Source organism: Flagellimonas chongwuensis, assembly GCF_013376415.1.
In the GTDB taxonomy this organism is placed as follows: domain Bacteria; phylum Bacteroidota; class Bacteroidia; order Flavobacteriales; family Flavobacteriaceae; genus Flagellimonas; species Flagellimonas chongwuensis.
This window is the reverse complement of the sequence record NZ_WYET01000007.1, coordinates 115344-173014: the sequence shown is the minus strand read 5'-3', so window position 1 is coordinate 173014 and position 57671 is coordinate 115344. Positions and strand designations below refer to the sequence as shown.

Sequence of the window (57671 nt, the reverse complement as noted above, 5' to 3'; positions counted from 1 at the left end):
TCTATAAAATGGGCAAGAATATGTGCTTCCATATGGTTGACCTCGATCAAGGGAATGTCCAACCCAAGTGCCAAGGACTTGGCAAAAGAAGTCCCGACCAATAATGATCCCATAAGTCCGGGGCCTCTGGTAAATGCTATGGCAGATAGTTGTTTTTTATCGATATTTGCCTTGGCCAAGGCTTGGTGCACCACGGGAACAATATTTTGTTGATGGGCCCTGGATGCCAATTCGGGGACGACACCTCCATATTGCTTGTGGATTTCTTGTGTGGCTACAACATTGCTCAGTACTTTTGTATGGCAAAGTACGGCCGCCGAAGTATCATCGCAGGATGATTCGATTGCTAGAATATATTTTTTTGAATTTTCCACAGGTTTTGGAACAAAAATTGGTCATCAAAGGTAAAACATAAAAGCCCTATCAAAAAACTTCGTAAAATACTGTTGCGTATCCTAATGGCCATCATCCTTATTCTGGTTTTGGGGTCATTGGTGCTTTCCATGCCATCGGTACAGACCAAATTGGGAAAATATGCAACGGATAGGTTAAACGAGGAGTTTGGGACCAATATCCAAGTTGATAGGGTTAGTATATCGCTATTTAATTTAAATGCGGGGTTGAAAGGCGTTTATGTTGAAGACTATAAACAGGATACCCTCTTTTATATACGCAAACTCACCACCTCCATTCTAAACCTTCGGAACATGGCCAATAATAAAATGGAATTTGGCGATATGGAGTTGGACGGTCTTACCTTTAATTTAAAGACGTACAAAGACGAGTCTCAGACCAATCTGGATGTTTTTGTGGATAAGTTGGATGATGGGAAGCCCCGTGCCCCGGGCACTCCTCCATTTTTCTTGTCATCGGGAGAGGTAGAGATCCATAACGGAAAATTCAGGCTGGTCGATGAAAATTTGGAAGCTGCCGAAGTCTTGAACTTTTCCGAAATAGATATTCTGGCACATGATTTTGAAATCCTTGGTCCAGATGTTTCTTTAAAAATTGAAAACCTCTCCACGTTGGCCAAAAGGGGAATCCGATTGGAAAAACTTGCTGCCGATTTTCAATATACCACGGAATACATGCGTTTTGATTCCCTATTGATAGACACTGAGCAGTCCGAGCTCAAGGGGAATCTCGTGTTTAAATACAATAGGGAAGATCTTGCCAATTTTGTTGACCTGGTAGATATTGAGGCCAACTTTACGGAATCTACGGTTGCCCTGAACGAGGTAAATGCCTTTTTTGATGAGTTCGGACAGGACAAGATTGTGAATTTTACTGGGAATTTTAGCGGTAAACTTAATCAGCTTCAAGTAGATGATCTGTTTCTTTTTACGGACAATACAGGTATCAGGGGAGATTTTAGGTTCGACAACATGTTCAGCGAGCAGGCTCCTTTCGTACTTCGGGGCGATATAGATAACCTCACCTCCAGCTACTATCAGCTACGGAGCATCCTGCCCAAAATTTTGGGAGACAATATTCCTTCGTCCGTACAAAAACTCGGGCAGTTCACCGTCCGTGGAGATACTGAGATCACGGAGACCTCAATAGATGTTACTGTGAACCTGAATACTGCGGTAGGGGATAGTTATGTTGATTTGCAAATGACAAATGTGCAGACAATTGAAGATGCTTCTTACATTGGTTTTATATCCTTGATCGATTTTAATCTCGGAGAATTTATAGACAATGACCAATTGGGGCTGGCTTCGATGGACATGAATGTTGAAGGAAAAGGCTTTGTAGCAGAGAGTTTGAACACGGAGATTTCGGGTGATGTTTACAAATTTGAATTCAATGGCTACGAATACAATAAAATAAAAGTATCAGGTATCCTAAGGAATCAATTGTTCGATGGGGTCCTTCTCTGTAACGACGAAAACTTCAGATTCGATTTTCAAGGGTTGGCCAACTTTGGTGAGCGTGAGAACAAATTCAATTTTGTTGCAGCCGTCGATTACGCGGATTTAAAAGCCTTGAAATTCATCAACGATAGCATTTCAATTTTCAAGGGGCACGTTAACATGGATATCGAAGGCAACAATCTGGACGATATGGCCGGACAATTGCGATTTTCCAACACCACATATCAAAATAAAAATGACACCTATTATTTTGAGGATTTTAGTGTAGTATCCTCTTTTGATAGCGATACTATCCGTACCATAGAGATCAACTCCCCGGATATTATTACAGGATACATGAGGGGCAGCTTCAAGATCAACGAGCTGGGCCAATTGGTTCAGAACTCAGTAGGAAGCATTTATACTAACTATCAACCCTTCAAGATTTCCGATGGGCAATACCTCGATTTCAATTTTAGGATTTACAATAAAATCGTTGATGTGTTCGTACCAGAAATTGCTTTTGATGCAAACACGTTCATCCGAGGGGCCATTCGGGCCGACCAAAGCGATTTTAAGCTCACCTTTAGATCTCCCAGTATTGAAGCGTTTGGGAACAAGTTTGATAATATCGAATTAAAGATAGATAATAAAAATCCGTTGTTCAATACCTTCGTATCCGTTGAGGACATGTCCACGGTGTATTATGATATCAAGGATTTTAGCTTGATCAATACCACCTTGAAGGATACGCTCTTCTTTAGAACGGAGTTCAAAGGAGGGAGCGAGTTCAATGACAGTTATAACCTCAATTTTTACCATACGTTCAACGAGAACAATCGTTCGGTGATCGGTCTAAAAAAATCGGATGTGAGTTTTAAGGGCAATACGTGGGTACTTAACAAAAATGGAAACGACAAGAACAAGGTCATCTTCAATAGTTCCTTGGACAGCATCCGGATAGAGGATGTGGTGATGGACAACAATAACGAGGAACAGATTCGGTTAAGGGGCGAGTTGGCAGATTCGACATATAAGGATTTAGATCTTCAGTTCAAATTGGTTTCCCTCAACAAGATCACTCCGACTATAGATAGTTTAAAGCTCAATGGAGAAGTAGAGGGGTTTCTCAACATTTTGCAGAAAGATGGCAACTATTTGCCCACCTCCAGCCTAAATATCAAAAACTTTACCGTCAACGATATGCGAATGGGTGATTTGGAGGTCGGAATCTATGGGAACAACGATCTTACCGAATTTGGTGTCAGTACTTGGCTGAATGATGATGGAAAGGAACGCATGAGCGTAAATGGTAGGGTAACCAATATCAACAACAAACAGGAACTTGATCTAACGGCCAATTTTAAGGATTTTGCCATGGAACCCTTTAAACCATTGGGACAAGATATCATTTCGAACATTAGAGGCTTTATAAGTGGGGATGCAGTGATTACAGGAGATGTGAACAATCCCTCGATTAATGGACAGTTGGCTTTGAACGATGCGGGAATCGGAATCCCATACCTCAATGTGGACTATGATTTTGCTCCGCGCTCTCAGGTAAGGCTCTTTGATCAAACCTTTTATTTTGAAAATGTGCTATTGTCGGATGTGGAAGAGGGAACCACCGCAACCTTGGACGGGACCATTAGCCATACAGGTTTTGATGATTGGTATCTTGGATTGGATGTTGATACCAAAAACGATCGTTTTATGATCTTGAATACCGAGTACGACGAGGAATCACTGTACTACGGACAAGGATTTATCAATGGAACGGGAAGTATTTATGGTCCTGTAGACGCTTTGACCATATCAGTGGATGCCAGCACAGCAAGGGGAACCTCGCTAAAGATTCCATTGAGCGATGTAACCAGCGTAGGTGATTATTCCTTTATCAACTTTATAGAACGGGGAGGCGAAGGAGCTTTGGAAGAAGAACGGATTCTTGAAGAATACCAAGGGCTGGAAATGGCATTTGACCTTGCCGTAACCCCGGAGGCCGAAGTGGAGATAGTGGTCGACCAGACCACCGGGAGTTCTCTGAAGGGAACCGGTGAAGGTATTTTGCTGATAGAGATCAATACCAATGGAAAGTTCAACATGTATGGGGATTTCGTAGTGGTCACAGGGGAGTATAACTTTAAATATGGTGGTGTTATCGATAAAAAATTCCAAGTGCGTCCAGGAGGAACTATTTTGTGGGAGCAAGACCCATTGGCCGCCCAATTAGGGCTGGAAGCCGTTTATTCCCTGAATGCAAACCCCGCCCCACTTTTGGATAATGCCGGATACACGGGTAGAATCCCTACCGAGGTCGTGGTGCGATTGGATGGCGAACTTGAAAGTCCAAATATCACGTTTGATATCGACTTTCCGGGCACTACATCCGTTGTGCAATCGGAACTGGAGTATCGGTTGCAAGACCCAACTATCAAGGAAAGAAACGCATTCTTTTTATTGGCGCAGGGCACCTTTGTAAACCCGCAATCAGGAGGGATAAATCAACAGGCCGTAACCGGCAACCTGATTCAGACTGCTTCGGGACTTTTCAATCAAATTCTCTCGGGCAATAATGATAAACTGAACTTTGGTGTATCCTACGAACAGGGCTATAACGATCCCAATGCAGATATTGCCACAGAGGATAGGATAGGGGTAACGGTATCCACCCAATTATCCGACCGAATCTTGGTAAACGGAAGAGTAGGGGTGCCGGTAGGTGGAGTTTCGGAAACCGTAGTGGCAGGGGACGTTGAGGTGCAAGTACTATTGAACGATGAAGGTACCTTGAGTGCCAAGATATTTAACCGGGAAAATCAAATACAACAATTCTTGGCCGAACGACAAGGCTATACTCAAGGACTGGGATTGTCCTATCAGGTGGATTTTGATAGTTTTAGAGAGTTGATGAGAAAGGTGTTCAATAAGCGGGAAGAGCCGTCAAAAGTTGAGGATTCATTACCGAAAGAGAGGCAGGTTCAGGTTATGGGGAAGGATAGCTTGATTCGTTTTTCGGAAAAGCCCATAAATCGGCCATAATCAATCTGATATATTTTATATTTTTAAGTGTTTTTGTACTAATTTATTACGAAAACGTTTGAGAGACGCCTTAAAAACAAATAAATTATTAAGACATTTAAAATTTGAATAAAGTTTCCTAGTTTTGATCTCTTAAAAATTTGAATGGCTTCAGAAATCAAAAAAATAGGAGTTTTTACGTCTGGCGGAGACTCTCCTGGAATGAATGCCGCAATTCGTTCCGTAGTCCGTACTTGTGCATATTTGGATATTGAGTGTGTTGGAATCTACCGTGGATATCAGGGGATGATCGAAGGAGATTTTAAAACTTTGGATGCCCGTAGTGTAAACAACATTATCAATAAGGGAGGGACTATATTAAAATCCGCTCGGTGCGAAGAATTTAGAACCAAGGAAGGAAGGAAGAAAGCTTACGACCAATTAACCAAAGAGGGTATCAATGCTTTTGTGGTAATCGGTGGAAATGGGAGCTTTACAGGAGCACTTTTGTTTACAGAAGAATATAATTTTCCGGTAATAGGAATTCCCGGAACCATTGACAACGATATCTTGGGATCATCGTTTACCATAGGTTTTGATACCGCTATAAACACAGTGGTGGATGCCATTGATAAGATACGTGATACAGCTAGCTCACATAACAGGCTCTTTTTTGTTGAGGTAATGGGGCGCGATGTTGGTCATATTGCACTCAATGCGGGTGTTGGGGCCGGAGCGGAAGAAATATTGATTCCCGAGCAGAACCTTGGATTGGAACGTTTGTTGGATTCATTGAAACGAAGTAAGGCTTCTGGAAAATCGTCCAGTATTGTTATTGTTGCAGAAGGCGATAAAATTGGTAAAAACGTATTTGAGCTTAAGGAATATGTAGAGGAACATCTGCCCATCTACGACGTTAGGGTTTCCGTACTAGGGCACATGCAAAGAGGAGGCAACCCAACTTGTTTTGATCGCGTGCTGGCCAGTAGAATGGGAGTAAAGGCAGTGGAAAGTATATTAGAGGGGAAAACCAATCTAATGGTCGGTATTCGGGATACTAAATTGGTGCTTACCCCATTGGCAGAAGCCATTAAGGCACATACAGAAATAGACGAAGAACTCATTAGAGTTTCCGATATAATGACAACTTAAATTTAAACACAAAAAAAGTAAACATGTCAAATTTGAAAATAGGAATCAACGGATTCGGTAGAATAGGAAGGTTGGTATTTAGAGCAACCGTAAAAAGAGGTGATGTGGATGTTGTGGCAATCAACGATTTGTTGGATGTTGAACACCTTGCATACCTATTGAAATATGACTCGGTCCACGGAAATTTTGATGGTACCGTAGAAGTTAAGGACGGAAACCTGGTAGTAAACGGAAATACCATCAGAATTACTGCCGAGCGTGACCCAAAGAACTTGAAATGGGACGCTGTTGGTGCTGAAATCGTTGCAGAATGTACCGGTATATTCACCACATTGGATATGGCCCAATCACACATTGATGGAGGTGCCAAGAAAGTAGTTATCTCTGCCCCATCCAAAGATGCTCCTATGTTCGTAATGGGTGTTAACCATAAAGATGTTAAGGCAACAGATACCATTATTTCCAATGCTTCTTGTACTACCAACTGTTTGGCGCCAATTGCCAAAGTACTTAACGATGAGTTCGGTATAGCAGAGGCCTTGATGACAACGGTACACGCTACCACAGCTACCCAATTGACGGTTGATGGTCCTTCTAAAAAGGATTATAGAGGAGGTAGAAGTGCTCTTTTGAACATTATTCCAGCAGCAACAGGTGCGGCAAAAGCCGTAACCAAAGTTATTCCTTCGTTGGAAGGTAAATTGACAGGTATGGCTTTTAGGGTACCTACTGCTGACGTTTCTGTAGTGGATTTGACCGTTAAATTGGAAAAAGAAACTTCTTACGAAGGTATCAAAGCTGCAATGAAGGCTGCCTCTGAAGGCGAATTGGCCGGTGTTTTGGGCTACACTGAGGAGTTGGTGGTCTCTCAAGACTTTGTAGGAGACGTAAGGACTTCTATTTTTGATGCTGATGCAGGGATAGAACTGAATTCCAAATTCTTCAAGGTAGTATCTTGGTACGATAACGAAACTGGGTACTCCAACAAATTGGTAGAATTGGCTCTGCACGCAGCTAGCCTTTAATTTATATCTTACATAACATTTATCCTGAAGAGGGTTGACCCCTCTTCAGGTTTATATACTTAAATCTCGACGTATGATTTTGATCGTGGATAGTGGCGCCACTAAATCCGATTGGATTGCCCTTGATGAAAAAGGGGAGCAGCTTTTTGTTACCCAGACACTTGGACTTAGTCCGGAAGTACTTACTAAAGAAGTAATAGAGGATAGATTGGCCAACAATTTTGAACTGTCCAAGAACAAAGAAAAAGTACGTCAACTTTATTTTTACGGGGCCGGTTGCGGAACCGATAGAATGAAGAATTTTTTAAAATCCATTTTCAAGGATTTCTTTCCCAATGCTAAGGCGGAGGTACGGGAAGATACTTATGCGGCCATTTACGCCACTACTAAAATTGGAAGACAAGGTATCGTGTGTATTTTGGGTACAGGATCCAATTGTAGTTATTATGATGGTCACCAATTGATACAAAAGGTAACATCTTTGGGATATATCCTAATGGATGATGGCAGTGGTAATTTCTTTGGACGTAAACTGATCAGGGATTATTATTTCCACAAAATGCCACAGGATTTGGGAATGAAGTTTGCCAAGGAATACGATCTCGATGCCGATGTAATCAAAGAGCATCTCTACAAACAACCCAACCCCAATACCTATTTGGCCACTTTTGCCAGGTTCATTATTGAGAACAAGGAGCATCCCTACTGCAAGGGAGTCATTGAAAAAGGTCTACAGCAGTTCGTTAACAACTATATTATGCAATATGAACTGGCCACAAAGGTTCCTGTGAGCTTCGTGGGCAGTATCGCACATTTCTTGCAGGACGAATTAAAAGCTTGTATTGAGCGAAACGACCTGATTCTTGGTGTTATCAGAAGAAGACCTATAGAAGGCTTGGTGGAGTTCCACAGAGATACTATTTAACCGCGATCATCGATATTTCTACATTAACAAACTTGGGAAGGTTTGCAACCTCTACTGTTTCTCTGGCGGGGGCAGTATCAGCATCAAAATAAGTTCCATAAACCTCATTGATTTGAGCAAACTGGTTCATGTCCTTTATAAAAATGGAGGACTTGATCGCGTGCTCAAAAGTCATTCCCGCTTCTTCCAGAATTGCCTTTAGGTTTTCCATGGATTGTTTTGTCTCCTTCTTAATGTCTCCTTCGACCAATTTACCCGTAGCCGGGTCTATAGGAATCTGTCCGGAAATATAAAGAGTGTCTTTTACAAGTACTGCTTGATTGTATGGCCCGATTGGAGCTGGTGCTTTTGAGGTGTTGATTATTTTTTTCATGAGAATAGTTTTTATTGAATTTAGGATAAAGATAAAATAGAATCTACTAACGCTGACTTCTATTTTCCCATTTAATATCGCTCAAAATGGAACTCTTTATCCCAATAAAGAAGTACCAACGCTCGTACCTTCCAAAGGGAGTCCAGTCAAAACTGAGCCTAAAACTACCAAGGTCACGTTTAAAAGCAAATCGGGTATCGGCAAAGCCCTTGTTCTTTAAATCGTAACCGGAGTTGAACCCTACTTCCCATTTCGGCGTTAGCTGAATATTTCCGGAAAACATCAGAGAGTGGTTGGTTATCTCACTTTGCCTATTACTATTGTTGTAAGAGGCAACATAGGTGAACCTTGCATCCCACGGTAATTTGTTGTTGTACAATTGTTGCTCGTCGTTCTTATTACTTTCCCTCTCATTGGTTCTTCCTCTGTCAAACCTGGACTGCTCCCCTCGAACATCGTCCATGGCAAATGGGTTGTCACTAAAGTTGGACTGTTTCTCCTCGTCGGTATTCTCCTTTGCCCCACCTTTTTGGAACATTTCGCTGTTCAAGGAAAAACTGGTGTTGACTCGGGCCGATGTTAAACGGGCGATACCTCCACCATTTTTTATGTTCAGCGTATTAATTCGTCTACCACTATTGTCGATGGCATAGGGATCGAACGTTGCCGCAAAGTTGATGGGCACATTTTTTATGATTTCCGTTGCACCGCTCATACTTATTGGACTGAGCTTTAATGAATCTGCTTCAAGGTTATAACTGGCGTTGAAACTCAGGTTGCTAAGGATTTTGACCTTTTTCGGTTCCGTAGCCGTGGAATCCTTGTCCCTTACCTTGGCCTCCAAGGAGTTTTGAAGGGAAAAACTCAAGGAACTCCCTTTGTTCAGTGAAGGTCTCCCGTATAAACTAGTTTCGTATGGGGTGTATTCCACTTCATCTCCATCTTCATCAATATAACTATCGTAGAATTGCTCAAAGGATGGGGTGTAACTATAGCTTATGGAGGGACGCATTACGTGGCGCAAAGCCTGTATTTTTTTATCTTCTCCGCGGTTCCATGTACCATAGACCGTTGTTCCGATACTGGTACCGAAACTATACCTGTTGAACCTATCGAATCCGGAAATAGTATCTGTCACTACCTCCTCTATTTCGGCATCATACCGGCGCCTTATGGTTTCCATGGTCCATACGTCCTCGTAGTTACCGTTCAAGCTTACACTAAGGTACTTTGCCAGCTTAAAGTTGGTAGCAACAGGGATTCTATGGCGGGCCCCGATACGGGCATCATCGAACATTCCACTTTTAAAAAAGTTTTCCTCCGTAGTGGTGATGCTGTTCTGTGCATTCACATCATACTGAAAATTGATGTTCTCAAAAACACCTTTTTTCACTGCATCCCGCTTCACAAAAGGGTAGATACGTTCCATACTTGCCTGAAAAGTTGGCAATGACATGTTTATCGTCCTTTCCTCCGAACGGTTGTTTTGCGTATGGCTCAGCGTAAGACTGGTATTTACGGACGGGTATTCTGGGAATGTTTTGGAGTAACTTATGGAGGATGCAAAGGTGTTTGTTTGTGAATTGTTCCGGTTAAATTGGTTCAGGGAGTTCGAATAATATTGACTGGAACCTAAGTTAACGGAAGCCGAAAACCGGGAATTTGGACTGGCCTTTGGGTCTTGGGAGTGGGAAATCCGAATATTATAATTGCTAGTTCGACTGTAATCATCAAAACCTTTTTGGCTGGTCACCAAGTTTTCGTAGCTTATATTTACGTTTCCGTTGAACTTGTATCTTTTGGAGTAAATGGACCTACCTTGCAATCCATAACTGCCATTGGTATAATAATCACCGGTGATACTAAGATCAACATAGTCGCTAATGGGCAGGTAATACCCGCCATTTTGTATAAAATATCCCCTTCTAGGGTCGTTACCGAAGGTAGGGAACAGGATACCTGCCACCCTTCCAGTGGTTAAAGGAAAATAAGCAAAGGGAAGCGCTATGGGTGTGGGAACATCCATAATGTACATGTTACTGTACCCTGCGATAATTTTCTTTTTGGGGACAAACTTTGCCTTTCGCACCCGAATGTAATAGTCGGGGTTAACGGTATCGTTGGATGTGGTCAACTTGCCTTCGTTCAAGAAATAGACGGAATCGTTCTCCTTTTTGGTCTTTTCGGCATAAACTTTCATGGCGTCGCTGCCCAATTGCCCGAGACCAGCCTCTTGTTCTGTTCTCGAATTCCAGATCAATGCTTTTTGTGTATCAAAATTGAACCGTATCGAGTCAGGTCGAACTTCCTGTTCTCCTTGTTTAAAAAAAGGCAATTGGGAGTAATTGCCCAACGAATCCTTCATACGGCCGGCATATACCTCGTTTTTCACGTAATCCATTACAATTACACCAGCTTTGAGTTCGGTATCCTGGTAATAGATTTCCGCTTCGTCGTACAGGTAAATTTTATTGTCCTTTTGACTTAACTTTACATAATCCTTAGCTTTATATTTTATTTTATCCAATAGCAAAGGTTGCTTTTTGGTCACGGTATCAGTTTCAACAGAATCGGTTTTGGTGGAACTGCTAAGAATGTTCGCAGGAAGCAAAGGAGCATAAATTGTGTCCTTTATGGCCTTGATGGGCAAGGGTTTAATTGGATCTTCCTGAGCACTTAAGGTAGCGATGCCGCAAAGAAGAACAAATAGGAAAAGTAAAAGATGTTTATTTGGTTGCAACGTGATAAATCCTATTTTTGTGCTAGTTGGCCCAGTTCAGGGGTCAAACTTACATATATTTTTTGTTCTACTAATTGGGGATTACAATATTTTTAACCATTACTGAACACTATAATTACTCAAATCTTATGAATAAAAGTCGGTCGGCATTTTTAGTTTTTATACTTCTGGCCCTTCCTTTGACCTCATTCAACAAAAATGATACCGAGGTTCAATCGAAGGATAAATTTGTTGTTGTTTTGGATGCAGGGCATGGTGGGCATGACCCGGGAAACATTGGAAACGGCTATTTGGAGAAAAAAATTGCCCTTGCCATTGTACTCAATGTAGGAAGACATCTCGAGAAGCATCAAGACATTAAGGTCGTTTATACACGGGATGACGATACATTTGTGGATCTGTTCGAGAGAGGGGAGATTGCCAACAAGGCCAATGCGGATTTATTTGTATCCGTACATTGCAATGCCCATAGTTCCGATGCGTATGGTACCGAGACCTATGTATTGGGGTTGCATGCCAATCGTCAAAACTTTGAAGTGGCCAAGAAAGAGAACTCTGTGATCTATTTGGAGGATAATTATGAACAACGGTATGCCGAGTACGACATCAATTCACCCGAATCAGTAATTGGTCTTACCATTATGCAGGAAGAATTTTTGGACCAGAGCATACAATTGGGCAAAAAGCTTCAGGACAATTTTACAAAACAGTTAAAGCGTAAGGACCGAAAAGTGAAGCAGGCGGGATTCATTGTACTTCACCAGACTTTTATGCCAAGTGTCTTGGTCGAGGCCGGATTTTTGACCAATAAGAGTGAAGGAAGCTATCTTAATTCAAAAAACGGTCAGGAAGAAATGGGAAATGCCATTGCTAAAGCGGTTTTGGCATATAAAGAAGAAATGGGCCTTACTACTTCAATTTCCGTTCCCGATGTGCAAAAGATCGAAGACGTTGAAGTTGATGACAATGTCAAAGAAGAAACGCCTAAAGAAATAATCAAAGAGACAATAGTTGAAAAGGAGTCGGTAAAACAAGAAACCAATACTGCCGCTTCATCAGATTCGGAAAAAGAAACTGTTGTGGAATCCAAGGATACGGGTGTAGTTTTTAAAGTGCAGCTCATGGCAAGTGGAAAAACGATACCTTTAAGACCGGATAATTTTAACGGGCTGGACCAATTGTCCAAAGAGCCATATAAGAACATGTTTAGATATATGTATGGTAATGCCAGCAATTATGAGGCGGCTAAACGGTTGAAAAATGATGCGGATGCAAAGGGTTATACCACATCCTATATAGTTGCATACAAAAATGGGGTAAGGGTTCCGATAACGAACGCGTTGAAGTAGCAATGCTTCAAATGCCCTCTTGTGAAAATTATTCCTAATTTTGTTTAAAACATAAACCGAATCTTTTGAAACTATCCAGGGAAATAAAAACTGGGATCATTGTAGTCGCTGGAATAGTGGCCTTGATCTTTGGACTTAGCTACTTAAAATCCTCCGCTCTTTTTGAAAAAAGTAAAACTTTTTACGCCGTTTATGATGATGTAGGAGGTTTGCAACCAGGAACAAAGGTGACGATCAACGGTTTTGATGTCGGTAATGTTACCGATATCAGGTTCAGGGATGGGTCCGGGAAATTATTGGTGACCTTGACCGTTACCAACGAATTTGAGTTCTCCGGTAATAGTATCGCAGAATTGTTTGATACAGGTATTATTGGTGGTAAGGGAGTACAAATTGTGCCGGTATTGGATAATGCGCCACCGGCAAAATCGGGAGACACACTACAGTCCAAAATAAAACCCGGACTTACCGAATTGGTACAACAGAAATTGACCCCGTTGCAGATGAAGGTGGAAGGGGCGGTCTCCAATGCGGATTCATTGTTAATGAACGTAAACCAAATTTTGGACGACCCGACCAAAAAGCAACTTCAGGAAACCATAGCTTCGCTAAATCAGTTGGTAAAATCCTTTAAGACAAGTGCCGATAATTTAAACGTTCTGTTGGATAACAACAAAATGCAACTGGACAGCTCCTTGAAAAATGTAAGCCATATTACCTCTAACTTTTCAAAACTTTCCGACTCCTTGGTCAATGCCGATTTGGGCGGAACTCTGGAACAGTTTCAGGGTACTGTAGGTAAATTGAATGGTATTCTTGCCAAGATCGAGCAGGGCGAAGGTTCTTTGGGAAAACTGCATAAGGATGATGCCCTCTACAATAATTTGGCGTCAGCATCGCGCGAACTAGATTTATTGCTTCAGGACTTTAGGCTAAACCCAAAACGATACGTCAACGTTTCCGTATTCGGTAAAAAGCAAAAGGAGTACACACTTCCGGAGGACGATCCTGCTGAACAAGAGGGAAATTCTACCGAACAAAAAGAAAACAACCCGTAAATGGAATATCTGCCCAATATCATATTTGCCGTGGCCCTGATAGCGGGCATTGGCTTTTTTACACGTAACGTAAAAAAGTTGACCCGGAACATTAAGCTGGGAAAGGATGTTGATGTAAGCGACAACAAATCGCAGCGTTGGAAGAACATGGCAAGGATAGCCTTGGGCCAAACGAAAATGGTGGTAAGACCTGTAGCGGGCATTATGCACGTTATTGTTTATGTAGGCTTTATCATTATAAATATTGAAGTGTTGGAAATCATCCTCGATGGACTTTTGGGAACACATAGATTGTTTTCGCCACTAGGTTCTGTTTATGATTTTTTGATTGGTTCTTTTGAAGTATTAGCACTACTGGTCATCGTGGCGGTCATTGTCTTCTGGATACGAAGGAACATTATCAGGATTCAACGTTTCATAAAACCCGAAATGAAGGGATGGCCCAAGACAGATGGAAATATGATCCTTTACATTGAGTTTGTATTGATGATTTTGTTTCTCACCATGAACGCAGCCGATTTTCAGTTGCAGCAACTGGGTGCCGAGCATTATCACGAAGCGGGAGCATTTCCAATAAGTCAATTTATGGTGCCATTGTTGGATAATCTTTCCGAATCGTCTTTGATTTTGGTAGAAAGAACCGCTTGGTGGTTACATATTTTAGGAATTTTGGCCTTTTTGAACTACCTCTATTACTCTAAACATTTACACATTCTGTTGGCGTTCCCCAATACCTATTACGGTAAGCTAAAACCACAAGGGCAGTTCAACAATCTGGAATCCGTCACCAAGGAGGTTAAATTGATGATGGACCCTGATGCCGACCCCTATGCCGCTCCAGCCGAAGAAGATGCCGCCGAGCCAGAAAAATTTGGGGCATCCGATGTCATGGACCTAAATTGGGTGCAATTGCTCAACGCGTATACCTGTACCGAATGTGGGCGATGTACATCAGAATGTCCGGCCAACCAAACAGGTAAAAAACTATCACCACGAAAAATAATGATGGATACCCGTGACCGGTTGGAGGAAGTGGGTAAAATCATGGATGCCAATAACGGAGAATTTGTTTCCGATGGCAAACAATTATTAAACGATTATATCACCCCGGAGGAACTTTGGGCGTGTACTACGTGCAATGCATGTGTACAAGCCTGTCCCGTAAGCATCGACCCATTGTCCATTATTGTGGAAATGCGCAGATATTTGGTGATGGAACAGTCCGCGGCGCCTACCGAGTTGAACAATATGATGTCCAATATCGAAAACAACGGAGCCCCTTGGCCGTACAACCAAATGGACCGTCTGAACTGGGTAAACGAATAAATCTATAACTATGAGCGAACAATTGAAGGTTAAGACCATGCAAGAGTTTATGGCAGAAGGAAAACAGCCAGAGATATTGTTTTGGGTGGGTTCCGCCGGTAGTTTTGATGATCGTGCCAAGAAAATATCAAGAGCTTTTGTAAAGTTGTTGAACAAGGCCAATGTTGATTTTGCGGTATTGGGAACAGAAGAAAGTTCAACGGGCGATGTGGCCAAACGGGCAGGGAACGAGTTTTTGTTTCAGATGCAGGCCATGATGAATATCGAGTTGTTGAATGGCTATGAAATTAAGCGAATTGTAACCTGTGACCCACATTCCTTCAATACGTTAAAAAACGAGTATCCAAGTTTGGGCGGGAACTATGATGTACTGCACCATACACAATACCTTAAAGAACTTATCGACAACGGTCGTTTGACCATTACCGGGGATGGGTATAAAGGCAAGCGAATCACTTTTCACGACCCATGTTATCTGGGCAGGGCAAATTCCGTTTTTGATGCACCAAGAGAACTGCTTACGAAGACCAATGCGGAACTGGTGGAGATGAAACGTCATAAAAAAACGGCACTGTGCTGTGGGGCTGGTGGTGCACAAATGTTCAAAGAGCCCGAAAAGGGAGATATGGATGTCAATGTGCTACGGACTAAAGGCGCTTTGGAGACCAATCCCAATATTATAGCCACAGGATGTCCTTACTGTAACACTATGATGACGGATGGTATCAAGGCACATGAGAAGGAGGACAGTGTCACAGTTTTGGATGTAGCCGAAGTATTGGCGAATTCCCAGGGATTGTAAAAGAAGTTTTAAAATTCAGGTCGAGCATTGTCGAGACCTTATTGAAAAAATATATGCTAGCAGATTTTAATGAATTGCCAGACCACTCCAGAGTTTGGATATACCAAGCCAACAGGAGTTTTACTGACGAAGAACAGAAAGAATTGGAGGAAAGCCTGACCGCTTTTTTGAAGGAATGGACGGCCCATGGCAGTGATCTTCACGCTGGGTTCGAGATAAAATACAAACGGTTTATTGTAATTGGATTGGACCAGACCAATGTCAGTGCATCAGGATGTTCCATTGATACCTCTGTGCACTTTATCCAAAGTTTGGAGCAAAAATATAGTGTGGAGCTTTTGGATAGGATGAACGTTTCTTTCAAGCAAGGAGAATACATTGCCTATAAACCATTAGTGGATTTTAAGAAAATGGCCAAGGCCAAATCAGTTTCCCCAAGTACCATCGTATTCAATAATTTGGTCGCTACCAAACAGGAATACTTGGAAAACTGGGAGGTTCCCGCTAGCGAAAGTTGGCACTCCAGATTTGTATCGTAAAACCCTTAATTTATCTTAATTTCCATACTTTCCTCGACGAAATGCAATATTTTTATGAGCATTAAGTTGAGGTTTAAGACAAGATATTTATGCGGATAATATTCCAATTCCCCTTTTTCCTACTCGTATGCATTCAAACCTTTGGTCAATCAAATCCCTTGATTGTCAAAGACTCGATGGCTCAAATGGCATGGGTCGAAAATCAATATGCGAACATGTCTCTACAGGAAAAAGTAGGACAGTTGTTCATGGTAAGCGTTGCATCCAATCAAAGCAAAGCTGCGACCGATAAGGTCAAGAACCTTGTTGAGAAGCAGGGTATAGGAGGTGTTATCTTTTTGGTGGGCGGACCGGTACAACAAGCTAAATTGACCAACGAATACCAATCCGTTTCTAAAGTGCCATTATTGATTGGTTCCGATGCTGAATGGGGAATGGCCATGCGTCTGGACTCTACTTATGCATTTCCTTGGAACATGACGTTGGGAGCCATTCGAGATAGTACCATCGTAGAAAAGGTAGGTTATCAGATTGGAAAACATGCCAAGCGGTTGGGAGTCCATATCAATTTTGCTCCGGACCTTGACGTCAATAACAATCCACAGAATCCCATCATTGGAAACCGGTCTTTTGGAGAAGACCCAAAAAATGTGGCCCAAAAAGGACGTGCTTTTGTTCGGGGAATGGAAAAGGCCGGCGTACTTTCAAGTGGCAAACACTTTCCAGGTCATGGAGATACCGCTACGGATTCCCATAAATCCTTACCTATCATCACCTCTTCCGTGGAACGGTTGGATTCTATAGAGCTCTATCCATTTAAGAAAACAATGGAGGCTGGACTTAGCTCTACCATGGTAGCACATTTGGACGTTCCCAGCTTGGAGAGTAGGGAAGGGCATCCCTCGACCCTGTCCAAAAGTATCGTTACGGGAGTTTTAAAGAACCGGTTAGGTTTTGAAGGTTTGGTTATCACCGATGCTTTGAATATGAAGGCGGTATCCGAATTTGCTCCAGAGGGCAAAGTGGAACTGGAAGCTTTTTTGGCAGGTAATGATTTGTTGTTGATGCCGGAGAACGTTCTAAAAGCAAAAGAAACTTTCATCCAAGCTTATAATGAGGGATTGATTACGGAGGAAAGGTTGGCCGAGTCCGTCAAAAAAATATTGATGGCCAAATACAAAGCTGGTCTGTACAATTATCAACCCGTAAAGTTGGAGAATTTGTATGAAGATTTGAACGGAGTTGAAAATGATGTGATTTACGAAGAGGCCATCGAGGGGGCCATAACGGTCGCGAAAAACAATTTTTCCTTGATGCCCATCAAAAAATTGGACAACAAGAAAATAGCCTATGTTCATTTCGGGGACGATTCTGGAACCACTTTTCATGAATCATTGAACAAATATTTTAAAGTAACCCACATTAAGGCTAAAGATATTGCCCAGTATAAAAAGGAGCTGGCAAACTATAACTTGGTCATAATTGGGTTCCATAAGGATAATTCGAGTCCTTGGAAAGGATATAAATTTTCCCAGAACGAACTTTTTTGGATGGAGGAAATCTCCCGTATGAGGACTAGCAATACTATTTTAGCCCTTTTTGCAAGGCCCTATGCGTTGTTGGATGTCCTCAATTTTGATACCATGGACGGCGTAGTGGTCGGTTATCAGAACAGCAAGATTGCGCAAGAAAAGGTGGCCGAGGTCATTTTTGGCGCCACAGGGGCTACAGGGAAGCTTCCGGTATCGGCCCACGATGAGTTTCCCGTTGGGACAGGGGTCGATGTAGAACCCATTCAACGTTTGGGATACAGTATTCCTGAAAGGGTCGGGATGAGTTCGGAGCTTTTGGCAGAGGTGGACACCTTGATGCAGCACGGATTGGATTCCTTAATGTTTCCGGGTGCGCAGGTATTGATTGCGAGAAAGGGAAAAGTGATTTACAACAAGAACTTTGGTCACCCTACGTATGATTCTAAAGAAAGAATATCTGAAGAATCCATTTACGACTTAGCTTCCCTGACAAAAATACTTTCTACCCTGCCCATGATCATGAAAATGGAGGAAGAAGGAAAAATAGCCTTGAACGATACCTTTAAAGACCTAATTCCAGCTTATGCGGATACGGAGCTTAAAGATGTTTCTGTATTAAAGGCACTTTCTCACTATGGGCGCTTACCCTCCTGGATAGCTTTTTATTTGGATACGTTGGACAAGGACAGGAAACCATCATCAGAGTTTTATAGCCCTAATCCATCCGAAGCATTTCCATATAAAGTAGCTGAGCATTTATACCTAACCAGATCATACAAGGATTCGATCTACAATAGAATCGGTCGGCAAAGCCTAAAATCGAATCGGTACAGGTATAGCGATGTAGGTTACTACGTTTTTAAGGAATATATTGAGAAGGCCTACGCCATGCCTATTGATGAATTGGTCAATGAATTCCTCTACAGCCCCATGGGTTTACAACGAACAACCTTTAATCCTTTAAAAAAATTTCCCAAAGAAGAGATAGTTCCTACAGAAGAGGACGACTATTATAGATATCAAACTGTACAAGGGTATGTACATGATATGGGCGCGGCTATGCAAGGAGGAGTCGGTGGACATGCGGGGCTCTTTAGTACCGCCAACGAGGTAGCCAAAATTATGCAGATGTATTTGCAGGGAGGTTATTATGGCGGAGAGCAGTTTTTTAATGCGAGAACGGTGAAACGGTTCAACACGTGCTATTTCTGTAACAAGAATGTGAGGAGGGGTGTGGGCTTTGATAAGCCCCAGTTGAATGAAAGTGGGCCTACCTGTGGATGTGTCTCCCAAAAGAGTTTTGGACACAGTGGGTTTACTGGAACCTATACATGGGCCGACCCTGATGAGGAAATTGTTTATGTGTTTTTGTCCAATAGGACCTATCCGTCGGCAACGAACACCTTGCTCATAAAATCCGGGCTGCGGACACGAATACAGCAGGCCATTTATGATTCCATTATTAATTAGGTATAAAATATTGCCGTAGATTTGTTCTTATGAAAATAGCGATTGTGTGTTACCCGACCTTTGGCGGTAGTGGTGTTGTTGCCACGGAATTGGGTATTGCCCTTGCGGAAAGGGGCCACGAAGTACACTTTATTACGTATCGTCAGCCCGTTCGATTGGAGCTTTTGGGAAATAATATCCATTTTCATGAGGTACATGTACCGGAATACCCGTTGTTCCACTATCAACCTTATGAGCTGGCGCTGTCCAGTAAGTTGGTGGACACCATCAAACTATATGATATTGAACTGCTGCACGTGCACTATGCCATTCCACATGCCTATGCCGGATATATGGCGAAAAAAATGCTTCAGGAGTATGGGATTTTTATACCCATGATCACCACGCTCCATGGTACGGATATCACTTTGGTGGGCAAACACCCTTTTTATAAACCAGCGGTAACCTTCAGTATCAACAAATCCGATGTGGTTACTTCCGTTTCCGAGGCACTTAAGAACGAGACTTTAAAACTTTTTGATATTGAGAAGGAAATTGAGGTGATTCCGAATTTTATAGAAACAACAAAATACAAAAAGACCTACACCGATTGCCAACGTAGTATGATGGCGAAGGAGAATGAACGCATCATAACACACATAAGTAATTTTAGAAAGGTAAAGCGTATTCCCGATGTCATCAAAATATTCCATCGCATCCAAAAGGAAATGCCCGCTAAACTTATCATGGTAGGCGAAGGGCCGGAAAAGGAAAAAGCGGAAGATTTGTGCGATTCATTGGGGATAAAGGATAAGGTCCTGTTTTTAGGTAACAGCAACGAGATTGACCGCATTCTTTGTTTCTCCGATATGTTCTTGTTGCCCTCCGAAACCGAAAGTTTTGGTTTGGCGGCATTGGAGGCCATGATCAATAAGGTGGCGATAGTTTCCAGCAACACAGGGGGTATCCCGGAAGTTAACATAGATGGTGTGTCCGGTTATCTTGCAGATGTTGGTGATGTAGAGACCATGTCGGCAAAGGCCATTGAGATTCTGAGGGACGATGAGACCCTTGTAAGGTTCAAGGAAAACGCTTTCAATGTTGCTTCTAAATTCGACATCGTACATATCCTTCCCTTATATGAAGACCTTTATGAAAAGGCATTTAAATCACGTTTTAAAAACACATTTTAATATCAAACACTTTTTTATCATAGCGTCGATTTGCTTACTTTCCTGCAAGGCTCAAAAGTCTGCAAACTCTACCGTTGGTGAGCATATTGATGGTTTGACATTGATCGAGCATCAAAACTTTACAAATATTGATTCTTTTGAAACCCGTGTGATACGGGATACAAAAACATTGGGCAAATTTTATAAGCAAATCAACAAAACACGTAAACCTGGATTGCCGGTGCCAATGGTCGACTTTTCCAAGGATATGTTGATTTTGGTCTGTTTAGGTGAGCAGCATGGAGAAAAAACGATTCAATTGTCCAAATTAAAAGAAACGGACCAAGAAATGTTGATAGCACTGGATGTCCAAAATATATCAATAGAAGAAGAAATTTCAATTCAGCCTGTATACTTCCCATTTTATCTCTACAAAATGCCATTGGTCGATAAAGCAGTGGTTTTTCAAAAGATTGAGGAATAGTCTTTTCAATATTATTCCTACTTCTTATCGATAAATAGCGCACTTGAAAGGGCAAAGTTCCAAGATTAGAACGCTTAACATAGCTTTGAAAGCGTTAACCTCAAATCATTAAGAATGCATATTCTACGTCCTACCATTATGGTAATGGCATTGGCTTGTTTTACTTTTGGACTTGCTCAAGACATGGAACTGACAAAAAAGGACAGTATTGTGCAAAGTTATTGGATGGTTTCTGTTGGAACCAATGCCGTTGATGACTCTGGAGACGAATTCCGGGAACTTTTTGATGTTCGCTCGGCTTGGAACATTGCTCCTTATCCGTCGAGGATAAGTATCGGTCGCTATTTTAAGAACGGCGTTGGATTGGAGGCAATCGGATCTCATAACCGATACAGAGAAGGTAAGGTGGTTGATGAAGTTGTTTTGACCGATGATATAGGCTACTGGGCCTTTGACTTTAGGTTAAGCTATGACCTGAACAAAATATTGGGACATACCGGTTTTTTTGACCCCTATATTGGTATCGGTGCAGGATATACCGACGCGAATAATCAGGGCAGGGGCACCTATAACGGCGTGCTTGGTTTTAAAACTTGGTTTTCAAATCATTGGGGATTGGATTTTAATACAACAGGAAAATGGGCTATGGACACAGAAAGCGTCACCAACCATATCCAACATGCCATAGCCGTTGCCTACAGGTTTAAAGCAGAAAAAGGGCTTTCCCGAAAAGGTCAAGAAAAACTGGCTCTTCTACAAGAAATGGAGAAAGAGCAAAAGAGAATTCAAGATTCCATTACAAGAGCTGATGAAAAAGCTCGTTTGCTTGCAGAACAATTGCAAAAGGAAAAAGAAGCAGCTGAACTGGCAGCAGCTGAAATGGCGAAGAAGGAAGCAAAAGAAGCAGAGAAGAGAGCATTACAAACAAAACTGAACCAACTGGGGAATGTATACTTTAAATTCAATTCATCATATTTGACAGCTGAAGACAAAGAACTATTGGACCGTTTGGTCGCCATTATGAGTGAAGAACCAAGTTTGCACATCAAGGTAACCGCCCATACGGACTCCAGGGGTACCGAAAAATATAATCAATGGCTATCCGAGCGTAGGGCGCAAAGAACAGTCGATTATGTGGTGTCCAAAGGAATCTCAAAGGACAGGATAGTCCATGCGGCTTTCGGGGAAACACAATTGGTCAACGAGTGTACAGATGGAGTTTATTGTACCGAGGAAAAGCATTCAAAAAACCGGAGATCTGAGTTCTTGATTATTGAATTTTAAAGTGCCACCATAATAAAGTAAAGAATATATTATGTTGTTCAACTCCCTTGAGTATTTTATTTTTCTGCCGATAATGTTCCTTTTGTACTGGTTCGTTCTTGGTAAGGGATTAAGACTTCAAAATACGCTTGTTCTTGTTGGAAGCTATTTTTTTTATGGGCTCTGGGACTGGAGGTTTTTGTTTCTTATAATTGCCAGTACGGCCGTAGATTATTTTGTGGGCATCATGATCCACAGGAACGAGGGCGATAGGCCAAAGCAGAAATTGTGGTTATGGGCAAGTGTCATTTTCAATATATCCTTGCTCGGTTTCTTTAAGTACTATAATTTTTTTGTGGATTCCTTTATAGACCTATTTGAGGTTATGGGATATTCCATCAAAAGTACTTGGACACTCAAGATTATATTGCCAGTGGGGATTTCCTTCTATACCTTCCAAACGATGTCCTACTCCATGGATATTTATTACAAAAGAATAAAGCCTTGCCACGATTTTCTATCCTTTGCGACCTTTGTTGCATTCTTTCCACAATTGGTGGCTGGTCCCATCGAGCGGGCTTCTAATTTATTACATCAAATTACGAATAAGAGAACGTTTAACTATAATCAAATAGTAAGTGGGCTGAAACTCATTCTTTGGGGACTTTTTAAAAAGTTGGTGATAGCGGATGGCATAGCGCCGATTGTGGATGATATTTTCTTGAATCATGAAACATATCCCGCATCCACCCTGATATTGGGTGTAACACTATTCAGTTTCCAAGTTTATGGTGATTTTAGTGGATATTCCGACATAGCCATTGGTACGGCCAAATTGTTCGGAGTGGAATTGATGTCCAATTTCAAGTTCCCGAACTTCTCAAGAAATGTTGCCGAGTATTGGCAAAGGTGGCACATATCGCTATCCACTTGGTTTAGGCACTATGTATATATCCCGCTGGGAGGATCGCGTGTGGGCCAAGCAAGGGCATTACGAAATATCTGTATCATATTTTTGGTGAGCGGATTTTGGCACGGTGCCAATTGGACCTTTATCTTTTGGGGAGGTTTCCATGCCTTAGCGTACATTCCTGTGTTTTTAATGGGAAGAAATACCATTTATAAGGATAATGTTGTAGGTGAAAATTCTTTCTTTCCCTCCTTGATTGAATTGGGCCAATTGGTACTTACGTTCGGTATCGTTACTTTTTCCCGTATTTTCTTTAGGTCCGAATCGTTGACAGACTCCTTCAACTTTATAGGGAGAATATTCAGTGACTTTAGTTATGCACCGTATGAGCATCCCAATGGGTATCGTATGTTGGATTACTTTATCCTTCTGGCCGTATTTGTTCTTTATGAGTATCGAATCCGAAGAGATGAAAGGAATCCGTTCCAGTTCAAATCGAAGTCTGTCCGTTTTTTAGCGTATGCCCTGGTCATTTTTGCCATGCTATTGTTCTACGATAGTGGTTTTGATAGATCGTTCATATATTTCCAGTTTTAACCATGAAAAAGTTAGTCATCAAATTAGGGGTTTATGCTTTTCTCATCCTGATTTCCTTGGAAGTCTTAGTCCGGATATTTTATCTCGGAGAAGATAAGCCATCCCGTTTTGTGGACGAAAACAGGGTTGAAAAATGGAGACCGAACCAAGAGGGGTATTCTGTTACCGGTAATAGAAACCAAAACTTTGTACGATATAATATAAATAGTTCAGGTTTTAATTCTTACCAAGAGTTTGAGCCCACCGAAGATGGTTATGAAGTTGCCTTGGTAGGTGATTCCTTTATCGAAGGATTTCACCAGCCCTATAAATCTTCTATAGGCAGAAAAATAGAATTGGAACTAGGGGAAAAAATAAAAGTGTTTGAATATGGTTATGCCGGTTATGATATGGCAGACCAAATGCATTTGATCCATGCCTACCGGGAAGACTTTGAGTTGATAGACCGCATATATATCAAAATGAAATTCTCCAACGATCTCAATAGGGGAGAGTATTATATACAGAGCGAAAGGTTGAATTTGGAGTCGCCCTTGAACAAAGCCTTAAAAAAAAGTAAGTTGTTGGTGTACCTCTCGGAAATAGGAGCACTGACACCGGTTAAGAACATGATCAATGATGCCAGGATGTTGGTGCAGGGTTCAAGCAGGTCAAAATCGGTAACACAGCAGAAGACGGAATCAAAAGATAAAATGTTCCTTGAAAACTTTAAGAATTTAGTGGCCCTGTACGGATATGACAAGGACAAGACCGTTCTGTTGATGGATGTGTCCACAACGCCAAAACTGTTTTTAGACTATTTGGATACCAATGGTTTTGATTACATCGATTTTGGACAAAAGCTCAACAATGCCGATCGTAATACCACTTTGGTGTACGATAGGCATTGGAACAATTTTGGACGTACCTTGATTGCGGAACTATTGGTAGAAGATTTAAAAGTCGCCGGTATTATCAACTAGTTCATAAATCTAAGCCTGTCTATTTTCTATGGCCTTCACCAAATCGGCCACTCTTTCAAGGCTCATTAGGTCCATTAAAGAGAACTTCATGTCATATTTCTTCTCGACCTCATTGATGAGCATCATGTGTGTCACGGAATCCCAACCGTCAACATCGTTGGCCGTGGTGTTCCCATCGAGCTCAAAATTATCGTGACCAAGGGTCTCTATGAATATTTCTTTAAGCTCAGTCAATATCTTTTCGTCGTTTGTCATTGCTTTGTAATTCTATTTTATTTAAAAAAGTGTTCTAAGTTTCTTCATATCAATTTTATCATTGACACTGTGAGGCAATTTGTCTACAAATAGGAACCTTGTTGGAATCATATATGGAGGTAAGTTTTCCTTCAAATATGAAAGGGTAGGTTTCAAGTCTATTTCCTTCGAACAAACGGCAAGACCGAGTTCGGTATTTCCGTTCCCGTCATCCAAATCGATTACCGTGATATCCAAGCCCGGTAATTTTTTCTTTACGTGGTATTCAATTTCCCCCAGTTCCACACGGAACCCTCTTATTTTAACCTGAAAGTCGGCACGGCCCACATACATATAATCCCCATCTTGATCACGATAACACATATCGCCTGATTTGTAAAACCGTAGAGATTTACCATTATGTTGTTTTTCAAAAAAGACTAGCTTGTTCCTTTCTTCGTTTTGGATATAACCAGGGAACAATTGCTCCCCCGCAATACATAATTCTCCCGTTTGTCCATCTTCTACTTCATTGTTGTTTTCATCGATGACCAAATAGGTGGTATTGTCAAAAGGTTTGCCTATGGACACCACTCCGTTTTCCTCTTTGTTGTTCCCTTCTTTGTCAAAGAGATAACCTCCACAATATATGGTGGTCTCGGTAGGGCCATAGTAGTTGATGATCTGGGCATTTGGAATACATGCGTTCCACTCCTTGCCAATATCACTATAGAGTTTGCCTCCGGCAAAACAGGAATATCGGACGCTTTCACTTCGAATTTCTTTGAAATAAGGTCTTAGGAAATGAATAATTGAGGGAACCATGATCAACAGGGTAAGTTGGTGCTCGGATAACAATTTAATGATCTGAAAATACTTGATGCTATCCTTTGGCACCGTATATACACAAGCTCCTTTTAACAAAGGGGCAAGGTAGGATACCACAGACATGTCAAAGGTCAATTCGAACATTTGTAGGCAACGGTCTGTCTCGGAAAGCGAGAAGGAAAGGTTGTTGTCAATGGCATTGGCAAAACCGTTCAGGTTCTTGAAACTGACCGGAGCCCCTTTAGGTATGCCCGTACTTCCCGATGTAAAGATGACATAGGCAATATCGTTTGGCTCCACTTTTTTGGGAGCAGAAAGGTCATTATTATCAACCATATCCAGCGTATGGGTTGTAATGACCTTAAACCCCTTTTCAAAATACGGTGATGGTGAAGAGTCCATTACAAACATTGAATTGGTCTGGGCAAGAATCTCTTCGTTTCTTGATTTGGGATAAATGGGATTGATGGCAACATAGGCTTTCCCCTCGAACCAAAGCGCAATGATAGCCGCATAGGTCTCCAAGTCATCATTGGTGATCAGTCCCACATATTTCTCAGATAATGGTATTTCTTTCTGTATGGCCACTCTAATTGCCGTTATGGCCGTACCCAGTTCCCGATAGGTATAATGATTTCCGTTGATAAAAAAAGCATTTCGGTCACTGTGTACCTCAATGGAATTTTGAAGGGTCTCGAGAAATTTCATATTGCTGGGTTAAATAAAGTGTCCATCCTGTTCGGCCAATTGCGATACCTGTAGTTCTTTGTGCAAGGTATTATGTGCCATGGACTTTTTGGTTTGACGATAATGATAAAAAACGGACAAGGTCTTGGTGAAATGTTCCGCCAAAGTTTGATTGTCCGTGAACATATAAGAAATGTTCAATTTGTATAGGTTCTTATATAAACAAGCACATACCATTGGCATATCGGCATCGTTGGCAATACAATATTTCATATAGGCCGTACTGTGTATGTAGTGGAAGGAAATAAAACCGATCGACTTCCCATCACGGTACACAAGAAAGCTGACAATGCCTATCCTCTCGGCAAATCCCTTAATTTTTGAACCATCCATTTTACCATGGTTCCATGGTTTTGATACATACTGCCTAGGGTCCAATTGCCAATTGATTTGGGCCAAACTTTTTGCAGCCAAGTCACTTTGGATGTAAGGTTGAATAAAATTCCAAGCCTCTCCATCCAATTGGTTCATATACCTGAGGTCTAAATCCTTTGTCAGAGTATTTATCCGTGAACTATTGATGGCATTATAGTATTTCATTGAAATGGATTCCACCCAACTCGTAATGGGGCTCAACCATTTGGGTAAATGTAGCTTTTGGTTTACCATGTCCTTGGCTGCCCCTATAAAAATGGTGTGCCGGTCCATGGTTCCGATGACAGTGAAAGGTTGCTTTTTATAAAAGGTATCGGCATTTTCTTCATAGGCCTTGGTCAATGCCATGTTGTTGCTCAACCGTAGGGCTTCACTAAAAACATAGGTAGAGACAACAGTACTTTTGACAGAAGGTGCCGCCCACCATTGCACTATCCAGTATATCTTAGTTCCGGTATCTTGGTCGGGTGAAGACAGGAAATCCGGCACCAAGTGGGCAAAACTCAGTAGTTCCCCTCTTGAAACTGCCATTACGGCCAAGAGATCGTTTTCATCAAGTCCCGGTTTGTCCAAGAGCCATTGTGCCTTGTTCAGGGAAAAAGGTAATTGATATGTACGCTGGTCCTGTGGGGATTGAAGATATTCTCGTAGTTCTTTTTTAGTCAAAAAAACTACCTGTAGATCATTTTTGTTCATAAGCCTTATCCCTGTTTCAAAATGTTATTTGCCAATGGGGTAAAGCACCATGATTTGGTCTGGCCCATATCAATAAGTATAAAATGATTTATCATAATAAATAAGTTCAGGAAAAGACAATTTTGGGGAGTATATTGTCATCTTTTTTTATTGATAGGCTTTTAATTAAGCCAGCCTAATTCTTTTATTTGTCTATATGGTTTAAAAATAAAAAGAGAAATTATCAATAGGGATATTTTTATGATATAATGCTCAAATTAGACGACATAATTTATTTAATATGTTCCTAATTAATCTAGCCAATAGTGGTTTGTTTAATTTTATTAGCGTGTTAGTTCGATGAATTTATCTTTTCCTTGGTAATTATATCCTACCAAAAAGCCTCTGGAATTGCTATTGGCCTTATATACTTTGATTTTTGAGTAGCCCAAGGTATTGGTATAGAGAAAATCGTTAATAGCCTTTCTAAGCCCTTCTATCTGTTCCACCTCTTTGGGAGTTAACAGCGTTAGCATTTGAAAGTCGATGTGACCATTGACTGCTTCAGTTGAAAAATCAACTTCATCCAAAACTATTTTCTTTGTTTTATCAAAATTGATGAGTTCAATAACCCTATCACGGAGTTCGTTCATTTTTTTTGATTTTAGATATTCCTTCAGACGAACCTTCCAGAGTTCAATCTTACCGACCAACCCTAGGAAAAAATTTTCTTTTGGGGTTATTATCCAGTGAGAAAACTGGTAGATATGGTTGCTCCATTTTCTTTTGTAATCCATTCCGCCGACACCCATTTCAAATAATTTATATCCATTGGATAGGCACCACTCCAGCTGTTTGTAGATTTCTACATGGCCAAGGCCGAACTTTCCGTAGTCAAGGTCGTATGACGATACCGAACTGAAAAGAACTGGACCCATATGATAATTTAAGGATATCTCTATGGGTTTGTTTCCATCATAAATCACAAATAACGAGGCCTGCTTGTTTAAGATTTGTTGATAGGTGTTTTGTTTTAGTCCTTCCCATCTCCACATTTCTTTATGGGTCTCTTCGCGTTCTTGAAACCGTTTCTTGATCATATCACGTAGTGAATCAAAAACAGCGTTGTAAATCTCCTTTTCAAGTTCCCCATGATACAGCTTGTATGATATTGGGAAACAAGTTTCCAGTCTGTTGACATAACGTCGAATGATACTCCTTGGCTTTGATTTGAACTGTGAAGATAGGTAGTCATCGATGGAGGAGCAATTGGAGAGATCAATGGAATACCCCCAATTGTATTGATCAACAGTTCTGATGTTGCATGAGAATAATTGGTCAACCGTAAAATAGGAGGGGACTAAACGACACGAAATTGCATTTTTGCCCTGTTGAAGCCATGTATATCCATCCTCTTCTAAAGAGGTGTCCATTATTTTGGCATACATCAATTCCATGGGCAAGTTCCCCCGTTCATAAAGGGATTGAAAGATATTTATGTGTTTTACTTTGCTCATGGTCAGGACTCAGATATATTTTTTTGGGAATGATTTTTTTTAGCACTTAGCAGACCTTTGACCCTATATTTCCAAATAAACCATCTTTTGGCCAATTGGTGCACCTGTAGTTTTTTTAGGAATCGGATTCCATAAAAGCGAGAGGTGTTCAAGGTCCAAGAAAGTAAAGCCCGCAACCTTGTTCCAATATTTTTAGGGTCGTACAGGTCTATTTGTGTATAAGTGTACGAAGTATTTACCCATTTTCTTTTGTGTAAAAAATCGCCCCGGCCCATATCTACACGGGTGATACCGTTATCAAAGCACCAAGCCACGGCCTCTATCATAATTTGGTTTCCCGGCCCATATTGGGAGTAGTCCATATCATATGCAATATTGAAAAGATAAAGCGTATCTCCATAAATAAAACCGATGCCCAAAGCTATGGGGTCGTTCCCATCGAGCAAGGAAAAAATCACAGCTTTTTTTTCTGGGAGCAATTTTTGGAACATCTTTTTATAAAGGGGCAAGAGTGGAATCTCATAGTTGGACACTTCCTTTTGCTCAAACCGCTTTTCCAAGAACTGGCCCAATTTTTCAAATAGCATGTCCAGAGTTTCTCTTTCTGTATTTCCGTAATAAGTGACCTTACGGGCAAAGGTTTCCTTGATAAGCTTTTTACCTTGCCTCCTTAGATTTCTGGCTCCTTTTGCGTTAAAACGTGCCCTGAAATAATCTTCGAAGCTATCGTGTCCGTTTAATTCTATAAGATAACCTTGGTATAGAGGAGAAACAAGCCTGCTATGGGAAGCAAGCGATTCCATAAATTTTACCGGTTGATGGTCGGGCACATCGATTATGGTGTAAGTCTTATCCTTATCTTGGTTTTCGCCCAATGACACCTGATATCTCCCCTCGTCATCCACCTTGCCCGTAAGGACAGGTTTTATGATATGGGAAGGCCCCAAAAGTATGTCAAGAAGAAACCTAGCTCTCATTGGTCTGTGGTTTTGGAAGGGATCAACTTACCTTTAAAAAATAGTAACGGTCCTTGATATGGATATAGTATTCCATGGATTTTTCGTTTTTTAAGAACACTTGTATCTGGTCGAAACGGCATCGATGTTTATACGCTAGCTCAATAATCGGTGCAATCAGTGATTTGTTTTCTTTTAGGTTTATCCGGGCATTTTTTTGGATTATTTCGATGGCTTCTGTTTCTTTCAAAGGTAAAACCACATAGTTGGCTTTGTCAAGATGTTTTGCTCTTCCTGTTTTTGTTCGCTGTATGATTTTGTCCAGCCCTATATATTTTAATTTTTTTACCATGGTGTGCTTAAGTCGCAAACTTGTTAGGGTACCGCAAAACTTTAGCCGGTTCCATAAACTTGAGCTCCCGTTTACAAAAACCAGGTTGTTGGCATACGTTCTGTCCGACCATTTTTCCTTGATGTAGGCATATCCTTTTAGCAGGTCGTATGCGATGTAGCCTTGATTTATGAACCAAGAAATATTTTGCCACATGTCCAATTTTCCCAATCGAAACACATCATAATCCGGATTATACGCACTGAGTATGTAAAAGGCCAGTTTGTCCTTCATCATATTGATCCTGATACTGATGGGTTCTCCATTTGCATATATGACGAATAATGTTGCCCGATTTTGCAATAGCATTGGGTACAGATCTGCCTTTATTTCGTCAAGATGCGGCAGTTCATAGTTCTCTTCGTTCTTTTCTTTGAACCTTCTTATCATGAGTGTTCTAAGTTGTTCAAAGATTTCATTGTACCATTTTTTATCGATGTTGGCTTGAAATACTTCATATCGGATATCAAAACATTCCTCCAAGCGTTTTTTATACCTTCTAAGGGCAGACCGGGTTTTTGGACCAAAATGTTGCTCCATGTATTGGTTCCCATCCAAATATCGCTCGAGTTCTATTACATGCGTATGTTGAGTGGTAATGGTATGGATTGAAAACTTTTTCTGATGTTGACCTAATATCAAATTTACGTAACCGGGCACATCTTGAAGGACAAAGGACTTATTTTCTATCAGTAGTGGTTTGGCTGATTTTTTTTCATAGAGTGGAAGGCCATTTCTGGAGTCCAACACCTTTTCGATGGCATCAGGAAATCTTTCATCTGCTAATAGCGATCTCAAAAAGATGATTTTATTGGATGGTTTATTTCCCATGCTTTTCCACTCTGTTTTTGAAAATGACTTTTCCTAAACTGTCGGGGCATTCCAAAATAATTGAATGCTCATCGTCCAAACTGGTGTAGATTTTGAGATGCTCCAGTTTCTCTTTGGAAAGGTACAAAAAGTGATATACGGCTCGTTTGCCATAGGGTTCGTTCAAAGAGTCTATTCCAGTTTGCGAGAATCTTTCCTTGTCCATTTTTGCCCATTGTTCTTTGTCCAGTTTTTCCAATTGGTATAAGGGCTGAATTCTCTTTTCCTTTCTTTTGGGCAAGAATGGGATTCGGTGGTAAATGGCTCTTAATCTTGAAATGAATGGGTAATAGATGTCAAATTTTAGTGAGAGCGAGAGCCAAGTTATTAAAGGACTTATTATAGAAAAAGGTCCTTGTTTGGCAACCGTTATATGATTGGCATAGAGATAGGTATGATCGGCAAAACGAAGTTTATACTCCATATTTTCCCGTAAAAGGTCATAGATTTCGAAGCCCATCTCAAAACACCATTGTAGTTGGATCATAATATCGATATACCCCAGATAAAACTTGGAGTAATCAATGTTGAAACCCCTGACATAGCCAAAAACCAATTGTTTCCAGATATAATTGAAGGAAATGTGTATAGGCTCATCACCATGGTAAATTACGATCAAGGATGCTTTTTTTTCTCGAATAAGTCCTTTTCCTAGTTCCTTGAATCGATCCCATTCCGTGAGGGCCATATGGTTCATTTGCTTTTCATCAAAACGCGTGGTGACCATCCGTTTCAAGGTGTTCATCAATTTTTCATAGGTATGATCCTGTATCTCACCATAATAATATTGATATTCTATAGGGAATACCTTTTCCAAGGTTCTTTTGTAGGCTCTTAATCTTGACGCTCTTTTGGAACTCAATTTGCTTTTTAAGAAATGGTCAAGGTCATTGTATTTCTTTAAATCAATATAGGAACCTTCAAAAGTAGCCACTGATTTTTCCCATTTTTTCTGGCCGTTTTGAGCAAAAGAAATATTCAAGTATCCCGGTACATCAGTATAGAGCACATTTTCTCCAATGGATTCCTGCCTATCGTTGGTGTTTAGATACACCTTGCTAGGATCATTTTTTAGGGAGATAGACCTTACATGCTCGGTAATACTGTCTTTTTCGAGTAGCTCTGCTAAAAAGGAAACGTTCTTCATATTGGTCTATAGCTCCTTAAATATCAGAACTTCTTTCTTGGATATCATTTTTATATGGTCCTCATTTAAATAAAATTTCAAGGAATCCATGGGCTCTCTGTTGTGATAACAATAATCACAGATGGCTTTTTGAATATATTGGCTCTGTATTTCATTGAAATGTACTCTTTTCTCCTCAACGCTAGTGGTACTACCATCTACAGGTATCTTTTGAACTTTCAACAAATTTCTGGATATGTTCCTAGACCTTTTGGGATTGGATGATTTAGCAAGTCTTGTTGCGTGATAGATAAAATAAAAAAGTTTTAGCCCCAAAAAAACGGAATGGCCCCAAATGCGATTTAAGCTTCCTTTCTTGTGGTATATGGTTTCGACCAAAAAAGGGTAGGAGGTATCTGCAAACCTATTTTTGTAGCTGTATTCACCTTTCATAAAATCGAACACTTCAAATCCTTCATCAAAAGACCACTTTATGACATTGAGAAGTTCAATGTGTCCTAGACTAAATTTGGAATATGCCGAATCAAAGGTTTTGGTGAAACCATGAATAATTTTTCCCAGTATATAGTTCAGACTTATGGCGATGGGCGTATCCCCGTTATATATGACCGAAATGCAAGCCTGTTTATTGCGAACAAGTTCCAAGGTTTTTTCTCGGTATTCCGATAGCATAGGATCAGTAGCGGATTGTATCCCCTTTTGTTTAAAACGCCTAGCCTGCATTTGCTCAAAAGCATTAAAAACTATTTGGTATTGTTCTTTTTCCATGGAACCATAATAGATCTGATGCCGGATGGTAAAACACTCATTCAGGAGATTCTGACATTTGGCAAAATGAGACCGCCCTTTTTGATCAAAGGTCTTTTTTAAGTACTCCTCGTAACTTTTATAGGCCGATAGTTTTATCAATGAGCCAGGGAAGGTCCGGACTTTTTTAATGATTATATCGGTTCCAAGGTCCAGTTCCGTATCAATATAATTAGGCACACTGGTTAGTACCATGGGCCTTTGTCCACCGTAGTTAGGATTTTCTTGGGGAAGCTTTTTTTGATATGTCAAATTGCCGGTAAATGAATTCCTTATCCAGCGATACAACTTGTCCGCTCTTTTTTCAAGAAGAACAAGTTCATGAAAATCGATGTGATTGGATAGTATGTTAAGAATTCTCGACATGATTAGTGATTCTCACCTGTTATAGAAAATAACCTATTTGCGCCATTTATTTATGGTATATAACCATTTGTCTACCTTTATTAGATTTCCCAAAACTCCCATATTCCGAAGCCATTGTAAGATGTCCAGTTTCATTTTTTTAGACTTGGCCCTTATGATGCACACAACGGATTTTTTTGAATATACGATTTCGTGGAACAAACGATAACGATGGTTACACCATTTTTCCTTGTAAGGGTTGGTACCCTTGGAAACGTCATAAATGTCAATATTATTGGAAAGACACCATTCCAGCTGGAACTGCATATGTATATCGCCCAAATTGTATGGTGAATAATCAATGTCGTAGGTTTGGATATGACTGAACATTACATGGTCCACAATGTAGTTCAAGGCAATGCATATGGGTAATTTATCCTTATATATAACAAACAATTTGGCCTCGTCCGCACGTAACTTAGGCAGTGTAAAACCATACAATTGCTGCCAGTGGGCAAGGTCCCTGTTTAGAATACCCTTTTGATCAAACCTTTTGGACAGAAGTTCTTTAAAACGGACGAATGTTTTTTCATATTCAGATTCCGCCAAATCACCGGACAATACCTTATATTCTATCTTCCCCAAGGATTCCAATTTCCTTTTTTTACTCTTAAGATTTTTGATATTACGTTTACTGAGCTGGTCGTTCAAATATTCAGAGAGGTTTTGGTAGGTAAATAGGTTGACCAAATGTCCATCATATTGTGGTACCTTGATAAAGCCATGGTCAAGGGGAACATGTTCTTGAAAATAAAGATAGTCGGGTACGTCTTTGATTATATAAAATGATTTCCCATCTTCTTGATAGATTGAGGGGGTTAGTGATAAATAACGATTCACAAGCAGGTTCTGAACTTTCCCTTGGTGTACGGCATGCAGGGTTTTATTCAGGTATAACTGAAACAGACAATGGTCGGTATAGTGCTTGGGAAGGCCAGTCATTGTTCAACTTTTTACTTAGGTTTGTGTCCCAGTTTATAGCGTATTTTATGCAAGCTTTTATGAATTCCCTGTCTACGCGCCCAGTATTTAAGTTTGAACTTTGTAGCCAATAGGATGGCAATTCCCCTGCTCATCAAGCTCTTGGGATTGTACCAGATATGATAATTTAGCATATAGGAACGATTGCACCATCTCTCCTTATAATCAAATTGACCTTTGGAAAAGTCCAGAATCTTAAAACTGTTTTTAATGCACCAGTCTATTTGCTCAACTATACTGAGACTACCTATCCTATACTGTGAAAAATCGATATCAAAAACCCGTATGACGTCATAGGCATGGTCCTTGGAAAAATTAAGCAGTGTAATGGCTATTGGATTGCCCTGAACAGAGCCAACAAATAAACCAGCCTCCTTATTGCGCATCATTGGTAAAGTGACATCCTTAAAAAAAGACCATTCTTTTGGGTCAAGATTGTTGTTCACCACCTGTTTTTCATCAAACCGGCGGATAAGAAGTTCATGGAATTTTTCAAAAAGGGCATCATATTGGTTTTCTGCTACATCGCCCCATATCATCTGGTATTCCACCGAATATTTCTTTTTCAATTTATTTCCGTAATTCCTCAACTTGGACCGGCTCCGTGAGCTTAGTTGGGTAGTGAGGTATCCTTCGGCGGACTTCTCATTGGTCAAATCACAAATGTAGCCCTCGTATTGTGGTACGGTAATCAATCTAAGGCCATTTGGTATCTGTTTGCCTCGGAACCCAAAATCTGGAACATCGTAAATAAGATAGACCTTGTTATCATTCACAATGGTCATGGACGAGGGATTGGTACTGTAGTGAATACCTTTTGTATTAGTGGCCCCAACATTGTTATATATGGCAAGCTTACCTTTTTTATAAAACGATATTCCTTCAAAATAATCAACATTTATGGTTTCCAAACCTGTTGCAAAGTGTTGTGACCAAATGGAGGTGAAGGTATCCGAAGTATACGGGCCATCAAATGGTGGGGGAATTATATGTTTTTTTTCACTTATCAAGCGGCTATCACTTTTTTATATGAACGGCCATATCCTTGGCCAATTGTGTAGAAAATTGGATAGCGCTCTCAGAATGTAGGTGCGACCCATCATAGGTTTCGTAATCGGGGGTATTTTTGGAATAGTCGAGATAGGGAATTTGATGAATTTTTGTAATGCTGTCCATTGACTTTCTAAAATTGGGGGAATTCTCATTTTCGAAATCAATAATTTCTTTGTCGGCCGGCATTCTAACCAAAATTACCTGTCCCTTGTCCTTAAGGTACTCAATGGTCCTTCCAAACCATTCCCATCTATAACTTTTAGTTTCTTCCTTGGGTAGTCTACGTTGAAAATAGGCAAGATTTTGTCTTTTCCAGTCCATTTTCAAAGCATCGCTCAGGGTAAAGTCACTTCCGGATACCAAGACCTCGTTCCATCCATTGTTATGCGTAATTACATTTCCTGGTGCCCTTTGGGCAAACAGGGCATGGTAAAGCCCCTGTCCATAACAGTTTATGATGTAACTATAGTTGGGATTTGAGTTGAAGTCTTCGGTTTTTCCAATAGCGGCTTTCTCATCCATTTTTTTGATTCCTTCAGCTCCAAAGCCAATAGGGGCAGTAAAGCTACCTGGAGATACACTTAGTATAAATAAGCCTTTGCCATTGGCCTTTATGAGTTTCTTTCTGATGGCTTCCAGATATATCTCTCCATAATAGTACTGGTTAGCTGCAAAATTTATCAATGGCAGATCTATTTCATGATTGATGTTTTTAGTCACCGTTTTGGGGTCAATTCCTTGGTCAGCCCTTGAGAGCCCAATCACCAAACTACCGGCATCTTGGGTATATTTAGGGTAATACATATCCACATAACCTTCGGAAAGTTTATTGACCATAAACGCATATGCCATTGCAAATAGCGTAAAAAACAGAATGAGTTTTAGGATAAAATATCTCATTACAATCAGAATTGAAAATAAATAAAACTCTCTTGCCTATTGATGCCGAGCATCACAATAATGGCGATATATGCCAAGTACATGGACCACCGGGCCCAAATTGGCCGCCCTTCCACCAATTCATATATTCTATTGTTCCCCTTAACAAAGTGAACCCATTGTACACCTACGATCAAAAGGATGCTCAAAAAGAGCTCCAGATAGTTGTTGAGTACATTGATGTGCAAGTTTGGAACAACAAAAAGGTTGCCAATAAAGTGGATTGCCTCCTGTATCGATGCCGATCTAAAGAAAATCAAGGATAGCATCATTAAAGTAAATGATATTGCCCAACCCATAATGGATCTAAGCTTGGAGGGGATGTGCAAACGGTCAAAAATGTTTTTTCTCCATTTGTTGGTAGCCACTTCAATTATCAAAAACAAGGCATTGAGCAATCCCCAGACCACAAATGTCCAATTGGCTCCGTGCCATAGTCCCATAATAAAGAAGACCAACAGTACGGAAACCAACCGATTTAAATGGGCCTTTCTTCTCAAAGGACTATAGAGATAATCCCTGATCCATTGGGTAAGCGATATATGCCAGCGTTGCCAGAACTGCGTAATATTGATTGAGAACAAAGGTCTGTTAAAATTATTGATCAATGAAATCCCCATGGTCTTTGCAGCTCCTATGGCAATGTACGTATAGGCAGCGAAATCAAAGTATATCTGGAAAACAAAAAAGAAAGCTGCCAACAAAGTGGGAAGTCCCTGATGACCGTCTGGATCAGCATACACAGCGTCCACGTAAATGCCCAAACGATCGGCCACAACAATCTTTAAAAAGAATCCCCATGCCATAATGATCATTCCTCTTTTGATTTGGGATATATCGGGAGAAATCGTTTTTTTTAACTGAGGTAACAGCCTAGTGGCCTTTTCAATAGGGCCAGCGACCAATTGCGGAAAGAAAGCAACAAAAAGGGCGAATCTACCAAGATGTTTCTCCGGCCTCATATTGCCGCGGTATACCTCTATAGTGTAGCTCATAGTCTGAAAAGTATAGAAGCTGATACCTACCGGTAACAAGATTTGGTCAATTCTGTAGGACTGTACCTGTTCGGAAGAGGATATCTCTACCCCAAAATATTCCAAGATGCTGTTTGTGGAATCAATGAAGAAAAACAAGTACTTGAAGGCAACAAGGATACCTACGTTGACCACTATGCTGAGCCATAGATAATATCTTTTCCTTCTGGGATCTACATTGCCGATTTTTAGGCCGCAATAGTAGTCCACCAGAGTGGATATGAGCAACAGGATAATCAGATAGGGTTCCGATGCGGCATAGAAATAATAACTTGAAGCCAATAAGAACAGCCACCGTAGTTTATGAGGTAGCAGATAGTACATTAAAAGTACTATTGGAAAAAAAAGTAGGAACTCAAAAGAATTGAAAAGCATGGCTAATCCTTGTGTTTGGAAAACTGTTGGTTGGTTCTTTGTAAAAGTAAGATTAATTGGATATTTTAAAACACCATAGAGTTAATCTAGCAGGTTTCATCGATGAACACACTATTTAAAGGCGTTTGCCATCTTATAGGTAAAATAAGGACGTTCGGCAGAAATTCTTGGTGTATTGTAGTACCACAGATTATCTTAGCAATTGTTGAAGAACCGTATCGGGAATTGGTCAATCAGTTAGGGCATTTCTTTCCTATTTGCGGAAGTTATTAACGAACACTTTATATGGATAGAAACATCAAATGGGCATTTTTATGTAGTTTTTGGGGCAAAAATGCCAAAGATGCCATTGAATGGCACGCTGAAAATGGTCAAATAGATAAAATAGGAATGGTCATTTATGAACAGGAAAATTGTGGGGCAGCCGAAGAGGCAAAATTGAATGGAATCAATCATGTCCATATGCCTTTAAAAGATTTTGACAATAAGAGGGACCATCAAGCTAAAATGATCGATATTTTATTGGAGAAGGGGATAACGCACATTTTCCTTCTCGGGTTCGAACACCTTATCCGAAAGCAAATGTTGGATGCATTCCCAAATAGAATAGCGAATATACACCCCTCCTTGTTTCCTAGTTTTTTGGCTACTAAGACAGCCATACAGGATGCCCTTGATTACGGGGTGAAAGTAACCGGAATCACTACCCATATTATAGATGACAGGTTCGACCGAGGAATCATCTTGTGTCAAGAGCCTGTTAGGATAGATGAGGGAGATACTTTTGATACGCTTTATCCGAAGTTTTCAAGCAAGGGACTTCCATTGATCATTGAGACTATGAGATTGATGGAAAGCCAGAACCAAGGTTTTGATTTGAATAATACAACCAACTAAACTTATATCCCGTTGTACAGTAATTTTTTTAAAAGGTGTTTTGATTTAACCGCCGCATTGGTTGGTTTGATTTTGTTATCGCCAATCTTTATTTTGGTGACCATTTTACTTTGGATCGATTTTAAGGGTTCTCCTTTTTTCACTCAAGAGAGGCCCGGTAAAAATGAGAGGGTTTTTCATATTCTAAAGTTTAAGACTATGAACGACAAAACAGATAAATCCGGAAAGTTGCTGCCCGACAACCAACGTATAACCAAAGTAGGCGCATTCGTAAGAAAGACCTCCTTGGACGAGATTCCACAACTTATCAATATAGTAAAAGGGGATATGAGCTTGGTCGGACCCAGACCGTTGAGAACATACTATCTGCCTTTTTATAACGAGGTGGAGAAAAAAAGACATTTGGTACGCCCCGGTATCACAGGATTGGCACAAATTTCCGGAAGAAATTTTTTGACATGGGAGGAAAGGTTTGACCTAGATGTGGAATATGTGGAGAATATAGGCTTTTTGATGGATGCTAAAATATTGCTACAGACTTTTAAAAAGGCTTTGCTGGGCAAAGATGTTGCTGAGGATCCCAATGCTTTTATTGAGAGCTTTGATGTACACCGCAAGAAACAGCTTGAAGAAGCTGTGAAATCAACCTGAAAAAGTAACTGCCCCAATTTGGTTCTAGTAAGTTTTAGAGGTTAGGGAGTATCAAAATACGAATTGGTACGGTACGCTGGAAAATAATTGGTGTTTAAACTTTCTTTTCCTTCTTTTTCTTTTGCTATTTTGCACAACCTGTCATATACCTCGGTATTGGATATATACTTCCAAACTTTAAAAGGTGCTCTTTTCTTGGAAAAGGAAGCCTTAAAATCGTATAAAGAATCATTTTTACTGCCAACGCCCCCTCCCAGATTAAAGAAATTGAATTTGTCGGACTTGTTTTTGCTCCGCACATGGTCTATAACACCACGAATTGGCGATAAGTGCCTGTAGGCATCTACCGTACCGGACAAGTGATATTGAACGATGTGATTTTTAGTACGGATGATAAAAGCACCAGAGGCAACATCTCCGTTTTTTTTGGAAGTTGCAAATACAAAGCTGGCATCAAAAAAACTGTTGTTCTGTAAAAGTTTGATGAAGTAGGGAAGTTTAAAATAGTACTGGCTACTGGCTCCTACGCGTTCCATACTTTGATAATATATTTCCAAAAACTGACGCGCATCATCTTCAGAATTTCCCTCTCTAATATTGAAAAGCTCTTTGTTTCGCTTTATGTATCTTTTTGTAGTCTTTGAGTATTGTTTTTTATGTCCTGTGGATTCCATTAGGTCAAAATATACAATATCGCCTAGGGACTCGATTTCTCCCATATGCGAAAGCAGCTGTTCTTGATCATCGATAAAAGGGTTTGTACTTGAAAAAATGCTGATGATCTTATCACCCAGGAAGTACCCGAGCATTTGTTCTTTCCAATCTTGAAAATCGAAGTGGGAGGGAAGGTGGGAAATCAATGGTCCAGCATATCCATATACCGATGTAGCGTCAAAAAAACCACTGCCATTGATGGGCCTTATTACCAAAGGGAATGCGATGGACGTATCACCGGAACTGTAGAAAAGAAGCTTTGCCACTTCATTGTCCTTTATGCAGACCTGGTGATAATCATAGGAGTGATAAAAGTCCTTTTTTTCAAAAGAACTTATTATCGTGTTCCATTCATTTTCCTCTGTAATAACTTTAAACATACAATAGCTTGGTTCATCTCTATGATGAAGGTTTCATCCGGTAAAGCGGAAAAAAGGAACCTGTCTCTTTTTCGTTCACAGGTCCACAGACCAACTCACAAAGTTCATCGTATTTAGTTTTATTTATGATTTTCCGCCCCGTATAAAAAACACGGTCAGTGGAATTTGGAAACAGGGATTTCTTGAATTTGTACAATCCGTCCCCATTGGTGATGCCCCCACCAAGAATATAATGGCTCTTTCCTTTTTCAATGCCCCAGCGGATGACCTCTACCCGCAAGTAGTCATTTGGACGACAATTGAAATAATCCGATAGGGTGCCACCCAGATATGCATACAGACAATCGTTGAGGTGAATAACAAGTTCTGTGGATATGGCAACATCATCCTTATAGACAAGTATTATGGTAAAATTTTCCTTATTGTTGAGAATCATTTTCTCAAAATGTTCCAAAGAAAAGTAGAGCATTTTAGAAGCCCCATTCCTTTTCATGGTACTTACATAAATGTTGTAAAATGTAGCTATATGATGGTCTTCAATAGCTGTTCCTTCATAAAATTTTATGGTAAGGTCTTCCTTTTCTGCCTTACGATAGTTGTTTCTTACTTTGGAAACAAAGGAATCCCATTGTTCTTCAAAATTGTTCATCAATGGACCAAAAACATTGTTCAATGTTGATACCGTTTCACCAGAATAATTTTGGTGGTTACCATTTAAATGAAACCGAACGAACTCTGAAACCACATTGTTTTTGGAGTACCACTCATCGACAAGTTCCCAGAACTTTTTGATTATCTGTTTATTGATACCCTCTTCATAGAGCGGTCCATTGTAGCCATAGGGAGAAATGATATCATAAAAAGGTTTTTCTGAAACTTCAATTTCTCGCAATATCATAGGCATTACTATGGTTGATGCACCGTTTACCTTAAAGTTGAACGCTATGATCTTGTTGTTGTCCGATTTGTGATGGGACAAGTATTCATATAAATAATATGGATTGTTATTCCATTCTGTTTTTATCAGATGCTTGTAGGAGTCTATGCCTTCTTGCTGGTTCAACTGAATGATGTCGAGCTCGAAATTATATGGGGAATCATCAACTAAAAAATCAGAGAGCATTTTCGAAAAGGCAATGATTCTTCCGCAATGCTCGACATGCCAAACTGCTTTGCCGCCAATAATGTTGCCGGCCAATAAAGGGCCTATGACATGAAGGTTCTCAGCGCCCTCAAACTCGTTGTTCACCCGTATGCCTATCTCGGATTCATTTGCCTGAATCCTATTTTTGGAAATCAGACCAGCTATCAATTTTGGAATATTAGGATGCGAAAGCGTAATCCCACTAATACAATTGATAACAATATGTATTGGTTTCTCAACAGTTTGAGGCAAATTGTCCTGATCTGTATATACAAGCTCATATCCCGAAGGGTTTGGAATTATATCCGCGAATCTACCGGCAATGTGGGTAAACTTTTTTTTCTTTTTTAGAATCCTTGCCACGTTGGCATAATGTTCCCCTGCGCATCGCTGTCTTCTGCCTATCTGGTTCCCATAATGACAGGCGAATCTTTCCAACTCATCTCGGTCGAGCTTTTCCAGGAGCGCCCCAAATTTTTGGGATACAATACCAACGGTACTGGAAGCACCCAATTTTATATTATCCGCTAAATCTAGATCTAGATATACGGCTTCGGCAATTTCTGATGCCTTTAAGGATTCTTTTTTATTTAAACCATCCAAATGGACAGTTTTAAACTGCTTTAGCTTAGTATGGTCTATTTTTGAATCGGGTAGGAGTCCTTGAGTGGATATCATGTAAAAATGGTTGATCCTTTCCTTGATATCCGGATGGTCGTTGAGCTGGTAAAGCATTTCTAGACCACTGGCATTGGCTCCTATAATGGAAACATTAATGGCTTCTTTGGATTGAAAAGCGAAGTCCCTGATACTTTCAATGGTTTTCGATAACCTTGGTTTGTAAGGGTCATTGATCAAGAGGAAGTTGTCTTTTTTAAATCGTTTCTTTCTTTTCCACAAGTAATTGGAAGGCAAAGAACCAATGGCCAAGATGGCCTTTTCTGCAAAAATGGGGGATTGCTCCTTAAAATGGATTTCCCATGCTCCTTCATTTTGTGCCAAGTCGATTACCTTACCTCTGATATATGAAACTGAGACTTCTTTTTGCTTTTCTAGGGCCTGTACAACTGTCCCTATTTTTTCGTCCATGTAATAACCAAAGAACCTTCTTGGGATAAAGAGGTCTTCCCATTGGTTGTTCTCTAGTTCATAATGGTGTTTTTGTATCCATTCCAGAGACAATGGCCCTCCTTGTTCCTCAAGCTCATTCAAAAGCCGTTGTTTGTTTTTGTTGAGCCATTCTATAAACTCTGACAATTCGGGTTCCGGCAAAAAGTTTTTGAGTGAGGTGATCAGCAAGGTCGTGCTTCCCGACCTTTCACCATAGGGAATCCCACTATGGAAGGTTTCAAACTTTTCCACAACAGCAATTCGAGTTGTGCCACCATGTTCTTTTTTCTCCAGTTTCTTGAGGGTATGGTACAAGGTGAAAGTTGACGAAATTCCCGAACCAATGAATGCAAGATTGAAAGGAATTTTATTTTCCATTACTTTCGTTTAAATTTTGATATCTGATAATTTTCGCAGGATTTCCTACAACGACCGCATTGTCCGGGACATCCTTTATAACGACACTTCCGGCACCTATGGTGCACCATTTGCCGATTTTTATTTTTGGTATGACCACGGCACCGGCTCCTATGAACGAACCCTCTCCGACCTCAACATGACCTGTAAGTGCAACTTTGGGGGCTACGTGTACAAAATCAGCTATGTAATTGTCGTGATCAATACTTGCCGAAGTATTTACTATAACATGTTTTCCAATGGTTGTATTGGGTTGAATTACCACTCCGGCATATACTACCGTCCCGTCACCAATACTGCTCTCTTTGCTTATGACAGCAGAGGGGTGTATCAATGTTTTAAAAATAGCTTTTATTTTATGGGATAGTTCCGCCCTTGTTTTATTATCACCAATTGCAATGACAAAAGGAGCCCCTTCATGGGGAAAGTCCTCGGAAGATAAAAGCCCAATCTTGACAACTCCAGAATCCCAATGCACACTATCGGATGGATGGTCATCAAAAATTTCAATGATTTTGTAGGCAGTAAGTTCGGCTACATCCCTTATTACCCCGGAATGTCCCCCAGCACCGTATAATCTTATATTTTTATTTTGACCTTCCACTACGTTTAAATGTGAACAACCATTAAAAACTATTGAGACACAAATGGGTTATTGATCTTGATGACCCTACCGGGATTGCCCACTACCGTTGCATAATCTGGCACATCTTTTATAACAACGGTCCCAGCTCCGATGGTACACCACTTTCCTATTTTTATTTTTGGTATCACAACTGCACCTACTCCCACATGCGAACCTTCACCAACCTCCACATGTCCGCAAAGTGCAGCTTTTGGGGAAATATGGGCATAGTCGCCAATACTATTATCGTGATCAATGCTTGCTGCCGTGTTTACAATCACATGTTTGCCGACCGTAGTGTTCGGTTGTATGATTGCGCCTGCAAAAACAACTGTTCCTTCTCCAACTATTGCACTTTCGGCAATTATTGATGATGGATGAATAGCTTTCTCAAACGTACTTTTCAAAAATTCAGCAATTTCCGCTCGTTGTAAATTATTGCCAACAGCTATGATTACCGGATCTCCTTCGTGGGGGAATGCATCCTTTCCATCCCTCGCCCCAGTTTCAATATTTGTATTTTGATAAGCACTGTGAACTGTTGACGGCTTGTCATCATAAGTGTCTGTAACGACGATGTCGTTTAATTCGAGAACTTTTCGAATAACCTGAGAGTGTCCGCCTGCTCCATAGATTCTTACTTTTTTCATGTTGTGTAGTGTTCAGGGAAATTAATTTATATAGATCGGTCAATTACCGGCCCATTGAGGCATTGTTTTGTTTTCATTTTGATTGATGTCACTTTTCTTGATCACTTTTATAAATGTTTTATAGATAATCTTCAAGTCCAACATTGCAGAAATGTTTTCAACATACCAAACGTCCAACTTGAATTTTTGATTCCAATCGATTGTATTTCTGCCATTTATTTGGGCCCACCCTGTTATTCCAGGTCTTACATTGTGCCGTTTGCGCTGTTCTTCATTATAAAGCGGCAGGTATTCTACCAATAAAGGCCTTGGGCCTACAAGGGACATATCGCCCTTAAGCACGTTTACCAATTGCAGGAGCTCGTCCAGAGAGTATTTGCGAACGAATCCACCTATAGGTGTTACTCGCTTGGGGCTATGGATATCGATTGATGACCCAGGTTTAAAATCGCGCATGGTCTTGAATTTAATGATTTTGAAAACTTTACCATTCTTTCCAGGTCGAGGCTGCAAAAAGAATGGTCTACCATGGTTAACGACCAATAGTAAAAGTATCAGGACCAACAATAATGGCGACAGGAGCACCAGTAGAACTAATGCAATGAGAAAATCTATGATCGGTTTTATAAAAACGCTGTACATATATGAGGTTAAACAGGGATTTAGGGATAATATTCTATTTAGTACAAACAAAAAGCACTACGATTCTTTAAAATTAGGGCAACATTGGCAAAATGCATTGATTAATGGTTTAAGGAAATGATATTTTAGACGAATTGTAAAAGTTCTAGATTAAAAGAAGAGTTTGGCTTCAATTCCATTTAGTATTGAACTTTACAGAATCCTTTAGATATTGGAGCGTAGCTTTGGGTAAACTGTATGTTTTGAATCAATCTTTGGTACCTTCCAGCTCTTGATATTCTTTTAAGAGTTCGTTCCAAATAAAGGACCTTTCATACCTCTTTTTGATCATTTCCCGGTAAACATTTTTTTCTGCAGCAAACTTCTCTTTGTTCTCCAACACGTTTTTCATAGCGGTGTATAGCGCCTCGGTATTTTTAGTAGGTATAATGGTTCCGTTGACTCCCTCTTCTACAATCTCATTACAACCATTAATATCACTTACAATACTATAAAGCCCCATTGCCCCGGATTGCATTACCACATTGGGAAAACCTTCACGATAGCTGGGAAACGTCAAACAATCACTGATGGCAAAATAGGGGCGCACATCATCTACCCACCCCGTGGCAATCACTTTATCGGACTTGAAGATAAAATCTTCTGTTTCGGGTAACATGGGGTCAAGCTCTTCTTCAGGATTGCCCACCAACAACAGTTGTACATTGGTATACTCATCCAAAATATTTTTGAAGGCAGCAATAAGTTCATTGATTCCTTTGTCCCCTACCAATCGGCCAACAAATACAAACACATAGTCATCATCGGCGAGCTTTAGTTTTTTGCGAAGCTCAAGTTTTGATGCATTGGAATATAAGCTTGGGTCAAAATAGGAGGTATCTATACCATTGGAGCTGCCATGGCCGATCACCTTTAATTTTTTTGCATCCGTGAACTTGTGGTCCAATACAATTTCCTGTAGTCCCAACGAATTTGGATATACTTTAGTTGCGCAGAAATAGGTCAATTTTTCTACGGTATTCAACAAAACTCTTTTTGGTCCGGTAGCTTCCACAAGGGGTAGCCCGGCAATAGTGTGTAATCTGTGTGGAACACCGGCGAAGCGCGCGGCCATCATGCCTATTGTCCCTGCCTTTGGTGTATGGGAGTGGACAATGAACGGTTTTTCTTTTTTTAGGATTTTGTAAAGCTTTATTAAAGCCTGTAAATCTTGAAAAGGGGTAATTTTTCTTGTAAGATTTACGGGAATCACTCTTATTTCTTCTTTGACCCCTACTTTTTCCAAGTTTTCCTTATCCGATGAGATACCGACAACCTCATAGAACTGACTCATAAATTTGGATTGTCCCTGCAACAGTCCCCCAAGTGAAATTGGAACTGTAGTTATCCTTATTAATTTTTGTTTCATGGAATAGGTAATGGGTTAGGTGGCAATTGATTTAAAATATGGGGACTTTTCAGGATGTCAAATATAATTCCATATAAGTTGAAAAGGGTTAAATAAAAATTACTTTTAGATTTAGTGTGATAAATTATAGATAAAGTGAATGGGGGCTAACCTGAAAAATAGCAAAGAAGATGCATTTCATCGATTTTTTTGTTAAAATCGATAGGTTAAACATCTAATTGTTTGGTATTGAACGTAAGTGCTGGTGTATTTCGTCGAAAAAAAGACACATTTTGTCGTTTTTTGAACTTAAAAGAACAAATTTGTAAATTAAAAAGTAACAGATGCAAAAGAACACCCCAAAATTACTTTTCTTTTCGGTAATTTTTCTTTGCTTAATTCAAGCCTCATTTATCTCTTGTTCGCAAGATGAAGACCTTATAGACTTAGTTGGTTTGGAAGACCCTGATGAGGAAACCGTTGATGGTTCGGATGGAGATTCTGATGGAGATTCCGATGATTCCAATGATCAAGATACTCCAGATTTGGGAGAAACAGACAATGGCCCTGATTTTGATTCCTCAGAGGGGCTTAAAATAGATAATACCCCATGTGACTATACATTGGATGGTATTGAAAGCAACTCAACCTTGGAAATTGCCTGTCGGATGGACTTGGGAGGACAAACCATAACGGTGCCTTCCGGAGTCACTTTTGTTTTTGCAGGAGGTGAAATTATAAACGGAACATTAAACTTTTCTGCTCAAGGTACCATTGACGGTGATTTGCTCAATAAGGATTTGACCATTGAAGGTGATGTTAAATTGGATGACCCAATTTTTCAGTTTTATCCAGAGCGATGGGATATTGTTCAGGGACAAGTAAATTCTGATCGCGCTTTGAAGAACAATACCAATTTTGAAGGATTAATGTTTTATGTAAAAGAGTTAGGGGCTACTACCTTTCAAACTGATGAATTTGATGCCTACTTTGAGGTTACCAAGGTTACTTCTACCACAACAAATCAGAATTTTTATCCAAGTTTAGAGGCAGTAAACCTACCTTCAGATTTTACTTTGTCAATGACTAATAATACCTTTTTGAGAGTCTTTCCAACAATAGGTACTACTTCAGCAGCTTTAATCGGTGTTAGAGAGGTCGATAATGTTACCATTCGGGGAGGTATTTTAGTTGGAGATAGGGATAATCGTTCTTATTCTAGGGAAAACGCAGAAGAGGGAGCCCATTTAATGACGATTCGGTCTGGTAAGAATATTGTTTTAGACGGTATAAAGTTTACAAAAGGATCATTAGGAGGACTAAACATAAATTCAGTTGGACATACATTTGATTCCAACTATGACCCAACTAACAATGTTGTGGTCAGAAATTGTGTTTTCGATTCCAATAGAATGATGAGTATTGCATTGACAGACGGTAATAACATAGATATAAATTCGAATACCTTCTTAAATAATGCTCAGCCTTCCTCAAATTCTGATGGAGGAGTAGTAGGTTTTGCAATTAATCTTGAGCCTGTAAGAACAAGAAATTCATCCAATGAATTAGTTGAATATCAAAAGGTTCATGATGTTACAATAAGAAATAATGTTGAAAGGGGTAGTAGGGAAGGCTCGATAATCGTTTTTATTGGTCAAAGAATCGTAATTGAAAACAATGACTTTGAGACCAGCGCCTCCTTTTCTTTAGCTTCAGATACACAAATCAGAAACAATAAATTTACAGCAAGTAATGTTTCTGCTGGTAAACCTGCAATTATTGTCGGTGGACCAGGAGAGACTGTATTTAATAATTCAGTGTCTGGTAATACAATTGAGGGTTATGGATTAGCCATTGCAACATATTATAAAGATATAGAGGTTACGGGTAACATCATAAATGATTGTAATTCAGGTATTCAAATAAAAGATGCTGAAGATATTTTTATAAGTGAAAATAGGATTACTAATACCACCAGCGGACGAGGTATATCAGGGCAAATCACCACTGCAAACAATGTCGTTATACAAAACAACGACATTGATGTTAGAAATAATGCCATTTATTTTGTCCAGTTAAATAGAGATGCAGGATTAGATAATTCTGTGCAAGTGATTGGAAATAATTTCGCAAGTAGCGCAACCTCTGTTATCTCTAGCTCTTCAGGAGTGACTTATAGTAACAATATTTCAAATGGAATGGTTCAAGTTATTAATGCTTCAAATATTGATGTATTAAACAATACCTTATCTCCTGATAATTCAAATGGTATTCATTTAAAAGGTGGTTTGACAGAAACAACTATTCGAGACAACAATATTGATGTATCCGGCAATTATACCTGTATCCTGGACGAATCTACAGGTAGTGTGTCTATTGGAAACAATACTTGTCAATAGAGAATTAACTGGATTTATAAATTAAAAGGAGGTGCCAATGGCACCTCCTTTTAATTTATAAGCAACTTTGGTCGTATATAATGATCACTTATCGAATCAATCATTATGTGAATTATAAATTCAATTTATATTTGAAAGGCAACTCCAAAATTATTCGACTTGTTATTCAATTCTTTCGAGTTTACCGTTTTTATTCCAATAGTATTTATAGTTTATTGGTTTCTCCTCAATAAGAAATTAAAATTGCAGAATGCATTTTTATTGGCTTCAAGTTATGTTTTTTATGGATGGTGGGATTGGAGGTTTTTAGGTCTTATTATATTTAGTTCTTTTGTTGATTATACAATAGGATTCTATCTGGGAAAAACAAATAAAGTACCACTTAGAAAGAGATTGCTCGCTATAAGTCTTATTCTTAATATTGGCTTATTGGGCTTCTTTAAATACTTTAATTTTTTTATTGAGAGCTTTAATGATACAATTCGATTTTTTGGAAACAATTTTGATTTAGCTACCCTCAATATTATTCTGCCTGTTGGTATAAGCTTTTATACATTTCAAACACTAAGTTATACCATTGACGTCTACAATAGGAAACTTGAACCTGCCAAAGATGCAATTTCCTTTTTTACCTATGTAAGCTTTTTTCCTCAACTAGTAGCTGGTCCAATAGAAAGAGCAACTAATTTGTTACCACAATTTTATAAAAAAAGGACTTTTGATTATGACTTTGCTGTCAGTGGTTTAAAATTAATTCTTTGGGGGCTTTTTAAAAAGGTTGTAATTGCCGATAATGCAGCAACGTTTGTAAACATAATATTTAGTAATACGGAGAATTATTCTGGCAGTACAATTTTTTTAGGAGTAATACTTTTTTCATTTCAGATTTATGGAGATTTTTCTGGATATTCAGATATTGCTATTGGAACATCTCGTTTATTTGGGTTTAAATTGATGCGTAATTTTGCATTCCCTTATTTTTCAAGAGATATAGCTGAATTTTGGAGAAGGTGGCATATTTCTTTGTCCACCTGGTTCAGGGACTATGTTTATATTCCTTTGGGTGGTAGTAGGGGAGGACTTTGGCAAAAAGTAAGAAACACATTTGTAATATTTGTGTTAAGCGGATTCTGGCATGGCGCTAATTGGACTTTTATGTCTTGGGGCTTTTTGAATGCATTGTTCTTTTTACCTCTTTTAGTTTTGAAAAAAAATAGAATTAATACAGATTTGGTTGCGGAAGACAAGTTCTTGCCAAATCTTAGAGAAGTTTTTCAAATGCTTGTCACTTTTGTTATGGTGAATCTAGCGTGGATTTTTTTTAGAGCAGATAGTATGTCTCATGCCGCTCAAATTTATTTCAAAATAATTTCTCCATCCTTGTTTGCGATGCCAGAATTGATGCCCCTTAAAGTAATCATATTGATAATAATTTTTGTTATCATTGAATGGCTCAGAAGAGATAGGGAAGTAGTACTTGATTTTTCTGATTGGAGGATACCCAGACCACTTAGGTTTCTCATTTACTATTTAATTATATCATCTATCTTTTTATTAGGCGGACAGCAGCAAGAGTTCATTTATTTCCAATTTTAGCATATGAAAAAGTTTCTAAAAGTTTTGACTATTTTTTTCATGCCAATTTTAGTGATTACCTTGGGCCTAGAATTTTATCTGCGCAGCTATGAATCTGATTATGCTCAAAAGTTAGAGGGGCTAAACTTAAAAAAGGATAATATTCAAGTTCTTATTTTAGGTAATTCCCACGCTTTTAATGATGTTGCTCCAGATATTATAGAAAAGAAGGCCTTCAATTTAGCAGGATTAAACCAATCAATTTATTATGACAAAAGAATTACATTAAAATATCTTGATGATTTACCTCAACTTCAGTATGTTTTAATTAGCATGGACTATCATTCCCTTTATTTTTCTAGCCAAGGGATAAGGGATGTTTGGTCTTATTATTCGTATGGAATACCGTATGAAGACAGCTCATATTTCAAAGAAAGATTATCTTATTTCTGGTTCGGGTATACTCCCAGAATAACATTCTCCCTGTTGAAAACTAAATTACTGGATCGAATAAAAAATGTTAAGGATATTAGGTTGATAAATGGCTGGGAGCCTCTTTTGGAGATGGAGCATGGTGCATTCAAGGAATCTACTATTAATGCTCGTGCTAAATACTTCAATGATCTTGTGCACGGGTCGGTTGAAAGAGAAATGGTCCAGTCAGATTTAGAGTCGTTTATTCAAAAATTAAAAGATAAAGGAATCAACCCCATATTATTTACGCCACCAGTGCAAAGACGATTGACAGATAGGTTAGACCAAGAAATAATGCAAAAGAATGCAGAGTACATTCAACAATTGCAAACAACTTATGATGTTCCTTATTGGAACCTCATAAATGCTATATCGGATGAAAGTCTTTATTACAACGTAGATCATCTTAATTCTTCCGGAGCCAAAGAATTTTCACAGATTTTAAATGAAAAATTGGAGGATTATATTTTTGAGAAAAGCAATTATGATGAACTTCCTAGATAATTTTTGCAATACCATTTTTGGAAACAAAAATATGTCCATACCATAAAAGTATTGTCTTTTCCATTTAAATGATCGTTCACCAATTTTTGTATTGAGGAGGTATTGAAAATTTGTTGGGTTTCCAAAAAGGAAGGCTCAATATATTTCTTTAATTCTTTCTTTAGTGAAGATTTTAACCAATCCCCAATGGGAACCCCAAATCCAGATTTTGATTTATCAAGGAAGTCCTCCGGAAAATCTTCTTTAAATGCTTCTTTTAGAATGTATTTCTTGTTCCACCCTTTCATCAAAAAGTCTTCTGGAAGACTATTGGTATAATCCCATAACTTTTTGTTCAGAAAAGGAGCTCTACACTCCAAAGATGTTAGCATACTTGTTCGGTCAACTTTCACTAACATATCACCTTCCAAGCTAATATTTCTATCCACTTCCCTATAATCAGTGAGTGAATTAGGAGCTGATACTCCGGTCAAAGATTTATAATAGGCAAATGGATCTAGCTCTATAAAATTTGGTAATAGGTAATCCTGTAAGCTATTATTTGCGAAACCTAAGGAAATTATGTCCCAATAATATTGATTTGAATAATCAATTGAATTCAACAACTTGTTTATTTTGAATCTAATACCTCTCTTATCACTTTTGGAATAAAGCAAAGGCTGCAATATTCTTTTACTTAATTTATGTAACTGATTGGGAATTAACTGAGTGTAACGTTCATTAATCTTGCCAATATAATATTTATTATATCCGCCGAAAACTTCATCCCCTCCATCGCCTGTAAGAGCAACTTTTACGTGCTTACTGGTTTGGTGTGCCACCAAATAGCTTGGGAGAGATGAAGAGTCCGAAAAGGGCTCATCAAAATTGTCCAATATTTCGCTAACATTAGTCTTTAAATCATCTTCATTAAGTACGAATTCATGATGATTGCTATCTATCAAGTTGGCAACTGTTCTAGACTTGTCTCTTTCATCAAAACCTTTTTTTTCAAATCCTATAGAAAAAGTATTGATTTTTTGGTTTGATATTCTTGAGAGACATAGGGATACTATGGAAGAATCAACTCCACCTGAAAGAAAAGTACCGATAGGCACATCTGATACGGATCTGCTTTTGACACTTTCCGCTACAAGCTCTCTCACTTTCAATTTTGCTGAATTAAAAGAAATGTCTTCTTTTTCATTCACCTGCGTTGATTTTATTGAATCAGTACTCCAAGACGACTTTTTTAAATCATATATGAGAAGATGGTTAGGTTGTAATTTATGTATTCCTTCATATATTGAAAAAGGTGCAGGAATGTATGTTAACTTAAAAAAAAGATTCAATCCCAACTTATTTATTGTGGGGACGGTTGGAATAGCTTTAAGGATTGATTTAAGTTCAGAAGCCCAGAGAAATTGATTTTTGTATTGTGTGAAATAAAGAGGTTTTTCTCCAAAGAAATCCCTTCCTATAAAAACCTTCTTTTTTATACGGTCGTATATGCTAAAGCCAAACATACCATCAAGCTTCCTAAACCCTTCCACTCCCTCATATTGATAGAGCTTTAATATTACTTCGGTATCACTTTTTGTATTAAATGTAATATTTTTAGAAGAAAGATCGGCTCTGAGTTTTTTATAGTTATAGATTTCCCCATTGAACACAATTACAATATTATTGTCATCGGAGTAAATAGGTTGTTGTCCAGAATTTAAATCTATTATAGACAATCTACGCATTCCCATGGCAATTGAAAATTCCTTGGTTGACTCTGTAAAGCATCCATGATCATCAGGCCCTCTATGAATGATTTGATCATTCATCAGTTTAATTTTATTGGTAAGTACTGATGAGTCTATATGATTATCCTGGAGAATACCATTAATACCACACATATATTAGTTTTTAACTTTGGTTAAATAGAAGTTTTGTAGCTCGGCCGCATTATTTTTGATATCATAATTCCCATCTACTATTTTTTGGTGGGTGCTAACACGGTTGTAATTGAACATTTGGATTAATTGGTTTGCCCATTCTACAGGTGTACTTTCTAAGGACTTAAAAGTGATGTTACCAGTGATATCTAATTCATTCGAAATGTTTTCAGAAGCTATAATTTTTAGCCCAGAAGCTTGGGCCTCTATCAAGGTAACTGGCAGCCCCTCGTTTGTAGATGGAAATAGAAAAACATCAAATGCTTGCAATAGATGGTTAACATCTTTTCTAACACCTAAAAAAATCACATTTTCGGCAATTCCCATTTGCTCGGATAAGTCTTTATAATACTGCTGACCTGGACCTCCACCAACAAGGATTAATTTAGTTTTCGGTAATTTTTTCTGCACTTCATTAAATACATCTAATAGAAAGACATGATTTTTTTCTGGCACAAAATTTCCGACATGCCCTATGACCTTATACCCCTGAAGACCTAATTCTTTTCTCAAATTCGAAGAAGTCTCTTGGTCATATTCAAATTCGTCTGTGGCTATTGCATTGTTTATAATTTTCACATTAGGCTTGCTATCCAAACCAAAAAGCCATCGAGCTGCTTTATCCCCACACGAAAAGTAATAATTAGCATTTTTCCGTACCGACTTACGTAATAAGTTTTGTACCAAGAACTTAAAAGCATATCCCAATGAAGCCTTTTTTTTGGAAAAAGGATTTATGTTTAAATGGAAAAGACTTGTATGGCTGTGTGCTATTCTAAAAGGAACACCTTCTTTTTTAGCTTGGCTTAAAATTATACCGCTTAATCCATTCAAATGGGAGTGTATTATTCGATGCTCCGTATGTGTTTTGAAAAATGCTCGAACAGCTGAGATATAAGAAAAATAATTCTTGGGACTTATATTAGGCATAATATAGATTTTACCTCCAAGTGATTTTATTTCGTCATCATAAGCACCTTTTTCTTGCCTATGTAATAGAAAATCGAATTGGACCTTGTTTCTATCTATATTTCTATAGTAGTTCATAATCATGGCCTCAGCTCCACCACGATTCATTATGGTTAAAACTTGGAGTATACGAATGGGTTGTTCTGCACTATTGTTCTTCATGGCCATATTCAAATTCCGCTTTTTGTTTTAAGGCGTATGTACAAATTGAGCAAAACTCCAAAGGGAATCGCAACAATGGTGGTTATTTTTTTAGGTGACTCTGTAAGGAATTTTGCGTTTTTTGTAAAGAGAGCACAAGAAACATAGTGGACAGCATTCTTAAACTTGACACCAAATGATTTAGCATATTTCATTCCTGTTATCCTTGTAAAGGCAAAACCTTTAGGATGTCTACGGTATTGTTTTAACATGTTTAAACTTGATCCATCCGGCATGTATTCCACAATGCAGTATACCTCATTTACAGGATAAAGTTTGTAATCTTGATCAATCAATTGGTATAAATAGCCCAATGGGACAAACCTTTCCCCTTCATAAATAGGGTACTTAGGATATTGTTTGATGATCTCTGTTCTGTATACAAGTTTTTTATCTCCTCTGACCTTGTGTTTATTATATATGTCATAAATCGTAGTCTCTTCCAGATGTTCTGGAAACCTAGTTCCAATAATATTACCAGTTTTGTCAGCATCTAGGCCGACAATTCCGGCAAATTGAGGCTTATCTTTTATTGACTCCCATTTTTCAAGAATTAGTTCGACAGCATTGTTGGGCATGAAATCATCACTATCAATACAAATATTAAGTGGTGTTTCGATCAAAGAATAGGCTGTGTTGTGACCACCGTGCATACCTTGGTTGCTTTGATATTGGTATCTAATTTCAATCTTATTCTCTTTGATCCAACTTGCAATGAGTTCTTTGGAATTATCTGTTGATCCATCATCAATAATCAACCAAATAAAATCTTTATTAGTTTGTGAAACCAAGCTGTTGTAGCATTGATGTAGACAATATGCACGATTGAATGTAGGGGTAAATATGGTTATGGTTTTCATTTTAACTGTAATAAAGGTAGAACATCAGATAAGTAAACGAAAAATATGCGAGTATAATATTTCCTAAAAGAGCATGTTGATTTTTAAAAAAATTTTTCTTCAATAAAGGGTATATGATAACTATTGCCATCATAAACCATGAAAGGTATGCGAAACGGTTGGAAAAATTTGCACGAATTACAAGAACCCAAAACCCGTTACAAATGAGATAAGTATTTAATAACCTATTATAAAGCGCATCGGAGAATCCTCTTTTAACAACAAAGTACCATCCTGCAAAAACTGCAAAAGCAGAGTGAAATAAAAAATCCCATCTAAATCCAGTTGCCGAAAAAGTCCCTTCTTCAGAGCTACTGGATAAATATCCAGATAGTCTATCATCTGCGAATCCCAAACTGCTAAAAAGGCTTATCCATACCCCACCAAGAACCAAGGAAAGAGGAATACACATTAACCATCCCTTGAAATAAAATTTTGGGTTGTTATAAAAATAGGTGGCTAAGTAAGCCAGAATAGGTAGGAAAAGTGTTTTGTGGAATAAGAGAGCAAACCCAAAAAACATTACCATAAGTATTTTTCTTTTTTCGTAACATAGTCCCCATAAAAACAAGGAGCACGCAGCCCCATTTCGAATACCATTGACACTATATGTCCAAAAAGAAAAGGACACCACGAACATCAAGAATGCATAGTACCAGTACTCTTTAAAATAAGTAGTTGAAATTTTATATAGTGGGAAAATATAAATGAAACTAATTATGGTAAAAAAGGCATGTATTGACATATATGGTGCCAATGCTTTCATAAATACATGCCATCCATAGTCTTCCGCGTTTTTTATGGGAAGTCCTATCTGATAGTTCGAATATGTAACAACATAGTTTACAGTATCACCAAAAATGGGATGAATAGGCCTTAAACCTATATATAATACGAGGAAGGCGAGAAGTAATAGTCCAGAAATATTTATAAATGATAAGTTTTTAGGACTCTCCATAGGCACAACTCTAGTATGAAGAATTGTGAACAATACCAAAAACAGACAAATATTGATATAGATTGGGTAATATGACTCTATAGGGACAAAATTAATCATCAAGTTGGTTTTTGTTGTCAATTTTAATTACACGAGCCGGATTACCTACCACGGTGCAATTATCAGGAATATCTTTGACAACCACCGAACCAGCCCCTATTATAACATTGTTGCCTATAGAGATGTTTCCAATAACTGTACAATTTGTGTAAAGTTTTACATTATCTCCTATTCGTGGTCTTAGTCCGTTATTCTCTCCAATAGTAACAAGTTGATTTATATAAAGATTCTTGCCTATTTTTTCAGCATTTATTATGGAACTATAAGGATGAGCCAAAATTACGCCACCACCTAATTGAGTGTTGATATCTATAGTAAAGCGATTGTCCTTTGGATAAAAAATCCTCAAAAAGTTACTTGCTAGTCCTCTTGTTCTGAAATAAAATAAGGTCCGGAAATATTTATCATTAGCTAATTTTTTTAATAAATCAAAAAATATTTTGTTGTTCAAGCTAGGGATTGTTCCTCCAGAGTATAAATCCTCCTTTATCAGGTGTTTATTGGCAGAGAAAGAAAAAAGCAATCCATGCGGAATAAACAGAAGTTGATATATGCTTAAAAACAAATGTCTCATTACAAATGATTTAAAATTTTTTGATCCCACTGTTTCATCACCGGGTCTAAAAGATATTTTTGTACGGATTCGAATCCGTTTCTCGCAAGTTCTTCTCGTTTATTATCTTCATGTGTTAACTCCAGCAATTTATTTATGAACATAACTTTATTGTCCATCTCAATAAGACAACCTGTTTTATCTTTTTCAATGATATTCCTTGGTCCGGTTGGGCAATCAAAAGCAATAATAGGTAATCCTGAAGATTGTGATTCTAGAAGAACCATAGGGAAACATTCTTGGATAGAAGTCATTAAGTAAAGTCCTTTTTTTTGCATGATTTCCATCAAATTGTCAACTGGCTTTATAAGACGTACTGAATCTTTTAAATGGTATTTGGTTATCAAACTATTTAACTCAGCTACGTCTATATCAGTTCCATCTCCATAAATTTCCAGATTCCATTCATTATCTGATTTTTTAAATTCGTTCCATATTTCTAAAAGTAAATCAAATCGTTTTACAGGTGAAAAGCGTCCTGCGGCAATGGCGGTTTTTTCTCTGGTTTCAATGCTAAAGCTTGGTTTCTCTATAAAACTATGTGGTATTGGGTTGGGAATATGTACAATACG

The 57671-nt window shown here is 39.1% G+C and carries 47 protein-coding genes (2 of these 47 cut by a window edge); 20 read left to right on the top strand and 27 right to left on the bottom strand.

What is annotated here, in order from left to right; all coding sequences use genetic code 11:
* Nucleotides 1-374 carry the start of a tRNA (adenosine(37)-N6)-threonylcarbamoyltransferase complex transferase subunit TsaD gene (tsaD, locus tag GUA46_RS13580; protein WP_176620938.1) on the bottom strand. Its footprint begins 655 nt before the window's first position, so the window shows 374 of its 1029 coding nt (coding positions 1-374); the start codon lies at nt 372-374; the stop codon falls past the left edge of the window.
* A gap of 84 nt (nt 375-458) precedes the next feature.
* Between tsaD and GUA46_RS13575 the strand changes: the two genes are divergently transcribed.
* The 4 genes from GUA46_RS13575 (at nt 459) to GUA46_RS13560 (ending at nt 7979) form a co-directional block, all read left to right on the top strand.
* Complete coding sequence (locus tag GUA46_RS13575) at nt 459-4898, top strand: translocation/assembly module TamB domain-containing protein (RefSeq protein WP_176620937.1); 4440 nt, start codon at nt 459-461, stop codon at nt 4896-4898.
* Nucleotides 4899-5042: 144 nt separating this feature from the next.
* A complete protein-coding gene (pfkA, locus tag GUA46_RS13570; RefSeq protein ID WP_108244268.1) occupies nt 5043-6029 on the top strand; it encodes a 6-phosphofructokinase in 987 nt (328 codons plus the stop codon).
* A gap of 23 nt (nt 6030-6052) precedes the next feature.
* On the top strand, nt 6053-7054 hold the full coding sequence (gene gap, locus GUA46_RS13565; RefSeq protein ID WP_108244267.1) for a type I glyceraldehyde-3-phosphate dehydrogenase: 1002 nt from the start codon (nt 6053-6055) through the stop codon (nt 7052-7054).
* A 73-nt stretch (nt 7055-7127) separates the two neighbouring features.
* Nucleotides 7128-7979, top strand: a complete 852-nt coding sequence (locus tag GUA46_RS13560) for an N-acetylglucosamine kinase (RefSeq protein WP_108244266.1) — start codon at nt 7128-7130, stop codon at nt 7977-7979.
* Here the strand turns inward: GUA46_RS13560 and GUA46_RS13555 are convergent.
* Nucleotides 7972-8352 (bottom strand): RidA family protein, encoded by a 381-nt coding sequence (locus tag GUA46_RS13555; protein WP_176620936.1) that lies wholly within the window; start codon nt 8350-8352, stop codon nt 7972-7974. The genes GUA46_RS13560 and GUA46_RS13555 overlap by 8 nt on opposite strands.
* A gap of 46 nt (nt 8353-8398) precedes the next feature.
* Entirely contained in the window at nt 8399-11092 is a 2694-nt protein-coding gene (locus tag GUA46_RS13550) for a putative LPS assembly protein LptD (RefSeq protein ID WP_176620935.1), read from the bottom strand.
* A 128-nt stretch (nt 11093-11220) separates the two neighbouring features.
* Between GUA46_RS13550 and GUA46_RS13545 the strand changes: the two genes are divergently transcribed.
* The 11 genes from GUA46_RS13545 to GUA46_RS13495 all read left to right on the top strand — a co-directional run bounded on the left by GUA46_RS13545 (nt 11221) and on the right by GUA46_RS13495 (nt 24535).
* Complete coding sequence (locus tag GUA46_RS13545) at nt 11221-12441, top strand: N-acetylmuramoyl-L-alanine amidase family protein (protein WP_176620934.1); 1221 nt, start codon at nt 11221-11223, stop codon at nt 12439-12441.
* Nucleotides 12442-12506: 65 nt separating this feature from the next.
* Nucleotides 12507-13499: an MlaD family protein gene (locus GUA46_RS13540; protein ID WP_176620933.1), complete on the top strand. Its 993-nt coding sequence runs from the start codon at nt 12507-12509 to the stop codon at nt 13497-13499.
* A complete protein-coding gene (locus tag GUA46_RS13535; protein WP_176620932.1) occupies nt 13500-14825 on the top strand; it encodes a 4Fe-4S dicluster domain-containing protein in 1326 nt (441 codons plus the stop codon).
* 10 nt (nt 14826-14835) lie between these two features.
* Nucleotides 14836-15627, top strand: a complete 792-nt coding sequence (locus GUA46_RS13530; RefSeq protein ID WP_108244260.1) for a (Fe-S)-binding protein — start codon at nt 14836-14838, stop codon at nt 15625-15627.
* A 53-nt stretch (nt 15628-15680) separates the two neighbouring features.
* Entirely contained in the window at nt 15681-16166 is a 486-nt protein-coding gene (locus GUA46_RS13525; RefSeq protein WP_108244259.1) for an ABC transporter ATPase, read from the top strand.
* Between the two features lie 89 nt (nt 16167-16255).
* Nucleotides 16256-19168: a glycoside hydrolase family 3 N-terminal domain-containing protein gene (locus GUA46_RS13520; protein ID WP_176620931.1), complete on the top strand. Its 2913-nt coding sequence runs from the start codon at nt 16256-16258 to the stop codon at nt 19166-19168.
* Between the two features lie 29 nt (nt 19169-19197).
* Nucleotides 19198-20340 (top strand): N-acetyl-alpha-D-glucosaminyl L-malate synthase BshA, encoded by a 1143-nt coding sequence (gene bshA / locus GUA46_RS13515; RefSeq protein WP_108244257.1) that lies wholly within the window; start codon nt 19198-19200, stop codon nt 20338-20340.
* Entirely contained in the window at nt 20300-20803 is a 504-nt protein-coding gene (locus GUA46_RS13510) for a hypothetical protein (protein WP_159075721.1), read from the top strand. The genes bshA and GUA46_RS13510 overlap by 41 nt, the downstream gene beginning before the upstream one ends.
* Nucleotides 20804-20917: 114 nt before the next feature.
* Nucleotides 20918-22087, top strand: a complete 1170-nt coding sequence (locus GUA46_RS13505) for an OmpA family protein (RefSeq protein WP_218109560.1) — start codon at nt 20918-20920, stop codon at nt 22085-22087.
* Nucleotides 22088-22118: 31 nt separating this feature from the next.
* Nucleotides 22119-23573, top strand: a complete 1455-nt coding sequence (locus tag GUA46_RS13500; RefSeq protein WP_176620930.1) for an MBOAT family O-acyltransferase — start codon at nt 22119-22121, stop codon at nt 23571-23573.
* Nucleotides 23574-23575: 2 nt separating this feature from the next.
* On the top strand, nt 23576-24535 hold the full coding sequence (locus tag GUA46_RS13495; RefSeq protein ID WP_176620929.1) for a hypothetical protein: 960 nt from the start codon (nt 23576-23578) through the stop codon (nt 24533-24535).
* Nucleotides 24536-24544: 9 nt separating this feature from the next.
* On the opposite strand, the gene GUA46_RS13490 is transcribed toward GUA46_RS13495, so the two are convergent.
* The 12 genes from GUA46_RS13490 to GUA46_RS13435 form a co-directional block, all read right to left on the bottom strand.
* Complete coding sequence (locus tag GUA46_RS13490) at nt 24545-24790, bottom strand: acyl carrier protein (RefSeq protein WP_176620928.1); 246 nt, start codon at nt 24788-24790, stop codon at nt 24545-24547.
* Nucleotides 24791-24811: 21 nt separating this feature from the next.
* Nucleotides 24812-26305, bottom strand: a complete 1494-nt coding sequence (locus GUA46_RS13485) for an amino acid adenylation domain-containing protein (protein ID WP_176620927.1) — start codon at nt 26303-26305, stop codon at nt 24812-24814.
* Nucleotides 26306-26314: 9 nt separating this feature from the next.
* Complete coding sequence (locus GUA46_RS13480; protein WP_176620926.1) at nt 26315-27415, bottom strand: hypothetical protein; 1101 nt, start codon at nt 27413-27415, stop codon at nt 26315-26317.
* 323 nt (nt 27416-27738) lie between these two features.
* Entirely contained in the window at nt 27739-28911 is a 1173-nt protein-coding gene (locus GUA46_RS13475) for a GNAT family N-acetyltransferase (protein WP_176620925.1), read from the bottom strand.
* Between the two features lie 2 nt (nt 28912-28913).
* A complete protein-coding gene (locus tag GUA46_RS13470) occupies nt 28914-29888 on the bottom strand; it encodes a GNAT family N-acetyltransferase (RefSeq protein ID WP_176620924.1) in 975 nt (324 codons plus the stop codon).
* Nucleotides 29889-29910: 22 nt separating this feature from the next.
* Nucleotides 29911-31056, bottom strand: a complete 1146-nt coding sequence (locus GUA46_RS13465) for a GNAT family N-acetyltransferase (RefSeq protein ID WP_176620923.1) — start codon at nt 31054-31056, stop codon at nt 29911-29913.
* A 22-nt stretch (nt 31057-31078) separates the two neighbouring features.
* On the bottom strand, nt 31079-32275 hold the full coding sequence (locus tag GUA46_RS13460; protein ID WP_176620922.1) for a GNAT family N-acetyltransferase: 1197 nt from the start codon (nt 32273-32275) through the stop codon (nt 31079-31081).
* 6 nt (nt 32276-32281) lie between these two features.
* Nucleotides 32282-33448, bottom strand: coding sequence for a GNAT family N-acetyltransferase (locus tag GUA46_RS13455; RefSeq protein WP_176620921.1), 1167 nt, complete (start codon nt 33446-33448; stop codon nt 32282-32284).
* Between the two features lie 33 nt (nt 33449-33481).
* A complete protein-coding gene (locus GUA46_RS13450) occupies nt 33482-34429 on the bottom strand; it encodes a GNAT family N-acetyltransferase (RefSeq protein ID WP_176620920.1) in 948 nt (315 codons plus the stop codon).
* Between the two features lie 11 nt (nt 34430-34440).
* Nucleotides 34441-35478, bottom strand: coding sequence for a GNAT family N-acetyltransferase (locus GUA46_RS13445; protein ID WP_176620919.1), 1038 nt, complete (start codon nt 35476-35478; stop codon nt 34441-34443).
* A 7-nt stretch (nt 35479-35485) separates the two neighbouring features.
* Nucleotides 35486-36421, bottom strand: coding sequence for a hypothetical protein (locus GUA46_RS13440; protein WP_176620918.1), 936 nt, complete (start codon nt 36419-36421; stop codon nt 35486-35488).
* Nucleotides 36422-36426: 5 nt separating this feature from the next.
* Nucleotides 36427-37818: an MBOAT family O-acyltransferase gene (locus GUA46_RS13435; protein WP_229418511.1), complete on the bottom strand. Its 1392-nt coding sequence runs from the start codon at nt 37816-37818 to the stop codon at nt 36427-36429.
* A 336-nt stretch (nt 37819-38154) separates the two neighbouring features.
* Between GUA46_RS13435 and GUA46_RS13430 the strand changes: the two genes are divergently transcribed.
* On the top strand, nt 38155-38766 hold the full coding sequence (locus GUA46_RS13430; protein WP_176620916.1) for a formyltransferase family protein: 612 nt from the start codon (nt 38155-38157) through the stop codon (nt 38764-38766).
* Between the two features lie 12 nt (nt 38767-38778).
* On the top strand, nt 38779-39417 hold the full coding sequence (locus GUA46_RS13425) for a sugar transferase (RefSeq protein WP_108244240.1): 639 nt from the start codon (nt 38779-38781) through the stop codon (nt 39415-39417).
* 41 nt (nt 39418-39458) lie between these two features.
* On the opposite strand, the gene GUA46_RS13420 is transcribed toward GUA46_RS13425, so the two are convergent.
* From GUA46_RS13420 to GUA46_RS13395, 6 genes are all read right to left on the bottom strand, one after another.
* Complete coding sequence (locus GUA46_RS13420) at nt 39459-40511, bottom strand: GNAT family N-acetyltransferase (RefSeq protein ID WP_176620915.1); 1053 nt, start codon at nt 40509-40511, stop codon at nt 39459-39461.
* Nucleotides 40512-40530: 19 nt separating this feature from the next.
* Nucleotides 40531-43143, bottom strand: a complete 2613-nt coding sequence (locus GUA46_RS13415; protein WP_176620914.1) for a GNAT family N-acetyltransferase — start codon at nt 43141-43143, stop codon at nt 40531-40533.
* The gene (locus tag GUA46_RS13410; protein ID WP_176620913.1) at nt 43133-43786 is read right to left on the bottom strand and encodes an acetyltransferase; all 654 of its coding nucleotides are present in this window, start codon (nt 43784-43786) and stop codon (nt 43133-43135) included. Before GUA46_RS13410 ends, GUA46_RS13415 begins: the two co-directional genes overlap by 11 nt.
* 29 nt (nt 43787-43815) lie before the next feature.
* The gene (locus GUA46_RS13405; RefSeq protein ID WP_176620912.1) at nt 43816-44457 is read right to left on the bottom strand and encodes an acetyltransferase; all 642 of its coding nucleotides are present in this window, start codon (nt 44455-44457) and stop codon (nt 43816-43818) included.
* A gap of 39 nt (nt 44458-44496) precedes the next feature.
* Nucleotides 44497-45099: a sugar transferase gene (locus GUA46_RS13400; protein ID WP_176620911.1), complete on the bottom strand. Its 603-nt coding sequence runs from the start codon at nt 45097-45099 to the stop codon at nt 44497-44499.
* Between the two features lie 247 nt (nt 45100-45346).
* Nucleotides 45347-46507 carry a glycosyltransferase family 4 protein gene (locus GUA46_RS13395; protein WP_176620910.1) on the bottom strand — a complete coding sequence of 387 codons (1161 nt, stop codon included), beginning with the start codon at nt 46505-46507 and terminating at the stop codon, nt 45347-45349.
* A 323-nt stretch (nt 46508-46830) separates the two neighbouring features.
* Between GUA46_RS13395 and GUA46_RS13390 the strand changes: the two genes are divergently transcribed.
* The 3 genes from GUA46_RS13390 to GUA46_RS13380 all read left to right on the top strand — a co-directional run bounded on the left by GUA46_RS13390 (nt 46831) and on the right by GUA46_RS13380 (nt 51438).
* Entirely contained in the window at nt 46831-48885 is a 2055-nt protein-coding gene (locus tag GUA46_RS13390) for a right-handed parallel beta-helix repeat-containing protein (protein WP_176620909.1), read from the top strand.
* 159 nt (nt 48886-49044) lie between these two features.
* Nucleotides 49045-50481, top strand: a complete 1437-nt coding sequence (locus GUA46_RS13385; protein WP_108244232.1) for an MBOAT family O-acyltransferase — start codon at nt 49045-49047, stop codon at nt 50479-50481.
* Between the two features lie 3 nt (nt 50482-50484).
* Nucleotides 50485-51438 carry an SGNH/GDSL hydrolase family protein gene (locus tag GUA46_RS13380; RefSeq protein ID WP_108244231.1) on the top strand — a complete coding sequence of 318 codons (954 nt, stop codon included), beginning with the start codon at nt 50485-50487 and terminating at the stop codon, nt 51436-51438.
* On the opposite strand, the gene asnB is transcribed toward GUA46_RS13380, so the two are convergent.
* The 6 genes from asnB to GUA46_RS13350 all read right to left on the bottom strand — a co-directional run.
* On the bottom strand, nt 51417-53321 hold the full coding sequence (gene asnB, locus GUA46_RS13375; protein WP_176620908.1) for an asparagine synthase (glutamine-hydrolyzing): 1905 nt from the start codon (nt 53319-53321) through the stop codon (nt 51417-51419). The two genes, GUA46_RS13380 and asnB, sit on opposite strands and share 22 nt — an antisense overlap.
* Before the next feature lie 3 nt (nt 53322-53324).
* Complete coding sequence (locus tag GUA46_RS13370; protein ID WP_229418510.1) at nt 53325-54497, bottom strand: glycosyltransferase family 1 protein; 1173 nt, start codon at nt 54495-54497, stop codon at nt 53325-53327.
* A gap of 2 nt (nt 54498-54499) precedes the next feature.
* The gene (locus GUA46_RS13365; RefSeq protein WP_108244229.1) at nt 54500-55390 is read right to left on the bottom strand and encodes a glycosyltransferase family 2 protein; all 891 of its coding nucleotides are present in this window, start codon (nt 55388-55390) and stop codon (nt 54500-54502) included.
* Between the two features lies 1 nt (nt 55391).
* Nucleotides 55392-56387 carry an EpsG family protein gene (locus tag GUA46_RS13360; protein WP_229418509.1) on the bottom strand — a complete coding sequence of 332 codons (996 nt, stop codon included), beginning with the start codon at nt 56385-56387 and terminating at the stop codon, nt 55392-55394.
* A gap of 91 nt (nt 56388-56478) precedes the next feature.
* Nucleotides 56479-57060 (bottom strand): serine acetyltransferase, encoded by a 582-nt coding sequence (locus GUA46_RS13355; protein WP_108244227.1) that lies wholly within the window; start codon nt 57058-57060, stop codon nt 56479-56481.
* Nucleotides 57060-57671, bottom strand: the 3' portion of a protein-coding gene (locus GUA46_RS13350) for a glycosyltransferase (protein ID WP_176620907.1). The gene runs 513 nt beyond the window's last position; only the last 612 of its 1125 coding nucleotides appear in the window; its start codon lies beyond the right edge, outside the window — the gene reads right to left on this strand; it ends in the stop codon at nt 57060-57062. The genes GUA46_RS13355 and GUA46_RS13350 overlap by 1 nt, the downstream gene beginning before the upstream one ends.

Bases quoted from the DNA above. Each gene is read 5' to 3' on its own strand.
- GUA46_RS13370 (WP_229418510.1), bottom strand. From the start codon at position 54,497: ATGGCCATGAAGAACAATAGTGCAGAACAACCCATTCGTATACTCCAA.
- GUA46_RS13440 (WP_176620918.1), bottom strand. From the start codon at position 36,421: ATGAGATATTTTATCCTAAAACTCATTCTGTTTTTTACGCTATTTGCA.
- asnB (WP_176620908.1), bottom strand. From the start codon at position 53,321: ATGTGTGGTATTAATGGTATTCTCCAGGATAATCATATAGACTCATCA.
- GUA46_RS13390 (WP_176620909.1), top strand. From the start codon at position 46,831: ATGCAAAAGAACACCCCAAAATTACTTTTCTTTTCGGTAATTTTTCTT.
- GUA46_RS13380 (WP_108244231.1), top strand. From the start codon at position 50,485: ATGAAAAAGTTTCTAAAAGTTTTGACTATTTTTTTCATGCCAATTTTA.
- GUA46_RS13400 (WP_176620911.1), bottom strand. From the start codon at position 45,099: ATGTACAGCGTTTTTATAAAACCGATCATAGATTTTCTCATTGCATTA.
- GUA46_RS13525 (WP_108244259.1), top strand. From the start codon at position 15,681: ATGCTAGCAGATTTTAATGAATTGCCAGACCACTCCAGAGTTTGGATA.
- GUA46_RS13475 (WP_176620925.1), bottom strand. From the start codon at position 28,911: ATGAGCAAAGTAAAACACATAAATATCTTTCAATCCCTTTATGAACGG.
- GUA46_RS13415 (WP_176620914.1), bottom strand. From the start codon at position 43,143: ATGGAAAATAAAATTCCTTTCAATCTTGCATTCATTGGTTCGGGAATT.
- GUA46_RS13575 (WP_176620937.1), top strand. From the start codon at position 459: ATGGCCATCATCCTTATTCTGGTTTTGGGGTCATTGGTGCTTTCCATG.
- GUA46_RS13510 (WP_159075721.1), top strand. From the start codon at position 20,300: ATGAAAAGGCATTTAAATCACGTTTTAAAAACACATTTTAATATCAAA.
- bshA (WP_108244257.1), top strand. From the start codon at position 19,198: ATGAAAATAGCGATTGTGTGTTACCCGACCTTTGGCGGTAGTGGTGTT.
- GUA46_RS13560 (WP_108244266.1), top strand. From the start codon at position 7,128: ATGATTTTGATCGTGGATAGTGGCGCCACTAAATCCGATTGGATTGCC.
- GUA46_RS13535 (WP_176620932.1), top strand. From the start codon at position 13,500: ATGGAATATCTGCCCAATATCATATTTGCCGTGGCCCTGATAGCGGGC.
- GUA46_RS13555 (WP_176620936.1), bottom strand. From the start codon at position 8,352: ATGAAAAAAATAATCAACACCTCAAAAGCACCAGCTCCAATCGGGCCA.
- GUA46_RS13495 (WP_176620929.1), top strand. From the start codon at position 23,576: ATGAAAAAGTTAGTCATCAAATTAGGGGTTTATGCTTTTCTCATCCTG.
- GUA46_RS13545 (WP_176620934.1), top strand. From the start codon at position 11,221: ATGAATAAAAGTCGGTCGGCATTTTTAGTTTTTATACTTCTGGCCCTT.
- GUA46_RS13365 (WP_108244229.1), bottom strand. From the start codon at position 55,390: ATGAAAACCATAACCATATTTACCCCTACATTCAATCGTGCATATTGT.
- GUA46_RS13450 (WP_176620920.1), bottom strand. From the start codon at position 34,429: ATGACTGGCCTTCCCAAGCACTATACCGACCATTGTCTGTTTCAGTTA.
- GUA46_RS13395 (WP_176620910.1), bottom strand. From the start codon at position 46,507: ATGAAACAAAAATTAATAAGGATAACTACAGTTCCAATTTCACTTGGG.
- GUA46_RS13530 (WP_108244260.1), top strand. From the start codon at position 14,836: ATGAGCGAACAATTGAAGGTTAAGACCATGCAAGAGTTTATGGCAGAA.
- GUA46_RS13480 (WP_176620926.1), bottom strand. From the start codon at position 27,415: ATGAACAAAAATGATCTACAGGTAGTTTTTTTGACTAAAAAAGAACTA.
- GUA46_RS13430 (WP_176620916.1), top strand. From the start codon at position 38,155: ATGGATAGAAACATCAAATGGGCATTTTTATGTAGTTTTTGGGGCAAA.
- GUA46_RS13490 (WP_176620928.1), bottom strand. From the start codon at position 24,790: ATGACAAACGACGAAAAGATATTGACTGAGCTTAAAGAAATATTCATA.
- GUA46_RS13460 (WP_176620922.1), bottom strand. From the start codon at position 32,275: ATGAAGAACGTTTCCTTTTTAGCAGAGCTACTCGAAAAAGACAGTATT.
- GUA46_RS13485 (WP_176620927.1), bottom strand. From the start codon at position 26,305: ATGAAATTTCTCGAGACCCTTCAAAATTCCATTGAGGTACACAGTGAC.
- GUA46_RS13435 (WP_229418511.1), bottom strand. From the start codon at position 37,818: ATGTACTATCTGCTACCTCATAAACTACGGTGGCTGTTCTTATTGGCT.
- GUA46_RS13505 (WP_218109560.1), top strand. From the start codon at position 20,918: ATGCATATTCTACGTCCTACCATTATGGTAATGGCATTGGCTTGTTTT.
- pfkA (WP_108244268.1), top strand. From the start codon at position 5,043: ATGGCTTCAGAAATCAAAAAAATAGGAGTTTTTACGTCTGGCGGAGAC.
- GUA46_RS13405 (WP_176620912.1), bottom strand. From the start codon at position 44,457: ATGAAAAAAGTAAGAATCTATGGAGCAGGCGGACACTCTCAGGTTATT.
- GUA46_RS13500 (WP_176620930.1), top strand. From the start codon at position 22,119: ATGTTGTTCAACTCCCTTGAGTATTTTATTTTTCTGCCGATAATGTTC.
- GUA46_RS13520 (WP_176620931.1), top strand. From the start codon at position 16,256: ATGCGGATAATATTCCAATTCCCCTTTTTCCTACTCGTATGCATTCAA.
- GUA46_RS13355 (WP_108244227.1), bottom strand. From the start codon at position 57,060: ATGAGACATTTGTTTTTAAGCATATATCAACTTCTGTTTATTCCGCAT.
- GUA46_RS13470 (WP_176620924.1), bottom strand. From the start codon at position 29,888: ATGAGAGCTAGGTTTCTTCTTGACATACTTTTGGGGCCTTCCCATATC.
- GUA46_RS13455 (WP_176620921.1), bottom strand. From the start codon at position 33,448: ATGTCGAGAATTCTTAACATACTATCCAATCACATCGATTTTCATGAA.
- GUA46_RS13360 (WP_229418509.1), bottom strand. From the start codon at position 56,387: ATGGAGAGTCCTAAAAACTTATCATTTATAAATATTTCTGGACTATTA.
- gap (WP_108244267.1), top strand. From the start codon at position 6,053: ATGTCAAATTTGAAAATAGGAATCAACGGATTCGGTAGAATAGGAAGG.
- GUA46_RS13420 (WP_176620915.1), bottom strand. From the start codon at position 40,511: ATGTTTAAAGTTATTACAGAGGAAAATGAATGGAACACGATAATAAGT.